At 72.3% G+C, this 56,149-nt stretch carries 54 protein-coding genes; 28 read left to right on the top strand and 26 right to left on the bottom strand.

All coding sequences use genetic code 11. The features are described from left to right. Positions 1 to 28: 28 nt before the first annotated feature. The 5 genes from ACZ7GX_RS00270 to ACZ7GX_RS00250 all read right to left on the bottom strand — a co-directional run bounded on the left by ACZ7GX_RS00270 (position 29) and on the right by ACZ7GX_RS00250 (position 7,611). Positions 29 to 2,266 (bottom strand): DUF5682 family protein, encoded by a 2,238-nt coding sequence (locus ACZ7GX_RS00270; RefSeq protein ID WP_498771158.1) that lies wholly within the window; start codon positions 2,264 to 2,266, stop codon positions 29 to 31. Beyond that, entirely contained in the window at positions 2,266 to 3,354 is a 1,089-nt protein-coding gene (locus ACZ7GX_RS00265) for an ATP-binding protein (protein WP_498771156.1), read from the bottom strand. Before ACZ7GX_RS00265 ends, ACZ7GX_RS00270 begins: the two co-directional genes overlap by 1 nt. Beyond that, on the bottom strand, positions 3,351 to 4,778 hold the full coding sequence (locus ACZ7GX_RS00260) for a DUF5691 domain-containing protein (RefSeq protein WP_498771154.1): 1,428 nt from the start codon (positions 4,776 to 4,778) through the stop codon (positions 3,351 to 3,353). The genes ACZ7GX_RS00265 and ACZ7GX_RS00260 overlap by 4 nt, the downstream gene beginning before the upstream one ends. A gap of 295 nt (positions 4,779 to 5,073) precedes the next feature. Then, the gene (locus tag ACZ7GX_RS00255) at positions 5,074 to 6,372 is read right to left on the bottom strand and encodes an SWIM zinc finger family protein (protein WP_498771152.1); all 1,299 of its coding nucleotides are present in this window, start codon (positions 6,370 to 6,372) and stop codon (positions 5,074 to 5,076) included. A gap of 60 nt (positions 6,373 to 6,432) precedes the next feature. Further along, a complete protein-coding gene (locus ACZ7GX_RS00250; protein WP_498771150.1) occupies positions 6,433 to 7,611 on the bottom strand; it encodes a homogentisate 1,2-dioxygenase in 1,179 nt (392 codons plus the stop codon). A 69-nt stretch (positions 7,612 to 7,680) separates the two neighbouring features. Here ACZ7GX_RS00250 and ACZ7GX_RS00245 point away from each other — a divergent pair, with 69 nt between their 5' ends. Genes ACZ7GX_RS00245 through ACZ7GX_RS00230 form a run of 4 tightly spaced genes read left to right on the top strand, consistent with a single transcriptional unit; the run spans position 7,681 to position 11,020 of the window. After that, on the top strand, positions 7,681 to 8,547 hold the full coding sequence (locus ACZ7GX_RS00245) for a hypothetical protein (protein WP_498771148.1): 867 nt from the start codon (positions 7,681 to 7,683) through the stop codon (positions 8,545 to 8,547). Beyond that, positions 8,544 to 9,716 carry a fumarylacetoacetate hydrolase family protein gene (locus tag ACZ7GX_RS00240; protein ID WP_498771146.1) on the top strand — a complete coding sequence of 391 codons (1,173 nt, stop codon included), beginning with the start codon at positions 8,544 to 8,546 and terminating at the stop codon, positions 9,714 to 9,716. Before ACZ7GX_RS00245 ends, ACZ7GX_RS00240 begins: the two co-directional genes overlap by 4 nt. A 3-nt stretch (positions 9,717 to 9,719) precedes the next feature. Further along, positions 9,720 to 10,388: an IclR family transcriptional regulator gene (locus tag ACZ7GX_RS00235; RefSeq protein WP_498771144.1), complete on the top strand. Its 669-nt coding sequence runs from the start codon at positions 9,720 to 9,722 to the stop codon at positions 10,386 to 10,388. Between the two features lie 47 nt (positions 10,389 to 10,435). Further along, a complete protein-coding gene (locus ACZ7GX_RS00230; protein ID WP_498771142.1) occupies positions 10,436 to 11,020 on the top strand; it encodes a Uma2 family endonuclease in 585 nt (194 codons plus the stop codon). Positions 11,021 to 11,386: 366 nt separating this feature from the next. Here the strand turns inward: ACZ7GX_RS00230 and ACZ7GX_RS00225 are convergent, their stop codons facing one another. Beyond that, entirely contained in the window at positions 11,387 to 11,986 is a 600-nt protein-coding gene (locus ACZ7GX_RS00225; RefSeq protein WP_498771140.1) for a TMEM165/GDT1 family protein, read from the bottom strand. Between the two features lie 442 nt (positions 11,987 to 12,428). On the opposite strand from ACZ7GX_RS00225, the gene ACZ7GX_RS00220 reads away from it, so the two are divergent. The 4 genes from ACZ7GX_RS00220 to ACZ7GX_RS00205 are packed head-to-tail and all read left to right on the top strand — an operon-like array spanning position 12,429 to position 19,220. Then, a complete protein-coding gene (locus ACZ7GX_RS00220; protein WP_498771138.1) occupies positions 12,429 to 13,907 on the top strand; it encodes a cytochrome ubiquinol oxidase subunit I in 1,479 nt (492 codons plus the stop codon). An 11-nt stretch (positions 13,908 to 13,918) separates the two neighbouring features. Beyond that, positions 13,919 to 14,935 (top strand): cytochrome d ubiquinol oxidase subunit II, encoded by a 1,017-nt coding sequence (gene cydB, locus ACZ7GX_RS00215; protein ID WP_498771136.1) that lies wholly within the window; start codon positions 13,919 to 13,921, stop codon positions 14,933 to 14,935. Then, positions 14,932 to 18,105, top strand: a complete 3,174-nt coding sequence (cydD, locus tag ACZ7GX_RS00210) for a thiol reductant ABC exporter subunit CydD (RefSeq protein ID WP_498771134.1) — start codon at positions 14,932 to 14,934, stop codon at positions 18,103 to 18,105. The genes cydB and cydD overlap by 4 nt, the downstream gene beginning before the upstream one ends. After that, positions 18,102 to 19,220 (top strand): GAF domain-containing sensor histidine kinase, encoded by a 1,119-nt coding sequence (locus tag ACZ7GX_RS00205; RefSeq protein ID WP_498771132.1) that lies wholly within the window; start codon positions 18,102 to 18,104, stop codon positions 19,218 to 19,220. The genes cydD and ACZ7GX_RS00205 overlap by 4 nt, the downstream gene beginning before the upstream one ends. Here the strand turns inward: ACZ7GX_RS00205 and ACZ7GX_RS00200 are convergent. Continuing rightward, positions 19,212 to 19,841 (bottom strand): response regulator, encoded by a 630-nt coding sequence (locus ACZ7GX_RS00200; protein WP_498771130.1) that lies wholly within the window; start codon positions 19,839 to 19,841, stop codon positions 19,212 to 19,214. The two genes, ACZ7GX_RS00205 and ACZ7GX_RS00200, sit on opposite strands and share 9 nt — an antisense overlap. Before the next feature lie 60 nt (positions 19,842 to 19,901). On the opposite strand from ACZ7GX_RS00200, the gene ACZ7GX_RS00195 reads away from it, so the two are divergent. Further along, positions 19,902 to 20,384, top strand: coding sequence for a GNAT family N-acetyltransferase (locus ACZ7GX_RS00195; protein WP_498771128.1), 483 nt, complete (start codon positions 19,902 to 19,904; stop codon positions 20,382 to 20,384). Between the two features lie 50 nt (positions 20,385 to 20,434). On the opposite strand, the gene ACZ7GX_RS00190 is transcribed toward ACZ7GX_RS00195, so the two are convergent. Continuing rightward, positions 20,435 to 21,037 (bottom strand): macro domain-containing protein, encoded by a 603-nt coding sequence (locus tag ACZ7GX_RS00190; protein ID WP_498771126.1) that lies wholly within the window; start codon positions 21,035 to 21,037, stop codon positions 20,435 to 20,437. A gap of 114 nt (positions 21,038 to 21,151) precedes the next feature. Between ACZ7GX_RS00190 and pheA the strand changes: the two genes are divergently transcribed. Both pheA and ACZ7GX_RS00180 read left to right on the top strand, forming a co-directional pair. Further along, positions 21,152 to 22,045, top strand: a complete 894-nt coding sequence (gene pheA, locus ACZ7GX_RS00185; protein WP_498771124.1) for a prephenate dehydratase — start codon at positions 21,152 to 21,154, stop codon at positions 22,043 to 22,045. Next, positions 22,042 to 22,656 carry a histidine phosphatase family protein gene (locus ACZ7GX_RS00180; RefSeq protein ID WP_498771122.1) on the top strand — a complete coding sequence of 205 codons (615 nt, stop codon included), beginning with the start codon at positions 22,042 to 22,044 and terminating at the stop codon, positions 22,654 to 22,656. Before pheA ends, ACZ7GX_RS00180 begins: the two co-directional genes overlap by 4 nt. Here the strand turns inward: ACZ7GX_RS00180 and ACZ7GX_RS00175 are convergent, their stop codons facing one another. Next, positions 22,657 to 23,742, bottom strand: a complete 1,086-nt coding sequence (locus ACZ7GX_RS00175; RefSeq protein WP_498771120.1) for a GNAT family N-acetyltransferase — start codon at positions 23,740 to 23,742, stop codon at positions 22,657 to 22,659. A gap of 55 nt (positions 23,743 to 23,797) precedes the next feature. Here ACZ7GX_RS00175 and ACZ7GX_RS00170 point away from each other — a divergent pair, with 55 nt between their 5' ends. Further along, the gene (locus ACZ7GX_RS00170) at positions 23,798 to 24,247 is read left to right on the top strand and encodes a MarR family winged helix-turn-helix transcriptional regulator (RefSeq protein ID WP_498771118.1); all 450 of its coding nucleotides are present in this window, start codon (positions 23,798 to 23,800) and stop codon (positions 24,245 to 24,247) included. 15 nt (positions 24,248 to 24,262) lie between these two features. On the opposite strand, the gene ACZ7GX_RS00165 is transcribed toward ACZ7GX_RS00170, so the two are convergent. Together ACZ7GX_RS00165 and ACZ7GX_RS00160 are read right to left on the bottom strand one after the other, a co-directional pair. Then, entirely contained in the window at positions 24,263 to 24,613 is a 351-nt protein-coding gene (locus ACZ7GX_RS00165) for a metallopeptidase family protein (RefSeq protein ID WP_230569370.1), read from the bottom strand. 4 nt (positions 24,614 to 24,617) lie between these two features. Continuing rightward, positions 24,618 to 25,682, bottom strand: a complete 1,065-nt coding sequence (locus tag ACZ7GX_RS00160) for a septum formation family protein (protein ID WP_498771116.1) — start codon at positions 25,680 to 25,682, stop codon at positions 24,618 to 24,620. 120 nt (positions 25,683 to 25,802) lie between these two features. On the opposite strand from ACZ7GX_RS00160, the gene ACZ7GX_RS00155 reads away from it, so the two are divergent. The 3 genes from ACZ7GX_RS00155 (at position 25,803) to ACZ7GX_RS00145 (ending at position 28,215) form a co-directional block, all read left to right on the top strand. Beyond that, positions 25,803 to 26,492 carry a hypothetical protein gene (locus ACZ7GX_RS00155; protein WP_498771114.1) on the top strand — a complete coding sequence of 230 codons (690 nt, stop codon included), beginning with the start codon at positions 25,803 to 25,805 and terminating at the stop codon, positions 26,490 to 26,492. Then, positions 26,493 to 27,656, top strand: a complete 1,164-nt coding sequence (locus ACZ7GX_RS00150; RefSeq protein WP_498771112.1) for a glutathionylspermidine synthase family protein — start codon at positions 26,493 to 26,495, stop codon at positions 27,654 to 27,656. A gap of 106 nt (positions 27,657 to 27,762) precedes the next feature. Next, on the top strand, positions 27,763 to 28,215 hold the full coding sequence (locus ACZ7GX_RS00145; RefSeq protein ID WP_230569367.1) for a DUF350 domain-containing protein: 453 nt from the start codon (positions 27,763 to 27,765) through the stop codon (positions 28,213 to 28,215). A gap of 124 nt (positions 28,216 to 28,339) precedes the next feature. Here ACZ7GX_RS00145 and ACZ7GX_RS00140 read toward each other — a convergent pair whose 3' ends face one another. Next, the gene (locus ACZ7GX_RS00140) at positions 28,340 to 28,954 is read right to left on the bottom strand and encodes a DUF6891 domain-containing protein (RefSeq protein WP_498771110.1); all 615 of its coding nucleotides are present in this window, start codon (positions 28,952 to 28,954) and stop codon (positions 28,340 to 28,342) included. Between the two features lie 94 nt (positions 28,955 to 29,048). On the opposite strand from ACZ7GX_RS00140, the gene serS reads away from it, so the two are divergent. After that, a complete protein-coding gene (gene serS, locus ACZ7GX_RS00135) occupies positions 29,049 to 30,299 on the top strand; it encodes a serine--tRNA ligase (protein WP_498771108.1) in 1,251 nt (416 codons plus the stop codon). 69 nt (positions 30,300 to 30,368) lie between these two features. Here the strand turns inward: serS and ACZ7GX_RS00130 are convergent, their stop codons facing one another. Next, on the bottom strand, positions 30,369 to 31,133 hold the full coding sequence (locus ACZ7GX_RS00130) for a hypothetical protein (protein ID WP_498771106.1): 765 nt from the start codon (positions 31,131 to 31,133) through the stop codon (positions 30,369 to 30,371). Positions 31,134 to 31,230: 97 nt separating this feature from the next. On the opposite strand from ACZ7GX_RS00130, the gene ACZ7GX_RS00125 reads away from it, so the two are divergent. After that, positions 31,231 to 32,079, top strand: a complete 849-nt coding sequence (locus ACZ7GX_RS00125) for a helix-turn-helix domain-containing protein (protein WP_498771104.1) — start codon at positions 31,231 to 31,233, stop codon at positions 32,077 to 32,079. A gap of 80 nt (positions 32,080 to 32,159) precedes the next feature. Next, positions 32,160 to 32,270 (top strand): DUF397 domain-containing protein, encoded by a 111-nt coding sequence (locus tag ACZ7GX_RS00120; protein ID WP_498771102.1) that lies wholly within the window; start codon positions 32,160 to 32,162, stop codon positions 32,268 to 32,270. Here the strand turns inward: ACZ7GX_RS00120 and lhgO are convergent. Together lhgO and ACZ7GX_RS00110 are read right to left on the bottom strand one after the other, a co-directional pair. After that, positions 32,257 to 33,444, bottom strand: coding sequence for an L-2-hydroxyglutarate oxidase (gene lhgO / locus ACZ7GX_RS00115; RefSeq protein WP_498771100.1), 1,188 nt, complete (start codon positions 33,442 to 33,444; stop codon positions 32,257 to 32,259). The two genes, ACZ7GX_RS00120 and lhgO, sit on opposite strands and share 14 nt — an antisense overlap. Before the next feature lie 11 nt (positions 33,445 to 33,455). After that, a complete protein-coding gene (locus tag ACZ7GX_RS00110; RefSeq protein ID WP_498771098.1) occupies positions 33,456 to 34,331 on the bottom strand; it encodes an LLM class flavin-dependent oxidoreductase in 876 nt (291 codons plus the stop codon). Between the two features lie 33 nt (positions 34,332 to 34,364). On the opposite strand from ACZ7GX_RS00110, the gene ACZ7GX_RS00105 reads away from it, so the two are divergent. After that, positions 34,365 to 35,183 (top strand): HAD family hydrolase, encoded by an 819-nt coding sequence (locus tag ACZ7GX_RS00105; RefSeq protein WP_498771096.1) that lies wholly within the window; start codon positions 34,365 to 34,367, stop codon positions 35,181 to 35,183. Between the two features lie 76 nt (positions 35,184 to 35,259). After that, positions 35,260 to 36,201 carry an NAD-dependent epimerase/dehydratase family protein gene (locus ACZ7GX_RS00100; RefSeq protein WP_498771094.1) on the top strand — a complete coding sequence of 314 codons (942 nt, stop codon included), beginning with the start codon at positions 35,260 to 35,262 and terminating at the stop codon, positions 36,199 to 36,201. Positions 36,202 to 36,283: 82 nt separating this feature from the next. Here ACZ7GX_RS00100 and ACZ7GX_RS00095 read toward each other — a convergent pair whose 3' ends face one another. Genes ACZ7GX_RS00095 through ACZ7GX_RS00080 form a run of 4 tightly spaced genes read right to left on the bottom strand, consistent with a single transcriptional unit; the run spans position 36,284 to position 39,812 of the window. Then, positions 36,284 to 36,679, bottom strand: coding sequence for a DUF2304 domain-containing protein (locus tag ACZ7GX_RS00095; protein WP_498771093.1), 396 nt, complete (start codon positions 36,677 to 36,679; stop codon positions 36,284 to 36,286). Position 36,680: 1 nt separating this feature from the next. After that, entirely contained in the window at positions 36,681 to 37,370 is a 690-nt protein-coding gene (ppgS, locus tag ACZ7GX_RS00090) for a polyprenyl-phospho-N-acetylgalactosaminyl synthase PpgS (protein ID WP_230569355.1), read from the bottom strand. A gap of 44 nt (positions 37,371 to 37,414) precedes the next feature. After that, positions 37,415 to 38,557 (bottom strand): glycosyltransferase family 4 protein, encoded by a 1,143-nt coding sequence (locus ACZ7GX_RS00085; RefSeq protein ID WP_498771091.1) that lies wholly within the window; start codon positions 38,555 to 38,557, stop codon positions 37,415 to 37,417. A 10-nt stretch (positions 38,558 to 38,567) separates the two neighbouring features. Further along, positions 38,568 to 39,812 carry an MATE family efflux transporter gene (locus ACZ7GX_RS00080; protein WP_498771089.1) on the bottom strand — a complete coding sequence of 415 codons (1,245 nt, stop codon included), beginning with the start codon at positions 39,810 to 39,812 and terminating at the stop codon, positions 38,568 to 38,570. Between ACZ7GX_RS00080 and ACZ7GX_RS00075 the strand changes: the two genes are divergently transcribed. The 5 genes from ACZ7GX_RS00075 (at position 39,791) to ACZ7GX_RS00055 (ending at position 47,774) form a co-directional block, all read left to right on the top strand. Then, positions 39,791 to 40,663 carry a glycosyltransferase family 2 protein gene (locus tag ACZ7GX_RS00075; protein WP_498771087.1) on the top strand — a complete coding sequence of 291 codons (873 nt, stop codon included), beginning with the start codon at positions 39,791 to 39,793 and terminating at the stop codon, positions 40,661 to 40,663. The two genes, ACZ7GX_RS00080 and ACZ7GX_RS00075, sit on opposite strands and share 22 nt — an antisense overlap. Positions 40,664 to 40,739: 76 nt before the next feature. Further along, the gene (locus ACZ7GX_RS00070) at positions 40,740 to 42,683 is read left to right on the top strand and encodes a DUF6541 family protein (RefSeq protein ID WP_498771085.1); all 1,944 of its coding nucleotides are present in this window, start codon (positions 40,740 to 40,742) and stop codon (positions 42,681 to 42,683) included. 34 nt (positions 42,684 to 42,717) lie between these two features. Then, positions 42,718 to 43,953 (top strand): UDP-galactopyranose mutase, encoded by a 1,236-nt coding sequence (glf, locus tag ACZ7GX_RS00065; RefSeq protein WP_498771083.1) that lies wholly within the window; start codon positions 42,718 to 42,720, stop codon positions 43,951 to 43,953. Between the two features lie 7 nt (positions 43,954 to 43,960). Next, positions 43,961 to 45,832 carry a glycosyltransferase gene (locus ACZ7GX_RS00060; RefSeq protein ID WP_498771081.1) on the top strand — a complete coding sequence of 624 codons (1,872 nt, stop codon included), beginning with the start codon at positions 43,961 to 43,963 and terminating at the stop codon, positions 45,830 to 45,832. A gap of 85 nt (positions 45,833 to 45,917) precedes the next feature. Next, on the top strand, positions 45,918 to 47,774 hold the full coding sequence (locus tag ACZ7GX_RS00055) for a glycosyltransferase (RefSeq protein ID WP_498771079.1): 1,857 nt from the start codon (positions 45,918 to 45,920) through the stop codon (positions 47,772 to 47,774). A 70-nt stretch (positions 47,775 to 47,844) separates the two neighbouring features. Here ACZ7GX_RS00055 and ACZ7GX_RS00050 read toward each other — a convergent pair whose 3' ends face one another. Beyond that, positions 47,845 to 48,366, bottom strand: coding sequence for a MarR family winged helix-turn-helix transcriptional regulator (locus ACZ7GX_RS00050; RefSeq protein ID WP_498771077.1), 522 nt, complete (start codon positions 48,364 to 48,366; stop codon positions 47,845 to 47,847). Between the two features lie 112 nt (positions 48,367 to 48,478). Here ACZ7GX_RS00050 and ACZ7GX_RS00045 point away from each other — a divergent pair, with 112 nt between their 5' ends. Continuing rightward, on the top strand, positions 48,479 to 49,417 hold the full coding sequence (locus ACZ7GX_RS00045) for an NADP-dependent oxidoreductase (protein WP_498771075.1): 939 nt from the start codon (positions 48,479 to 48,481) through the stop codon (positions 49,415 to 49,417). 54 nt (positions 49,418 to 49,471) lie between these two features. Here the strand turns inward: ACZ7GX_RS00045 and ACZ7GX_RS00040 are convergent, their stop codons facing one another. The 6 genes from ACZ7GX_RS00040 to ACZ7GX_RS00015 form a co-directional block, all read right to left on the bottom strand. Beyond that, positions 49,472 to 49,684, bottom strand: a complete 213-nt coding sequence (locus ACZ7GX_RS00040) for a hypothetical protein (RefSeq protein WP_230569345.1) — start codon at positions 49,682 to 49,684, stop codon at positions 49,472 to 49,474. 80 nt (positions 49,685 to 49,764) lie between these two features. Then, complete coding sequence (gene glfT1, locus ACZ7GX_RS00035; protein ID WP_498771073.1) at positions 49,765 to 50,661, bottom strand: galactofuranosyltransferase GlfT1; 897 nt, start codon at positions 50,659 to 50,661, stop codon at positions 49,765 to 49,767. A gap of 9 nt (positions 50,662 to 50,670) precedes the next feature. Further along, on the bottom strand, positions 50,671 to 51,486 hold the full coding sequence (wzt, locus tag ACZ7GX_RS00030; RefSeq protein ID WP_230569343.1) for a galactan export ABC transporter ATP-binding subunit Wzt/RfbE: 816 nt from the start codon (positions 51,484 to 51,486) through the stop codon (positions 50,671 to 50,673). A gap of 19 nt (positions 51,487 to 51,505) precedes the next feature. Continuing rightward, positions 51,506 to 52,429 (bottom strand): galactan export ABC transporter permease subunit Wzm/RfbD, encoded by a 924-nt coding sequence (gene wzm, locus ACZ7GX_RS00025; protein WP_498771070.1) that lies wholly within the window; start codon positions 52,427 to 52,429, stop codon positions 51,506 to 51,508. A gap of 59 nt (positions 52,430 to 52,488) precedes the next feature. After that, entirely contained in the window at positions 52,489 to 53,340 is an 852-nt protein-coding gene (locus ACZ7GX_RS00020) for a class I SAM-dependent methyltransferase (protein ID WP_498771068.1), read from the bottom strand. A gap of 93 nt (positions 53,341 to 53,433) precedes the next feature. Beyond that, complete coding sequence (locus ACZ7GX_RS00015; protein ID WP_498771066.1) at positions 53,434 to 53,985, bottom strand: bacterial proteasome activator family protein; 552 nt, start codon at positions 53,983 to 53,985, stop codon at positions 53,434 to 53,436. 113 nt (positions 53,986 to 54,098) lie between these two features. Between ACZ7GX_RS00015 and ACZ7GX_RS00010 the strand changes: the two genes are divergently transcribed. Further along, the gene (locus ACZ7GX_RS00010) at positions 54,099 to 55,298 is read left to right on the top strand and encodes a cysteine desulfurase-like protein (protein WP_498771064.1); all 1,200 of its coding nucleotides are present in this window, start codon (positions 54,099 to 54,101) and stop codon (positions 55,296 to 55,298) included. Then, on the top strand, positions 55,295 to 55,954 hold the full coding sequence (locus tag ACZ7GX_RS00005) for a class I SAM-dependent methyltransferase (RefSeq protein WP_498771062.1): 660 nt from the start codon (positions 55,295 to 55,297) through the stop codon (positions 55,952 to 55,954). Before ACZ7GX_RS00010 ends, ACZ7GX_RS00005 begins: the two co-directional genes overlap by 4 nt. Positions 55,955 to 56,149: the final 195 nt, after the last annotated feature.

Genomic DNA, 56,149 nt, shown 5'->3' with positions numbered 1-56,149 from the left:
CCCTGCCTCTGCCGCGTGGCCACGCGCGTCACGCGCCCGCACCCAGCAGATCGCGCACGTGGCCGGCAAGACGTGCCGCGAGCTCTTCGTCCCAGTCGCCCGCCGCCATCGCACCGCCCGCCACCGTGCCCTTGACCCGGTCGCCGAGCATCCGGCGCTCGGCCGGGCTGAAATCACCCACCGCGCGGCGCAGGAGCGGCAGCGCGGCGGCGAAATCCGCGCCGGACAGGCCGGTCAGCCACTCGTCCACGACGCCGAACAGGCGTGGATCGGCGGTGAGCAGGGCGGCCGACCCACGCAGGAAGCCCGCCACGAACGCGGTCGCGCCGGCCGCCAGCGAGACCGCGCGGTGCAGGCGGGTGGCGACTTCGTCGGAGTCCAGGGCGCCCGTTTCCCACAGCAGGCGCGTCGCCCGGCCGGTCGGCAGGCCGTGCGCGTCGGGCATCGCGACCAGCGATTTCAGCGCGCGCTGCCACGTGTCGCGGTGCTCGTCGTCGGCGGCCAGGCGCACCGCGTCGTCCGCGCCCTCGACCGCCTTGACCGCCCGTTCCGCCGTGTCCTCGTCCACGCCCCGGCACGCGAGCGGCAGGCCGACCGCGCCGCGGGCCAGCAATCCGTGCAGCGCAACGCGAAGCAGTTCCGGGTCCGTGCCGCGCACCGAGCCGTAGCGGACGGTCGTCGCCAGGTCCGGCAGGGCGGACAGGAGTTCCAGTGCGTCGGTCGCGGCGGCGGCGCAGCGGTCCAGGGCTTGGCGGGACGCGGCGACGGCCTCCGGGATCTCGCACCCCACGGCCTGGCTCAGCGCTTCGGCGGCGTCGACCACCCGGGTGGCCGCCGCGGCACGGGCGATCAGCACGGTCCGGGCGGCGGATTCGACCGTCGTGCCGTGCCGCGCGGCGACGGCCAGCGCGACCGCGAACTCCGGCCGCCAGTGCAGCTGCCAGGCCTCGGCGAACGTGCCCAGGGTCCGGGTCGTGTCCGGCGTGCCCCACGGGACGTCGAGGACTTCCAAGCGCCGCAACAACTTCGAGCGTTCGCGATCGGTGTCCTTGCGCAGGTCGAAGCGCATCGGCTTGATCGCCGCACTGGCCGGCATCCGCAGCCGGCGTTGCCACCGCGCCAGGTCCGCGGCCAGCGGTGACGTCGGGACGTCGTCGCCCACCACGCCCAACCGCTCACCGACCACCAACTGCTCGTGCACCAAGCGGAGCGGGGTCGCGTCACCGCCGCACAACACCGCCAGCGACGCCTCCATCACCTCCGAAAGCCCCGGCGACGGCCGCCCGCGCATCGCCGCCAACGCGTCCGCCAGCCGCACCGCCTCCACCGCGCTCGCCGTCGACGCGGGCAAGTCCTCGGCCCGCAACACCGCGCACGCCTTCGCGAACCACCGCGGCACGGCGTCGCCGCGTTCGGCGCACTCCCACAAGTGCGCGTACCAACCCGGCGAAGCGACACCCGCGCCGTAACCGGACGACGCCGCCAGCCGACCGTGGCTCCACGGCACCCACGTGCCCGAGATCTTCTTGCGCGGCAAGCCCTTCAGCGCCGCGGCGTCGACCGACGCGGGCGGCAGGGTGCGCAGCGCGGGCACGTGCCACGCGCCGGCCACCACCGCGATCGGGCCCTCGACGTCCTTCAACGCCTGCCGGACGTTCTGCCGCATCGCGGCTTCCCGGCGCAACGTGCGGACGTCCACCTGGTCGGCGAACTCCTCCCGCAGCGCGCCCATCGCCTCCGCGACCGCCTCGGCCAGGTCACGCGGGTCGGTGTGGTGCTCGACCACGTCCTCCCACCAGCGTTCGGGGTCGTCGAAACCCGCCGCCTCGGCCAGCGTGCCGAGCGGGTCGAGCGCCGCCTTCGGTGCGTTCTCGGGGGAGTCAGAGGTGTCGGGGGTGTCGGGAGTTTCGGATGTCTCGGGCGTGTCGGGGTCGGACAGGGAGGCGGCGGCCGGCAGGTCGAAGAACCGCACCGGGACGCCGTTGGCCTGCGCCCACGTCATCGCCCGCCACTCCGGCGAGAACTCGGCGAACGGCCAGAACGCGGCCCGCGCCGGCTCCGCCTCGTCGTGCAGCAGCAACGCCACCGGCGGGGTCAGGTTCGGCACGTGCGGCAACAGGGCGTCACCCTCCGGTGGTCCCTCGATCAGGACCACCTCCGGCCGCACGGCCGCCAACGCCGCCGCGACCATGCGCGCCGAACCCGGACCGTGATGCCGGATACCGAGCAGCGTCACCCGTTCCGGCAAGGGCTGGTCGCGCGCCATCAGCCCACCGTGTCCTGGCACGCCCGGTACAGGTCACGCCACTCGGCGCGCTCCTTCACCACCGCCTCCAGGTACTCCTGCCACGCCGCCGTGTCCGACACGCGGTCCTTCACCACCGCGCCGAGCAGGCCGGACGCCAGCTCGTCGGCGGTGATCGTGCCGTCGCCGAAGTGCCCGGCCAACGCCATGCCGCTGGTCACCACCGAGATCGCCTCGGCCGTGGACAGGCTGCCGCTCGGCTTCTTCAGCTGCGTGCGTCCGTCCACAGTGGACCCGTTGCGCAGCTCGCGGAAGATCCGCACCACCCGGCGCACCTCCTCCAACGCCGGCGGCTCGGCGGGCAGCCGCAACGCCCGGCCGAGCTGGGCGGCCCGCGCCGACACGATCTCCACCTCGTCGTCCTCGGTCGCGGGCGGCGGCAGCACGACGGTGTTGAAGCGGCGGGCGAGCGCCGACGACATCTGGTTCACGCCGCGGTCGCGGTCGTTCGCGGTGGCGATCACGGTGAACCCCGGCACGGCCTGCACCTGCACGCCCAGCTCCGGGATCGGCAGCGTCTTCTCGGACAGGATCGTGATGAACGAGTCCTGCACCTCGGCGGGCATCCGGGTCAGCTCCTCGACCCGGACGACCGCGCCCTCGCGCATCCCCGTCATCACCGGGCTCGCCACCACCGCCGCCTCGGACGGCCCCTCGGCGATCAGCCGCGCGTAGTTCCAGCCGTAGCGGACCTGGTCCTCGCCCGTGCCCGCGGTGCCCTGCACGACCAGCGTCGAGTTGCCGCTCACCGCCGCCGCGATGTGCTCCGACAGCCACGACTTCGCCGTGCCCGGCACGCCGACCAGCAGCAACGCCCGGTCGGTGACCAGCGTGCCGACGGCGATCTCGACCAGCCGCCGGTCGCCGACGTACTTCGGGGTGATCACGGTGCCGTCCGCGAGCGTGCCGCCGAGCACGTAGGTGACCACCGCCTGCGGCGACATCCGCCACTGCGGCGGGCGGGGCCGGTCGTCCGCCGCCGCCAAGGCCGCGAGCTCGGCGGCGTACTGCTGTTCCGCGGCGGGCCGCAGCACGGATTCGGTGGTCACTGGCTTTCCTCCCGGTGGTTGAACGCCTCGCGCAGCTGCATGCGCAGGCGCAGGACGTCGAGTTCGACGGTGTGCTCGGGCCAGCGCTCGGTGATGCGGGCCCAGTTCGCGCCGAGCACCTCGGCGTCACCCCTGGCCAGCAGCACCGCGGGCGGCCGGCCGGCGCGCCACCTCGGGTCGCGCATCCCGGCGTAGCGGTCGAGCAGGTCCGCGGTGGCCTGCGCGCTCCACGGCCCGGGCAACTGCGAGCACGCGTGGTCGAGCAGGTCGTAGTTCCACTGCCGCGACACCTCGACGACGGTGCGCGCGGCCAGCTCGGCGGGCAGGCCGCCGAGCATCTCCAGCTGCTCCATGCCGGTCAGCGACCGGGTCGCCGCGACCGCCCACGGCCGGGCGTCGTCGGCGAGCTTGAGGTTCTGCGCCACGCCGCGCAGCAGCGAACTCGCCCACGGGCCGCGGGCGAGTTCGGCGGCGGCGCCCTCGTCGTCGGTGTTCAGCCGGCCGGTCCAGTGCTGTGGCGGCACGCTCGCCGCCGCGCCGCGCAGCCGACCCGCGACCCCCGCCTCGGAACCGTCTTTCAGCAGGTCACGGGCCTCGTCCGGCTCGGGGGACGTCTCGGCCCACAGCTCGTCGGTCTGCACGTCGAAGCCGTCCGCGGTCAGCCACAGGCCGCGGTGCAGGCGTTCGGCGGCGCGTTCGGCCAGGTCGGACGCGGGCAGGGTGCGCAGCAGCCGCAACGCCTCGTCGTGCACGCCGATCGCGCGATCGTCCAGCGCGCGTTCGAGGAGCGGTTCGTCGTCCGGCCCGAGGTTCGCCTCCAGGGCGCTGATCAGCACCTGGCGGTCGGTGGCGCGGCGTTGGACCTCGAATTGCGCGGCCAGGAACGCGCGCGTGCCCGCCGGGTCCTGGTGGCGGGCGCGGCGCAGGGCGGCGAGGCGGGACGTGCCGGGCAGGTCGAGGGCCTGTTCGAGGTCGATCTCCTCCGCGACCGCGCCGGTCGCCGCCCACGCCCAGGCCGGGCGGATGGCCGCCAGCCACCGGCCGCGGGCGCCGAGGACGGCGGACACGGCGGGGCGCAGGCCGGGGTGCGCGGTGCCCAGGCCGAGCAGCGCGGGCAGCTCGCGGTGGTCGGCGACGACGCGTGCCGTCTTGGCCATGCCGCACCACTCCGTGAGCAGCACCTGGTCGTCGAGGGCCAGGATCTGGACCAGCACGGACCTCGCGGCCGGGTGGGCGCGCACGTCGTCGGACGCCGGGGCGGCCGGCAGCGGCGGGGTGTCGACGGGCGGCGGGAGCTGCGCGCCGTGTGCGGCCAGGCCCAGGGCGGCGACGCGGTCCAGCAGGGCGGTCGGCGTCGTGCCCGCGCGGTGGGCGCCGATCAGGGCCGCTTGGACGGCCTCGTCCCATTCGGCTTGGAGGGTCATGGCCGGCCGCCGATCGAGATCCAGTCCGCTGGGTCCGCTGGGTCGGCCGGTTTGGCTGGGTCGGCTGGTTCGGCTGAGGTGGCTGGTTCGGCTGGGGTGGTGGTGCGTCGGAGGGTTTCGTGACGGGGGTCGGTGGGACGGTGGTCGGTGGGACGGGGGCGGCTGGTCGGTCGGGGGTGGGGTTGGGGGGTCGCGGTTCCTCGTATGCAACCGAGGGTTGGTAACGGTGTTTCCGTACATTTTCGGGCGATGATCACCCGATCGTGTTCGAGGAGTGCCCGTGCTGCCTGCGTGATCATCCCACTACCTCCGGTGCTCCGCCCGGCGTGGCGACGGCGCCCAGGCGCAGTTCGCGGCCGTTCCACAGGCCCCACGCGTCGAACTCCTCGCCGCCCGTCAGCGCCAGCGCCTGGTCCAAGGCAAGGTCGCCGCGAACCTGGAGGCCGCGGCCTTCGCCGTCGACCAAGTGCCTGATGTCCGCACTGACCCGGACCGCCGCGCAGCCCAACGGGTGGAGGCGTTGCCAAGGGTCGGCTTTCAGCTGCTCCTCCAGCCCGGCCAGCGCGGCCCGCCACGACGCCGGCGCGGGCACCGGGTCCGGTTGCTGCTCCACCAGCAACTCGCCCACGGCCACCCGGTGCGGCGGGACGCCGGGATACGGGTGCAGCACCCCCTGCACCTGCACCCCGTGCGTCAACGGCGGCACGGGGCGGGCGCCGCCACCGGCATGCCGCACGGCCACCACCCAGCCGTGCGCCCGACCCCACGCCCACTGCCGCACGGTCCGCACGAGGCCGTCGTCGCTCTCCACCTTCAACAACGGCGCCCACTGGTCCGTCCAACCCGGACCGGCGCGCACCTCCTCCTCGGTCACGGAGAACCCCAGCCGGCGGCGAATCACTGGATCAGGTGAGGACGACAGCCGCGCCAACAAATGCAGCCCGCCCAACCGGTCCGCCGCGTCGTGCGCCCACCGCGGCCCGCCCGCCGCCACGATCCCGCGCACCTCGTCCACCGCCGACGCCAGCCCCTTGGCCTGCGCGTCCACCATCCGCGCCTGGATCGAGTGCCACCACGCCGCGTCACGCGCGGGCAGCCCCGCCAACCCCGCGCCGGCCACGTCGCCCAGCCAGTCGGTCAACCCGGCGACGCCGGCGCGCACCGCGTTCTCCCTGGCCCTGGCCGTCTTCTCCTTGGCCTTGGCCCGCCGCTCGACCGCCTCCGGCGACTCGTCGGAGGCGGAGGAGCCCGACGAGCCCGACCCGGCGGGACCCGCGGCACGCTTGCGGCGGTTCAGCCACTCCGTCACCCAGTCGGGCGTCTCCGCCACCGGGAACGGCTCGCGCAGGTCCCGCAGCTGCAACGCCAACGCGTGCTTGCACGGGAACTTCCGCGACGGGCACGAGCACTTCGTCGCCCGGTCGCCCAGGTCGACGCACACCTGGTACGGGTTCTTGCCGCTGCCCTTGCACAGACCCCACAGGGCCGTGTCGCTGCGACCCGTCCCCTGCCACCCGGAGAACCCCGCCAGCCGGGTGGCGCTGCTCGCCACCTGGCCGTCCGGGGCCTGCTCCAGAAGCGCTTGTGCGTCCATGCCGGCAGACGTTAGAGGCACCCACCGACAGAATCGGGGCACTCGACGGCAGAAAGTCGATCAATCCAGGTCAGGACCCCGACGTGCCCAGGACCAGGCGTACTTGGGGTCCTCGGACGCCACCGCGGCCTCGCCGAGGTCGAGCGGCCGGAAGGTGTCGACCATGACCGCGGTCTCGTCGAAGTAGTCCACCCCGAGCGACGCCTCGACGGCACCCGGCTGCGGCCCGTGCGTGCAGCCGGACGGGTGCAGCGACAGCGAGCCGATGCCGATGCCGGAGCCCTTGCGCGCCTCGTAGTTGCCGCCGACGTAGAACATCAGCTCGTCCGAGTCCACGTTGGCGTGGTTGTACGGCACCGGGATCGCCAACGGGTGGTAGTCGACCTTGCGCGGCATGAACGAGCACACCACGAAGTTCGGCCCCTCGAACGTCTGGTGCACCGGCGGCGGCTGGTGCACGCGGCCCGTGATCGGCTCGAAGTCGCGGATGTTGAACACCCACGGGTACAGGCACCCGTCCCAGCCGACGACGTCGAACGGGTGATTGGCGTAGGTGAACCGGGTGAGGCCCGCGCGGTGCCGCACGAGCACCTCCACGTCCTCGCCCTCGACCAGCAACGGCTCCGCCGGCCCGCGGATGTCGCGCTCGCAGTACGGCGAGTGCTCCAGGAACTGGCCCTTGGCCGACAGGTACCGCTTCGGCGGTCCGATGTGTCCGGTGGCCTCCAGCACCAGGATGTTCATAGGCTCCGACGGCACCACGCGGTACGTGCACGACGTCGGCAGCACCACGTAGTCGCCCTCGGCGACCGGCAGCGCGCCGTAGATCGTCTCCACCACCCCCTCGCCGGACTGCACGTACAGCAGCTCGTCGCCGGCCGCGTTGCGGTACAGCGGGCTGGGCGCGGTGGCGGTCACGAAACCGATGACCACGTCGGCGTTGCCGAACAGCGTGCGGCGGCCGGTGACCGCGTCCACCTCGGCGGACTCCCAGGTCAACGCCGGTGTCTTGAAGTGCCGCGGCTTGAGCGGGAGGTTCGGCGTCAACGCGCCGCGCGTCTCTTCGACGGTGACCGCGTCGACGATCGCGGTCGGCAGGTGGCGGTGGTAGAGCAGCGCCGAATCGGCCGAGAAGCCCTCGACCCCCATGAGCTCTTCCGCGTACAGCCCGCCCTCCGGTGTGCGGAACTGGGTGTGGCGCTTTCGGGGGATCTCACCCACCTGGCGGTAGTACGCCATGGTTCACTCCGGGCGTTCGATAGTCGGACATCTTTGTTCATTGACCGGTACGCCACTAGCGTGTCAGCCGTGTCAAGCGCCTTCGAACTCCGTGCGCCCGGTCCACGCGGCACTCCGCCCCTGCTCGCGAGGCTTGTCGACGACGCCGCACTGTTCCCGCCGGGCAACGCCTCGATGCCCGACGCGGTCCGCGGCCACCTCGACGCACGTGCCGGGGAATGGGCCGGTGCGGTCGGCCTCTTCCTGTGCCCCGCTTCGCGACTGGCCGAGCTCATCACCGAGTTGATCAAGGTCAAGCCGGTGAAGCCGGTCGCCCTCTCGCTGGTCATCGACACGGGTCTGGGAGGTGTGCCCAAGGCCGTGTCGATCGTCGAGTCCCGCAGTGAGCTCTTGGCGCTGCGGATGGTCGAGATGCCGGCCCCGTCCGACGTGGACGAGGTGTGGCTCGAACGCGTCTCCGAGTTCGTGCCCGAGGACGTCATCCGCGTCGTCGAGCCCCGGCGGGGCGGCGCCGAGTGGCTGGACGGCGTGCGCCGCGTCATCGAGCACGGCAGCTGGCCGAAGCTGCGCTGCGGCGGGGTCAGCAAGGAGAACTTCCCGAGCGTGGACGAGGTCGCCGACTTCCTGGCCGTGGTGAGCAGCGGCGGCGTGGCCTTCAAGGCGACCGCCGGCCTGCACCACGCCGTGCGGCACACGGACGCCGAGACCGGGTTCACCCACCACGGGTTCCTCAACCTGCTCGTCGCAACCGCGCGTTCGCTCTCCGGTGGCGACGTGCGCGAGGCGTTGTCCAGCACGGACGCGGTCGCGCTGGGCGAAGAGGCCAACGGGCTGTCCGACCAGGCCGCGCACGCCGTCCGGGGCGTGTTCGCCTCCTACGGGTCGTGCTCGCTGGACGAGCCGATCGCCGACCTGGAGGAGCTGGGTCTGCTGTGAGCTGGATCGAGGACCCCGCGTTCACCGCGGACGAGCCGTTCGGGCCGCAGACGCTGCCCTACGGCGTGGTGCCCGGCGGTGTCGCGGTGCGGGTGGGCGACCAGGCGTTGTTGCTGCGGGGACTGGCCCTGGGCGAGCGGCTGGAGCCCTTGGTGGCCACGGGCACGCTGGACGCCCTGCTGGCGGCCGGCCGGCCCACGTGGAGCGAACTGCGGGCGCGGCTGGTCGAGATCGTCTCGGCCACGTCGGCGCCGCGCGGCGCGGAGCTGGTCGGGCTGGACGGCGCCGTGCTGCCGTTCACCGTGGCCGACTACGTGGACTTCTACTCGTCGCGCCACCACGCGGAGAACGTCGGCCGGATCTTCCGGCCCGACGGCGAGGCCCTGCTGCCGAACTGGACGCACCTGCCCGTCGGCTACCACGGCCGGGCCGGGACGGTGGTCGTGTCCGGCACGCCGATCGTCCGGCCGCACGGGCAGCGGCGGTCGTCGTCCGGCCCGGTGTTCGGGCCGACGGGCCGGCTGGACATCGAGGCCGAGGTCGGGTTCGTCTGCGGCGGGCCGGTCGCCTCGCGGCTGACGCCGTCGCAGGCGGTCGAGCACGTGTTCGGCGTGGTGCTGGTCAACGACTGGTCCGCGCGGGACGTACAGGCGTGGGAGTACCAGCCGCTCGGGCCGTTCCTGGGCAAGTCGTTCGCCACGTCGGTCTCGGCGTGGATCACGCCGCTGGAGGCGTTCGCGGTGGCCCGGGTGTCGCCGCCGCCGCTGGGCAACGACCTGCTGCCGTACCTGGTCGAGGACCGGTCGTGGGGCCTGGACATCGACCTGGAGGTCGAGTGGAACGGCACGGTGGTGTCCAGGCCGCCGTTCCGCGAGATGTCGTGGACTTTCGCGCAACAACTCGCGCACCTGTCGGTGAACGGCGCTACCGTTCGGCCGGGCGACCTGATCGCGTCGGGCACCGTGTCCGGCCCGGCCCGCGACGAGCGCGGCTCCTTCCTGGAGCTGAGCTGGGGCGGGAAGGAGCCGGTGGTGCTCGACGACGGCGAGCGGACGTTCCTGGAGGACGGCGACACGGTGCGGATCACCGCGACGGCTCCGGGTGAAGGCGGTTCGGTCGTCGGGCTGGCCGAGGTCCTCGGCACGGTCGTCCCCGCCGACGAGAGGTAGAGCGTGGTCAGACCCGATCCCCGCGGCCGGCTGCCGGCACCCGCGTCGAAGGAGAGCTCGCTGACCCTGGAGCGGGGCCTGGCCCTGCTCCAGGCGGTGGCCGACGCCGAGTCGGAGGCGCCGTCGATCAGCGAGCTGGCGGCGGCCATCGGCGCGTCGCGGGCGGCGGTGTACCGGCTGCTGGTGCCGTTGCAGTCGCGTGGGCTGGTGCGGCGGGAGGGGTCGAAGGTGCGGCTCGGGCTCGGCGTGCTGCGGCTGGCGTCGAACGTGCTGCCGCAGTTGCGGCTGGCCGCGCAGCCCGCGCTGCGGACGCTGGCGGAGACGGTGGGCGCGACGGCGCACCTGACCGTGGCCGACGGGAGCGAGGCGCAGGCGGTGGCCGTGGTGGAGCCGTCGTGGACGGCGTACCACGTGGCCTACCGGGTCGGGTCGCGCCACCCCGTGCACCGGGGCGCGGCGGGCAAGGCCATCGGGCTTTCGCCGGAAGGGCGGCAGTGGGTCCACTCGACGGGCGAGTTGCAGCCGGGTGCGTTCGGGGTGGCGGCGCCGGTGCGGGGCGTGCCCGGATTGCGGGCCAGCGTGGGCGTGGTGGCCCTGGAGAAGCTGGACGGTGACGTGGTGGGGCCGCACGTGGTGCGGGCGGCCCAGGAGGTCGCTGACGCGTTGCGCTGACGCACAGTAGCCTCTGGGACACTCTCAGTGAGACTGAGGGGAACGAAGTGATCGCTCTGTCCGAGGACATGGAGAACTCGGCCGAGGACGTCCACTTGTTCACGGTCGCCGAATACGCGGCGCTCGGGGAGACCGAGCGCGGCTACTCCGAGCTGCAAGAGGGTCGCACCTTGACGTCACCGAGCCCGAGTCCGCGCCACATGATGGCTTCGGGTGAGCTGTTCGTCCAGCTCCGTGACCAGGTGCCCGGCGACTTGGTCGCGATCCAGGACGTCGACGTCGACCTGGAACTGGTCCCGCCGGGCGATCCCGGATTCTCGCGGCGGCCCGACCTGGTCGTCGTGCCGCGTGAGGCGACCCGGAGCGGGGGACTGCTCAAGGCGTCCGACGTGCTGGTGGTGATCGAGATCGTGTCGCCCGGGTCGAAGCGCATGGATCGGGTGATCAAGCGTGGGGAGTACGCGGACGCGGGTATTCCGCACTACTGGATCGTCGACCTCGACCCGCCGGTCTCGTTGGTGGCCTGCCACCACGCCGGCGAGTTCGGGTACCAGGACGCCGGCGACGTGACAGGCGAATTCACCACCTCCGTGCCGTTCCCGGTGACGCTCAAGCTCGACGGGCTGGTCTGACACCCGGGTCGGACCGGTGGTCAGCGGTCCGACGCGGAGGACGCGCAGGAGGGTGGTCCGGAGGGTGCGCCGACTCCTCCTCGGACAGCTCGGCCGGCCTCGACCTCCTCGCTCGCCGCGTGGCCGAGCTTCACCGTGACGGCGATCAGCAGTCCACCGGCAGCCTGTCGTCGAACTCGCCCGTCTCCCGGCCCCGCCGGATCACCCGCGCCGGCCGCCCGGCGACCGGATCGCCGCCGGGTACACCCTGCACGTGGTCAACCTCGGCAAGCCGCTCGCCATCGACGTCCACTTCTTCGGGCGGTTCACCCCGGACGGCCGGATGCGCGAGGCCCACCTGCTCACCCGCGGCGTCGAGGCGACCGCTTAGCCCACCACCGCCTGCCACAGGGCCACCAGGGCGAACGCGGCGAACACGAAGCCGCTGACCCGCTGGATCAGGTGCGTCGGGATGCGGGTGGCGATCCGGCGGCCCACCAGGACCGCGATGGCGGCGACCGTGACCAGCGCCAGGAACGCGCCGAGGCCGACGAACACGGGGCTCGCGTAGCGGGCGGACAGGGCGGCGGTCGCCAGCTGCGAGGCGTCGCCCCACTCGGCGGCGAACAGCACGCCGAACGACGTGAGCGCGGCCCGCCGGAACGTCACCCGACCAGGTCCGTCCGCGGCCGCGCCGGTCTCGTCGCCGTCCTTCGAGAAACCCTCTTTGAGCAGCAGGAACGCGCCCACGCCGAACAGCGCGGCGACCACGCCCGCGACCACCCGGTCGGGCAGGAGGGTGAGCACGCCGCCGAACGTCGCGGCCACCACGCACTGGATCGCGAACGCCGCCGTGACGCCGACGAACACCGGCCACGCCCGGTACCGCGTGGTGAGCACGAGGGTGGCGACCATGGTCTTGTCCGGCAGCTCGGCCAGGAAGACGATGGCGAAAGCCGTCGCCGCCGCGATGAGTTCAGGTGCCACGGGAACCTCCGACGTCCGATGTGAACCCGGACGGAGGCAGCACGACCCCGACCGGGCGTGGTGCGCTACCCGGCCGGAGGTCTCGTTCGCCCGTTCCGGAGAACGGGTGAGGGACCGGATCCGCGCGCAGGCGGATCAGTGTGTCGATCCTCTCGCCCCGGTCGTGGTGACCCGGGGGAACTACTCCCCTCTGGCGAACCCAGACTACCCCGTGCGGCCGTCCACCTCGGACGTGACGGTGCGCACGCGCCGCTGGTCCGGCTCGATCGCGATCACGGCGATGGCAGGAACGCCAGGCCCGGGGAGGACGTCGCCGGCTCGCGTCGAACCTCAACCTGGTGGCCGGCCGCAGACCAGGAGTTCGCACACAGGACCTTGGTCCCGGGTCCCGGGGGACCGTCGTACCTGAGGCCGGCCCCCGGCCCGGACCTACGGTCGACCCGTGGACGTCCTCGACCTGGCACGGTGGCAGTTCGGCATCACCACCGTCTACCACTTCCTGATGGTGCCGCTGACCATCGGGCTCTCCCTGCTGGTGGCGGGGATGCAGACCGCGTGGGTGCGCACGGGTGACCGCAAGTACCTGGCGATGACCAAGTTCTGGGGCAAGCTGCTGCTGATCAACTTCGCCATGGGCGTGGTCACCGGCATCGTGCAGGAGTTCCAGTTCGGCATGACCTGGAGCGCCTACTCGCGCTTCGTCGGCGACGTGTTCGGCGCGCCGCTGGCGATGGAGGGCCTGGTCGCGTTCTTCGTCGAGTCGACGTTCCTCGGGCTGTGGATCTTCGGCTGGGACCGCCTGCCGAAGAAGGTCCACCTGGCCTGCGTGTGGGCGTTCTCGCTGGCCACGATCGCCTCGGCGTACTTCATCCTGGCCGCGAACTCGTGGATGCAGCACCCCGTCGGCGTGGAGCTGGTCGACGGGCGGCCGCGGCTGACGTCGATCTGGGCGGTGCTGGGCAACAACACCACGCTGGCCGCGTTCCCGCACACGATCTTCGGCGCGTTCGCCGTCGCCGGGACGTTCCTGGTCGGCGTCGCGGCGTGGCACCTGTGGCGGCGCAGCGACGACGGGCCGGTGTGGCGCGCGTCGGTCAAGTTCGGCACGTGGGTGGGCGTCGCGGCGTTCACCGGGCTCGCGATCACCGGTGACATGCAGGGCAAGCTGATGTTCGAGCAGCAGCCGATGAAGATGGCCGCCGCCGAGGCGCTGTGCCACACCGAGTCGCCCGCCGCGTTCTCGGTGTTCGCGCTCGGCGACGTGTCGCGGCCCGACTGCGAGAACGTCAAGAGCATCACGGTGCCCGCGCTGCTGTCGTTCCTGGCCCACAACGACTTCACCACCGAGGTGAAGGGCATCGAGGACCTGGTGCCGATGTACCAGGAGAAGTACGGCGCGAACTACCCGGTCGACCCGAAGCTCGGCGAGCTGTCGGGCAAGCCGATCGACTACGTGCCGAACCTGCCGGTCACGTACTGGGGCTTCCGGCTGATGATCGGCTTCGGCGGCATCGCGGTCGGCGCGGGGCTGCTGATCCTGTGGCTGACGCGCGGTGGTCGGACGCCGCGCGGCCGGTGGTTCAAGTGGCTGGCGCTGGGCAGCATCGCGACGCCGTTCCTGGCCAACAGCTTCGGCTGGATCTTCACCGAGATGGGTCGGCAGCCGTTCGTGGTGGTGCCGAACCCGAGCGGGGTGGACGGGGTGTGGATGTTCACCGCGCGGGCCGTGTCGTCGTCGACACCGGGGGAGGTGTTGACGTCGCTGGTCGCCTTGACGCTGGTCTACGGGGTGTTGGCGGGCGTCGAGGTGTTCCTGATCCGGCGGTACGTCCGCGCGGGGATCGCGGGCGTGCTGCCGGCTCGAAAGCCGGATGACGACGCCGGATCGCGTGACGACGACGTCCTGACGTTCGCTTACTGAGAGGGGGAGCCGTGGAGACGTTCTGGTTCTGCGTGATCGCCCTGCTGTGGCTGGGCTACCTGTTCCTGGAGGGCTTCGACTTCGGCGTCGGCATGCTGCTGCCCGTGCTCGGGCGCTCGGAGCGCGAACGGCGGGTGCTGATCAACACCATCGGGCCGGTGTGGGACGGCAACGAGGTGTGGCTGCTGGTGGCGGTCGGCGCCACGTTCGCCGCGTTCCCCGCCTGGTACGCGGCGCTGCTCAGCTCGGTGTACCTGCCGCTGGTGCTGTTCCTGCTGGCGCTGATCGGGCGCGGTGTCGCCTTCGAGTACCGGGGGAAGGTCGACTCGGCGCGGTGGCGGCGGGTGTGGGACGCGGTCATCGTGACCGGGTCGTGGACCGCCGCGCTCGCGGTCGGGTTGCTGCTCTCGACGACCGTGTTCGGGATGCCGCTGGACGCCGCCGGCGACCGCGTCGGCTCGCCGTTCGCCTCGATCCGGTGGGAGACGCTGCTCGGCGCGGTGGCGGTGGCCGGGTACGCGCTGGTGCACGGCGCGGTGTTCCTGTCGCTGAAGACCGAGGGCGACGTGCGGGAACGGGCGCGCGCGCTGGCGTTGAGGGTCGCGCCGGTGGCGCTGCTGCCGCTGCTGGTGCTGCTGCTGATCGTGCAGCTGCGGTTCGGCTCGGTGTGGACGTGGGGCGCGTCGATCGTGGTGGCGCTGGCGGCGCTGGGCGCGTACGGGCGGCTGGTGCTGCGGCGCGAGGGGCAGGCGTTCGCGCTGATGGGCGTCGTGGTGGCGGCGGCGGTGGCGGCGCTGTTCGGCGCGCTGCACCCGAACGTGCTGCCGTCCACCTTGGACCCGGCCTGGTCGCTGACGGTGGCGGGCGCGGCGTCGAGCCCGTACACGCTGACCGTGATGACGTGGGTCGCCGCGTTCGGCACGCCCGCGGTGCTCGTCTACCAGGGGTGGACGTACTGGGTGTTCCGCAAGCGGATCGGCACCCGGCACATCCCGGAGGCCCACGTGCCCGCCGGGACGACCCGATGAACTTCCCCGGAGCCCCTTCCGCCAAGAAGCCGGGGAAAGGCCCGCTCGGCGCGCTGCCCGCGCTCTCGCGCTCGGCGCGCCGGGCGTTGGCCTGGTGTGCGGTGCTGGCCGCGCTGACGGCCGGCGCACTGGTGTGGCAGGCGGTCGCGCTGGCGTCGGCGCTGGTGACCGGCGGGTCGTTGTGGGTGCTGGCGGGCGCGGTGGTGGCGCGGGCGGTGCTGGCGTGGGCGACCGAGACGGTGGCGGCGCGTGCGGCGGCGGGCGCGAAGGAGGAGCTGCGGGCGGCGGTGCTGGACCGGGCGCTGGGGCTCGGGCCGTCGTGGATCGTGGCGCGGGGGCCGGCGTCGTTGGCGGTGCTCGCGACCAAGGGGCTGGACGCGCTGGACGCGTACTTCACCCGGTACCTGCCGGCTCTGGTGACGACGGCCGTGGTGCCGGTGGCGGTGGGCGGTTGGATCTTCTTCACCGACCCGACGTCGGCCGTGCTGATCGCGGTGACGCTGCCGCTGATCCCCGTGTTCGCGATCCTGATCGGCCGGTTCACCTCGGCGCGGGTGGCCGCGGCGGCGACGGCGCTGGAGCGGTTGTCGGGGCGGCTGGCGGAGCTGGTGCGGGCGCTGCCGGTGCTGACCGCGTTCGGGCGCGCGGCGGCTCAGGCGTCGGCCGTGCGGGAGGTGGGCGAGCGGTACCGGCGGGCGACCATGGGGACGTTGCGGGTGGCGTTCCTGTCGGCGCTGGTGCTGGAGATCGTGGCGTCGCTGTCGGTGGCGCTGATCGCGGTCGGCATCGGGCTGCGGCTGGTGTCGGGGGAGATGACGCTGGTCACGGGCCTGGTGGTGTTGATCCTCGCGCCGGAGTGCTACCTGCCGCTGCGGGCGGCCGGTGCGGCACACCACGCCTCGGAGGACGGGGTGGAGGCCGTGCGGCGGGTCGCGGAGATCCCCGCGCCCGGTCCGGCGAAGGACGGCTCGGTCGGCCAGGACGGCTCGGTCGGCTCGGTCGGCCAGGACGGCTCGGTCGGCTCGGTCGGCCAGGACGGCTCGGTCGGCTCGGACCGTTCGGTCGAGGGGGTGGAGGTCCGTGATCTCCGCGTCCGGCGGCGGGAGCGGTTCGCGCCCGACGGGGTCGGGTTCCGGGTGCGGCCCGGCGAGGTGCACCGGCTGGACGCGCCCAGCGGGGCGGGCAAGTCGACGCTGTTCGCCGTGCTGCTGGGGTTCGTGGAGCCGGACGGCGGGTCGGTGGCGGTCGACCGGTCGGCCATCGCCTGGGTGCCGCAGCGGCCCGCGTTCGCCGGGCGGACCGTGGCCGACGAGCTGGAGCTGACCGCGGGCCGGGTCGACCACGACGTGCTGGCGTCGGTGGCGGCCGACCACCTGGTGGCGCGGCCGATCGCGGAGCTGTCGACCGGGGAGCGGCAGCGGGTCGCGGTCGCGCGTGCGCTGACCCGGGTCCGGGACGGCGCGACGGTGCTGCTGCTGGACGAGCCGACCGCGCACCTCGACCCGGCGACGGCCGCGAAGGTGATGGCCGCCGTGCACCGGGCCGCCGAGGGTGGTGCGGCGGTCGTGCTGGCGACGCACCGGCTGGTGGGTGAGCAGGCCGAGGAGGTCGCGGCGGCCCGTGAGGTCGGCGTCGTGGACGACCGGTCGACCACCGCGCGGACGCCGCGGCCGACCCGGCGGCTGCTGGCGGGTGCGTTGCTGGGCGCGGCGGCTTCGCTGAGCGGTGTGGCGTTGACGGCGTTCGCGGCCTACCTGATCGCGAAGGCCGCGACCCAGCCGCCGATCCTGACGCTGTCGGTGCTGGTGGTGGGCGTGCGGACGTTCGCGCTGGCCAAGGGCGTGTTCCGGTACCTGGAGCGGCTGGTGTCGCACGACGCCGCGTTCCGCTACGCCGAGGCGCTGCGGGTCCGGTTGTGGCGCGGCCTCCGGCCGGGTCGGGCCGAGCTCACCCGACTGGTCGACGACGTCGACGCGGTCCGCGACCTGGTGCCGCGCGTCCTGCAGCCGCCGCTGATCGCGGTGGGCGTGTCGGCCGCCGCGGTGGCGCTGTTCGCGATCATCGAGCCGATGGCCGGCCTCGCGCTGGCCGTGGCGCTGGTCCTCGGCGGCACGCTCGCGCCGGTCGTCGCGGTGCTCGCCGAACGCCGCGCCACCGCCGTGCTCGCCAGGGGACGGCGGCACGTGTCGGAGCAGGTGCTGACCCTGCTCACCGCCGCACCCGACCTGATCGCGTTCGGCGCCGACCGCGAGGTGCGCGCCGAGCTGGCGCGCCAGGACGCCGAACTCGCCCGCCAGGCACGGCGGCAGGCCCTCGGCGCGGGCGCGGCGATCGGCATCGTGCACCTGACGACCGGGCTGGCGTCGGCGGTGTGCATCGGCCTGGCCGGCGGCGTCGACCCGCTGCTGGTGCCCGTCCTCGGGCTCGTGCCGCTCGCGTTGGCCGAGGTGTTGGGCGCGCTGCCCGCCGCCGCCCAGCACCGCGCGGCGTTGCGCGAGTCGTACGGCCGGATCGTCGACCAGTCGCCGAGCACCTCGCCGGCCCGGGTCGAGCAGGGTTCGGTCGGCGGCGCGGTCGGGCTCGAAGGCGTGACGCTGAAGTGGCCGGGCAGCGCGGAACCCGTGCTGGAGCGGGTGTCGTTCGACCTGCCGGCCGGCGCCAAGGTGGCCGTGGTGGGCCCGTCGGGCGCGGGCAAGTCGAGCCTGTTCGCGTTGCTGTTGGGGTTCCTGGAACCCGAACGCGGGCTGGTGTGGCGACCCGACCGCGTGGCCTGGTGCCCGCAGGAGCCGATGCTGGTCTCGACCACGGTCCGCGAGAACCTGCGGCTGGGCGACCCCCGAGCGGATGACGCGCGGTTGCTCTGGGCGCTCGACGTCGCGGGCGTCCGGCTGGGCCTCGACACCGTGATCGGCCCGACCCTGCTCTCGGGCGGCGAGGCGCAGCGGGTCGCGCTGGCCCGCGCCCTGCTCCACGACGCCGACCTCGTGCTGCTGGACGAGCCGACCGCCCACCTCGACGAGCCGACCGCCGCCGCGTTGCTGGCCCGCCTGGACGACGTGCTGCGGGACAAGACCGTCATCCACATCACCCACCGGCCGGCGGAAGCGGACCGCGCCGACCTGGTGCTGGACGTCGCCGACGGGCGGATGCGGACCAGGGCCTACCGTTGACCACCGTGGACCCAGCCCGCGTGCTCGCCGCGTCGACCGAGATCACCTCGGCCGCCCTGGCCGGCGACGACCCGGACGCCGTGCTGCCGCTCGTGGTGCGCAGCGCCGTCGAGCTCGCCGGCGCGGACCTCGGCCTGGCCATGGTGACCGCGGAGGACGGCACGCTGACCGTCGAGGCGTCCTCCGGCGACGACGACCCGGTGGGCGTCGTGCTGTCGAGCCGTTCGTCGGCGGCACGGGCGGCGCGGACCGGCGTGCCCGTGGTCGCGGACGACTTCACCACCGACCCGCGCACCGCGCCGTTCGTGCCCAAGGAGCTGCGGGGCTACGGGCCGTTCGCGGTCGCGCCGTTCGGCACCAAGGAGCGCCGGATCGGCGCGCTGGCGGTGTACCGGCGCAAGGGCGCGCAGCCGTTCAGCCAGGACACGGTCGAGGTGCTGGCCGCGTTCGCCGCGCAGGCGGGGCTCGCGGTCGTGCTGGCCGAGGGGTCGACCGCGCGGCAGCGGATAGCGGTCTACCAGGAACGCGAGCGCATCGCGCGCGACCTGCACGACGTGATCATCCAGCGGCTGTACGCGACCGGCGTGCAGCTCGACCTGCTCGACCGGCGGCTCAAGCTCGACGGCCGGGAGGCGCGGCGGCTGGCGGACTGCGTGGACCAGCTCGACCGGACGATGGCCGAGGTCCGCGCCACCGTCCGGGCCCTGCGCAGCGCGGACCCGGGCAAGCCCGCCGACGTCGACCTCAAGGGCTCGGTGCTGGCCGAGGCGCGCACGGCGGGCGAGCTGCTGGGGTTCGAGCCGGAGGTGCGCGTCGAGGGCGACGTCGCGGACGTGCCCGCGGACCTGGCCGACCACGCCCGCGCGGCGCTGCGGGAGGCGTTGTCGAACGTGGTGCGGCACTCGGGCGCCCGGCACGTCGGCATCGCGCTGCGCCGCACGCCCGACCGGCTCGACCTGGAGGTCGCCGACGACGGGTGCGGCGTCCCGCGCGGGGTGGCCAAGCGGGGGTTGCGGCACCTGGAGGAGCGCGCCCTGGCGGCCGGCGGCGGTTGCGAGATCACCTCGTCGCCCCGGACCGGCACCACGATCAGCTGGCACGTGCCGCTAGCGTGACCGGCGGGCCACCCAGGCGGCGGCCTGGGTGCGGCGTTCCATGCCCAGCTTCGACAGCACGGCGGTGACGTAGTTCTTCACCGTCTTCTCCGCCAGGAACAGCCGTTCGGCGATCTGGCGGTTGGTCAGGCCCTCCCCGATCAGGTCCAGCACCCGCCGTTCCTGCTCGGTCAACGCGTCCAGCACGTCCACCTCGACCGGGCGGCGCATGCGGTCCAGGACGCGGGACGTCGTCTGCGGGTCCAGCAGCGAACGGCCGGCCGCCACCTCGCGCACCGCCGTCACCAGGTCCTGCCCGCGCACCTGCTTGAGCAGGTAGCCCGACGCGCCGGCCATGATCGCGCCGACCAGCGCCTCCTCGTCGTCGAACGCGGTCAGCACCAGGCACCTGGGCCCGTCCGCGAGGCCGCGCAGCCGGCGGCACAGCTCCACGCCGCCGCCGTCGGGCAGCCGCACGTCCACCACGGCGACGTCGGGCCGGGTCGCCGAAGCGCGGACCAGGGCCTCGTCCACCCCGCCCGCCTCGGCGACCACCGAGATGTCGTCCTCGTCCTCCAGCAACTCGCGCAGCCCCCTGCGCACCACCTCGTGGTCGTCTACGAGCAACACTCGCACCGGCACGAACCAACCATAGGTCGAATGCCGGTACCCACCGCGCGCGCCCGCCAAGACAGTGCAGGAATGCTCGTACGCGCGATCGAGGAAGCCGACCGGATCGTCGTCGGCAGGCTGGTGCTTGAGCTGTGGGGCGCGCACACCGCGGTCGCCCACGGCCAGGTGTTCTTCCCGGCGAGCCTGCCCGGGTTCCTGGTCGAACAGCAGGAGACCGTGGTCGGGTTGCTGACCTACGCCGCCGCCGACGGACACTTGGAGATCGTCACCATCGACGCGTTGCGAAGAGGCAGGGGTGTCGGGAGCTCGTTGGTCGACGCCGCCGTCCGCCGGGCCCGCCAGCTCGGCTGCTCCCGGGTCAGGCTCACCACGACCAACGACAACCTCGACGCCCTGCGCTTCTACCAGCGCCGCGGCTTCCGGCTCACCGCCCTGCGCGCCGACGCGGTGCGCGAAGCCCGTCGCCTCAAGCCGGAGATCCCCAGCGTCGGGGACTACGGCATCCCCATCACCGACGAGCTGGACCTGGAACGTTGGGTCGCGCCGCGCTAGTTGTCCACAGGTCCCGGGCGAACTGTCCACAGGTTGTGCACAACTGGCGGCTACCTGCTGGGCAGCGGGCTGAACACCTCGTCCCACGCCGCCGCGACCTGCCGGGCGCACGTAGCGGGCGCGACTCCGCCTACGCCCGTGCCCAGGCCGGGCATGGCGATCGTGCGGACGACCTCGCGCACCGGGCGGCCGTCGTCCAACCGGCCGCCCAGCCACAACCGCAGCACGGCGCGCGCGGCCAGGTACGGGTGCACGGTGTCCTCGGGCAGCAGCTCACCGGGCTGCCGCATGGTCGGCGCGCTGATCAGCCACTCGGGCTCGGGCTCGCCGGTCGGCACGACCAGCGCCTCGCCCACCGGCAGCTCGCCGCCGTGCAGGCCGAGCACGGCACTGCGGACATTGCCCTCCACCAGCGGGAACGCCCGCGCGTAGACCGCGTCGATGCCCCCGCGCATCCAGCCGGAGGAGTTGGCGGGGCTCACCACGGCCTCGGCGACGATGTCGAGCACCGAGCCCCGGTGCACCTCGACGCCGCTGCGGCCCTCGGCCACCGCGAGCCAGGCGCGGGCGAGCGGTTCGTCGACGGCGCACAACACCAGACGGGGAACTGCTACCGGAGCGTTGATCTCACCCTCCGTATCGGCGGCGGACACGTCACCAGCATTCCAGGAGAACGGGTTGCGGCGGAACGGGGGCGGGCACCCACCAGGCGGGTGATCCTCGCCTCAACAACGGTCACCGGACGTGGTCCTCGTATCGTTGCGGCCGTGCTCGCCTACTTCGGACCGCAGGGAACGTTCACCGAGCAGGCCGCACGCGGCTTCGCCTCTCCGCAGCAGGAGCTCGTGCCGTTCGACACGGTGCCCGCCGCCCTGGCCGCCACCCGGCGCGGGGAGACCGCGTCGGCGTGCGTGCCGGTGGAGAACTCCGTCGAGGGCGCGGTGCCGGCGACGATGGACGCGCTGACCGAGGGCGAGCCGCTGGTCGCGGTCGCCGAGGCCGTGCTCCCGGTGCGGTTCAGCGTGCTGGTGCGGCCCGGCGGCGAGCCCGTGCGCACGGTCGCGAGCCACCCGCACGCGCTGGCCCAGGTGCGGCACTGGCTCGCCGAGCACCTGCCGCAGGCCCGGGCGGTCGCCACGACGTCCACCGCCGCCGCGGCGCGGGCCGTGCTCAACCGCGAGTTCGACGCCGCCGTGAGCGCTCCGGTGGCCGTGCGGCACTACCCGCTGGAGGTGCTGGCCACCGACGTGGCCGACGTGCGGGACGCGAAGACCCGGTTCCTGCTCCTCCGCCCGCCCGGCGAGCTGCCCGAGCCGACCGGCCACGACCGCACGTCCGTCGTCTGCACGGCGGCCGACCGGATCGGCGCGCTGTCGGAGCTGCTGACCGAGCTGGCGCTGCGCGGCATCAACCTGACCCGCATCGAGTCGCGGCCGACCAAGGGCAGGCTCGGCGAGTACCGGTTCTACATCGACTTCGACGGCCACGTGGTCGAGCCGAGGGTGGGCGACGCGCTGGCGGCGCTGCACCGGCACTGCCCGCAGACCCGGTTCCTGGGCTCGTACCCGAAGGCCGAGCCGGGCGGTGTGGTGGCGGGCAACGAGGAGTTCGTGGCGGCGGCCGAGTGGGTCGACGCGGTCCGGAGGGGGCACGGCGCGTGAGGTTGATCCTGGTCAGACACGGCGAGACGGCGTCGAACGTGAAGATGGCGCTGGACTCGCTGCCACCCGGCCCGCCGCTGACCGACGCGGGCCGGGCCCAGGCCGCCGCGCTGGCCGAGCAGCTGGCCGCCGAGCCCGTGGCGGCCGTGTACGCCAGCACGGCGGTGCGCGCGCAGCAGACCGCGGCGCCCGTGGCGGCGGCGCACGGCCTGGACGTCGAGGTCGTGGACGGCGTGCAGGAGATCTTCTGCGGCGACCTCGAAGGGCGGCACGACCGCGAGGCGTTCGAGGTCTTCATCGCCACGGTGAAGCAGTGGGCCGAGGGCGAGCTGGACGTGCCGCTGCCCGGCGGCGAGAGCGGTCGCCAGGCCCTGGACCGCTACCTGGCCGCGGTCGACGGGATCGCCGCCAAGCACCGCGACGGCGACACGGTGGTGCTGGTCAGCCACGGCGCGGTGCTGCGGATGGGCGCGCTCGCCCTGGCCCGCAACGTGGGCCCCGCGCTGGCCGAGGCGGGCCTGCTGCCCAACACCGGCCGGGTCGTGCTGGAACGCGGCGGCGACGGCTGGCGCTGCACGTCCTGGACCGGGGTGGACGTGGTCGGGGACTGATCAGCGCCGCGCGCCCGCCGGGACCGGCTTGGTCAACGGGACGACGCCGTCCTGGACGGCGCCGCGCCGGTACCCCGAGCGCTCGTAGAGGGCGACGTTGCGGTGGCTCCGGGCGCCGGTGTGCAGCCGCGCGGTGCGCACCCCGGCCGGCGCCTGCTCCTCGGCGAAGCGGAGCAGCCAGGCGCCGAGCCCCCGGCCCGCGAGGTCGGGCGCGACCATCAGGCGCCCGATGTCCCACGTGTCGCCGTCGCGGCGGGCGCGGACGGCGCCCACCAGCCGGCCGTCGAGGCGCGCGCACCACACCGCCCAGTCGGCCGTCCAGGCGCGGACGTCGTCGACCGCCTCGTGCAGCGGCGCGAGGTCCCAGTCGTGGTTGGCGACGGCCTCCTGGACCCAGCAGCAGCGCTGCAGGACGACGAGCTCCGCCGCGTCGGCGGCGTCGGCGGGCCGCAGGCGCACCCCCGGCACCGGCGGCGGGACGGCCGGGGCGACCGCGTCGCCGTCCGGCCGGTACAGCGGGCGCAGGACGCGGGCCAGGCGGACCAGCTCGCGGAACGCGTGGCGCGCGGCCTCGTCCCTGGACGGGTCGTCGAGCAGTCGCCCGTCGTCGCCGAAGTGGTCGCCGATGCGCAGGGCGACGGTGGCCCCGGTGGGCATCATGCGCAGGGTGGTGGCGACCTGCTTGGCCATGTGGACGCCGCGCGTGCCCGCCGAGGTGTGGCCGTAGCCGACGAAGGACACCGGCTTGTACGCCCACTCCTCGGACAGGTGGTCCAGGGCGTTCTTCAGGGCGGCGGGCATCCCGTGGTTGTGCTCGGGGGTGACGATCGCGAACGCGTCGGCGTCGGCGACGAGCCGGCTCCACGCCCGCGTGTGCTCGTGGTGGTAGATGCCGGAGGAGGGGTGTTCGGGCTCGTCCAGGAGGGGCAGCCCGATCCGCGCGAGGTCGGCGATGGCGGTCTCGGCGGCGCCGTCGACCGCGACGTCGTGGTTGACCCGGGTGAACCACTCGCCGACGGCACGGCCGAGCCGACCGGGTCGGGTGCCGGCGATGACCACCAGGACGCGGACGGGTTTCTTTGACATGTCAACGAGGCTAGCTCCGGTTTCGTTGACATGTCAAAGGTGGCAGGATGGGGCGATGCCCGAGGTGCCGTGGTTGACGCCGGACGAAGAGCGGGCGTGGCGGGCGTTCCGGCGCCTGCTCACCGTGCTGCCCGCGCGCACCGCTCGCGACCTCGCCGCGCTCGGCCTCTCCTCGACCGACTACGAGGTGCTCAGCACGCTGTCGGAGAAGCCGGACCGGCGTTGGGGGCTGCGCGACCTCGCCGCGAAGATGCAGTGGTCGCGCAGCCGGCTCTCGCACCACGCGGCCCGGATGGAAGCCCGCGGGCTGCTCGAACGCACCGAGGACGTCAACGACGGCCGCGGCAGCATCTACCACCTCACCGACGAGGGCTTCGCCGCGCTGGAGCAGGCCGCGCCGGGGCACGTGCGGTCGGTGCGGGACCGGTTCATCGACCACCTGTCCGCCGACGAGCTGACGACCCTGGAGACCATCGCCAACCGGATCGCGGACCTGCCCGACTGATCAGGCTGGGCGCGTCTAGCCCCAGCCCAGCTCGTGCAGCTTGGCGTCGTCGATGCCGAAGTGGTGCGCGATCTCGTGGACCACGGTGACCACGACCTCCTCCACCACGTCGTCCTCGGTGCGGCAGATGTCCAGGATCGCCTCGCGGTAGATGGAGATCCGGTCCGGCAGGACGCCGCCGTAGTCGGTGGTCCGGCTGGTCAGCGCGATGCCGTGGTAGAGGCCGAGCAGGCTCGGCACGTCCGCGTTGCGGTCCTCGACCAGCACCACGACGTTGCTCATCGCCGCCGCGAAGTCCGGCGGGATGAGGTCGAGGGCCTCGCCGACCAGCTCCTCGAACCGCTGACGGGTCATCTCCACCGGCATGTCGTCACCTCGACGTCGTCGTGGTCGTGGCTGTCGTCGTCTCGTCCGACTTCGGCGGCTTGGAGCCCGACGAGGGCGGCGCGGCGGAGCTGGAGTTGGACTGCGAGTGCAGCGGCGCGCCGGTCGGCTCGTCCTGCTGCACGGCGGTCGTCTGCGGCGGGTTGGACGTGGTCAGCGGCGGCGCGTTCGGGTTGCGGACGCTGCCCTCCCACGCGATCAGGACGTTGTCCACGGGCTGCGCGCCGACCTTGCAGTTCGCCAGCCGGGAGCCGGCGGCCCAGCTCTCCGGCGCCCGCGTGTCCCACGTGACGATGAGGCCGCGGGCCTTGAGGTCGGCGCCGCCGGTGTACTCGGCGGTGAGCCTGCCGCACTCGCCGAACAGCACGTCGTCCTGCTGCTCGGCCGGCGGGAACTCGCCGGGCGGCAGGGGCACCACGCCGGTGATCTCGAACGTGTGCGGCTTCGCGCAGTCGATCGGGTCGCCGACCGACCCGGTGGCGGTGATGCCGAGGCACACGCCCGGGTCGTAGACGTCGGACTGGTCCTGGGTGCGCGCCGTGCCGTAGGAGGGGAGCAGCCCGCCCGCCGGACCGGCCACCTGCAGGCCGCAGCGCAGCGTCCGCTGCCCCTCGCCCCACAGCCGCTCGCCCGGGTTCAGCGGACCGACCGTGTACTTGCCGAACGGGTCCAACTTGCCGCCGAGGTAGTCCAGCGACGTCTTCGCGCACCGCTCCTGGCTGATCAACTGCCACTGCTCGTCGTCCGGGAACGGCGCCTGAGGCCCGTGAGCGGCGGAGATGTCCGCCACACCGGTAACCTCGAACAGGTGCTGGGCCGCGCAGTCGACCTTCTCGACGTCCGAGAGGTCCGGCTTGGTCCAGTTCAGGCAATCACCCGCCTGAGCAGCCATGACGGGGTTGACCTTGGTCGTGGCCGGGCTGCCGAGGCCGCCCGCGCCCACCGGCCAGCCCGTGAGCGTGCTCAGGGCGAGCAGCACGAACGCGCCAGCCGACGCGCCGAGCATGACCAAGTGGTCACCTCGACGAAACCAGCGCGTGGTGGCGGACATCTACTCCATGATGCCTGTGTAGGCCGTGCAACCGTTCGGGCGGGTGGAGAGTGTTGCTTTTGGGACACTCGTCACCCATTCGGCGGCCGATCTCTGTACCGTCCCCGCCGGGAGTGGCTGATGACTGAGAACGACAACACCGGTAGCGCCGCGACGCCCGGCCAGGGTGGGCCGAGCGGACCGGACCGATCGAGCGGACCGGCGACGCCGGGGCCGGGGAGCGGTGGCGCGTCGCCGCCGCCGTACGTGCCCCCGACGCCGCAGGGCGCGCCGCAAGGACCGCCGTCGGGTGGTCGTGGCCAGATCCGCAACCAGGAGGCGGGCCAGACCAAGCCCCGGCCGCCGACACTGGCCGAGCAGCGCGCCCGCGCCGCGGCGATCGAGCAGCAGCGCGAGCAGCAGCTCGCCGTCGAGGCCGAGGAGGCGCGGCGCAAGAAGCTGCGCAAGCGGCTGCTCATCGGCGGTGGCGTGGCCGTCGGCGTGGCCGGCGTGGTGGCCATCTGGTACGCCGCGTCCAGCCCCGACGACGTGGTCGCGCAGTGCGTCAAGGACGACGTGGTGGTCGAGGACCAGTACTGCGACGAGAGCTACGCCCGGTCGCACGGCGGCTACGTCAGCGGTGGGTTCATCTACATCGGCGGCAGCTCGTACCGGTACAACTACGGCGCGCCGAGCACCCCCGTCGGCCAGAAGATCAGCGGCGGCACCTACACCATGCCCAAGGGCGCGAACATCAGCACCAAGTCGGGCACGGTCGTGCAGCGCGGTGGGTTCGGCGTGTCCGGCGGCAGCAAGAGCGGGGGCAGCTGAGTGCGTCGGGAGACCTCCGCGCCCCGGCCGAACTGGCAGCGCACCGTCTCCGAGCAGGGGCTGGTGTTCGGGGCGCCGGCGCGGGCCGCGGACGGCAGCCCGCGCCCGTACTGGGACGAGTCGGCGCACTACGTCTTCGACATGAGCGACGTGCTGTCGCTGGAAGCCGACGTCGAGCTGCTGCACAACATGTGCCTCGAAGCCGTCGACAACGTGGTGGTCACCGAGCGCTACCGCGACTTCGGCATCAACGAGTGGCTGTGGCCCGCGATCGCCGAGTCGTGGAAGCGCCGCGACCCGCACGTCTACGGGCGGTTCGACCTGCGCTACGACGGCAGCGGGCCGGCCAAGCTGCTGGAGTACAACGCCGACACGCCCACGTCGCTGCTGGAGGCGTCGGTCGTCCAGTGGAACTGGAAGACCGACGTCCACCCCGAGGACGACCAGTGGAACTCGATCCACGAGAAGCTGGTCGAGCGCTGGGCCGAGATCGGCGGTCGGCTGCCGTCCAACGAGCTGCACTTCACCTGGTCGGGTGCCGATCCCTCGGGTGAGGACCACGTCACCGTGGCCTACCTGCAGGAGACCGCGGCCGAGGCGGGCATGGACACCGTCGGCCTGGCGATCGAGGAGATCGGCTGGGACTCGCTGCTGAAGCGGTTCGTCGACCTCGAAGACGCGCCGATGGGCACGGTCGTGAAGCTCTACCCGTGGGAGTGGGTGGTCGACGAGCAGTTCGGCCGCTACGCCGTGGAGAGCCTGCCCGGCACCCTGTGGGTCGAGCCGCTGTGGAAGATGCTGCTGTCCAACAAGGCGCTGCTGGCCGTGCTGTGGGAGATGTACCCGGGCCACCCGAACCTGCTGCCCGCGTTCCTGGACGACCCCGGCCTGCTCACCGAGTACGTGCGCAAGCCGAGGCTGGGCCGGGAGGGGCAGAACATCCAGATCGTCGCCCCCGGCTACGAGACCCAGACCGGCGGGGTCTACGGCAAGGAGGGCTTCGTCTACCAGCTCTTCGACCCGCTGCCCGAGTTCGACGGCTACCGGCCGGCGCTCGGCGCGTGGGTCGTCGGCGACGCCTCGGCGGGCCTCGGCATCCGGGAGACCGTCGGCCTGGTCACCGACGACGGCGCGGCGTTCGTGCCGCACAGGATCGTCGAATGAGACCCTCCCCGTAACGCGTGACCGCACCACGCCCGTCCTCACCACACCCGTCGTCACCGGCTCCTTCACCGGCGGCACAACCGATCAACCTGCACATGGAGGGTCTGTGATTCCCCCACTCGCGTTGGACCCCGGCTTCGGGTCCGCCATCGGCACCGGCGTCGGTGCGATCGCGCTGTACGCGATCGTCGGCCTCATCCTGATGGTCGTCGGCTTCTACGCCATCGACTGGACCACCCCGGGCAAGCTGAGCGCCCTGGTCCGCGGTGGCGCCCCGAACGCGGTCATCGTCACCTCCGCCGGTCTGGTGAGCATGGCGCTGATCGTCGTCGTGGCGATCTACAGCGCGGCGGGCAAGCTGGACGAGGGGCTGCTCTCGGCCCTGATCTTCGGCTTCGTCGGCATCATCGTGCAGGTCCTGGCGGTGCGGCTGCTGGAATGGGTGACCAGGTTGGACATCGGCTCGCTGATCGAGTCGGACCGCTTCGCGCCGGCCAGCGTCGTCGTGGCTTCGGCGCACGTCGCCCTCGGTCTCGTGGTCGCCGTCGCGATCTCGTAGCTCGCACGGCGAAGGGGGCGTGCCCGCTGGTCGGACACGCCCCCTTCGCGCTGCCTGGGCCGTGCTGCCGGGTCGCGTGCTGCCGGATCGTGCTGCCGAGCCCGTACCGCCCGGGATGTGCTGGTCAAGCCACCGGCAGCCGCTTCCGCCAGTCCATCGGCCCCACCTTGATCCGGGTGCGCGCCGACCCGTTCCACTCGACGGGCAGGCCGCTCGCCGCCAGCGCCGCGACCACCTCGCGCGCCACGGCCTCGTCGGCCGCCGCGTGGTCGGTGGACCCGTGGCCCGCGGGCTCGCCGAACGAGCCGTAGGCGAGCCACACCCCGTCGCCCGCCACCGCGCTCTCGGTGTCCTGCCGGTGGAAGAACACGTACCCGCGCGCGTCGTCGCCCGCCTCGTCGCCGATCTCGGCGTGCCCGCACGTCTGGCAGCACGTGAAGTCGGCGCGCGCCACGATCCCGTCGCGGTCGAGCGCGTCGAACACGGCGAACAGCCGGTCCACGTCCGTGCTCTCCGGCCACGCCTCCTGCTCCGCGGACCGCTCCCGCCACACCCGCTCCACCACCGCCCGCGCGACCGCCGGCGTGATCGGGTGCTCGTCGGCCACGTAGTCGAGCACCTGCTCCACCGTGTCGTCCAACGAGGTCATGCCCGCGTGCACCAGGGTGCGCGCGTAGTTCTCGGCCAGTTCCGGCGCCTCGGTGGGCAGGCCGGCGTCGTCGTCCGTTCGTTCAACCACGCGCGCATCCTGCCCGAGGGGTCCGACAGCGGCGTCCGGCAGCGGGGCGCGACGTCGTGCAAACCGTTTCCGGCCGGGTACTACCCTTCCTGGTGTGATTGACCTCAAGGCACTGCGCGAGAACCCGGAAGCCGTCCGCGCGTCGCAACGCGCGCGTGGCGAGGACGAGACCGTGGTCGACGCGCTGCTGTCCGCCGACGAGCGCCGCCGGGCCGCCATCGCCCGCGCCGACGCGCTGCGCGGCGAGCAGAAGACGTTCGGCAAGCAGGTCGGCCGGGCCAAGGGCGAGGAGCGCGACGCGCTGCTGGCCAAGGGCAAGGAGCTGGCCGCCGAGGTCAAGGCCGCCGAGGCGGAGCAGTCCGCCGCCGAGGCGGAGCTGAACGAACTGCACCGCGCCGTGCCGAACGTGGTCCACCCCGACGCGCCCGAGGGCGGCGAGGACGACTACGCCGTGCTCAAGCACGTCGGCGAGCCGCGCGAGTTCGACTTCGAGCCGCTCGACCACCTGGACCTGGGCGTCCGGCTCGGCGCGATCGACATGGAACGCGGCGCGAAGGTGTCCGGCTCGCGCTTCTACTTCCTGACCGGCGTGGGCGCGCAGCTGGAGCTGGCGCTGCTGAACATGGCCGTCGCCCAGGCCACCGCGGCCGGGTTCAAGCTGATGATCACGCCGACCCTGGTGCGCCCGGAGATCATGGCCGGCACCGGGTTCCTCGGCGCGCACGCGAGCGAGATCTACCGCCTCGAAGCCGACGACCTGTACCTCGTCGGCACGTCGGAGGTGCCGCTCGCGGGGTACCACGCGGACGAGATCCTGGACGGCCCGAAGCGGTACGCGGGCTGGTCGTCGTGCTACCGGCGCGAAGCCGGCTCGTACGGCAAGGACACCCGCGGGATCATCCGCGTGCACCAGTTCAACAAGGTCGAGATGTTCTCCTACGTCAAGCCGGAGGACGCCGAGGCCGAGCACGCCAGGCTGCTGGCGTGGGAAGAGGAGATGCTGGCCAAGATCGAGGTCCCCTACCGGGTCATCGACACGGCCGCGGGTGATCTGGGCACGTCGGCCGCGCGCAAGTTCGACTGCGAGGCGTGGATCCCGACCCAGCAGGCGTACCGGGAACTGACGTCGACCTCGAACTGCACCACGTTCCAGGCCCGTCGGCTCAACGTGCGCTACCGCGACGAGAACGGCAAGCCGCAGATCGCCGCCACGCTCAACGGCACGCTGGCCACCACGCGGTGGATCGTCGCGATCCTGGAGAACCACCAGCAGGCCGACGGCTCGGTCGTCGTCCCGCAGGCGCTGCGCCCGTTCGTCGGCTTGGACGTGCTCAAGCCCTCCTGACCGACGTCTCGTGGTCGACCACGATCCGGTGGGCATCGCGATCAGACCAAGCTGATCAGACCCCGCTGATCAGACCCAGCTGAGCTGCCCGAACTCCGCACCGAGGGGCACCGACTCCGGCAGGTCGTCGCCGGAGTCGAGTGCCTCCAGCAGGCGCAGCACGTCCACGGCCGCGTCGTCGTCCCCGAGATCGCCCAACGCGGCTTCCAGCAGCACCCGGGCCTCCGTCGGGCGCTCCTCGGCCCAGCGGACGCACGCCAGCAGCACCCAGCACCCGGCCCGCGCCAACCGCACGGCCGAGTCGTCGGCCTGCTCGCGGTACAGCGACACGGCACGGGTCAGCCGCCGGCCCGCGAGCGCGAGGTCGCCCTCCTCGATCGCCAGCACGCCCAGCTCACGCAACGCCCACGCCACGCCCGCCCGGTCGCCGTGGTCGTACTGCCACTCCACCACCTCGGCCAGGCACGCGGCGACGCCACCCTCCTCGCCGAGCGCCCGCCGAACGCTCGCCAACACGTCCAGCGCGCCCACGTGCGCCGTCAGCGATTCGGGCGTCGGCTCCGCCTGGCACCGCGCCCGCCGGACACCCACCTCCCGCTTGGCCAACTCCTCGGCCGCCGGCAGCAGACCCCGCTCCGCGCTGCTCAACGCCGCCGCCCGCAGCACCTCGGCCGCCGAGTCGGACAGCGGGAACCGGTCCGCCAACTCCACGCTCGTCTCCCGCAGCCCGGCCATGTCCGGCGCCTCCGCCCACAGGTGCAGGAGCAAGGTCGCCGCGTCCTCCACCGCGCCCTTCGTCATGCACGCCCGGATGCCCTTCATCACCTTATCCATGGCGACACAGTAGTCTTCGCAATGCCCAAAACTCCTCTTCCCAAAAGGGTGATGTTGTGGTGAACGTTCGGCTACGCAGTGTCGCTAAGGTGGGCCAATGGCAGTAGGGACCACGCGCGGCAAGCGCAAGCTCGGCGCGCTCATGGAGGAGTACCGCGAGAAGTCCGGCCTCAAGGCCGACGTGATCATCAAGGAGGTCCGGACGTCCCGCTCGACGTGGAGCCGGATGATCGCGGGCGAGGCCAGGCCGAGGTGGGCCCTGTTCTTCGCCATCCTCTCCGTGATGAAGGTCAGCGACGAAGAGCGCGAGCGTGCAATGGCGCTGTGGGAGATCGCCGACGACGAGGCGGTCCCCATCGAACACGCAGCTTCGCTGCCCAAGAGCTACCTGCGCTTCCGTCGCGACGAGACGGAAGCGGTGGTGGAGCGGGCCATAGACGTGGTGCTGGTCCCCGGTCTGCTTCAGACCAGCGACTACGCCTCAGCGGTGGCGGTGGGGAACAGGTTCCTGCTGCCAGGGGAGAACTGGGAAGAGCGGGCCGCGCCGGAACGCCTGGACCGGCAGGGCCTGCTGCGCCGAGAACCGAACCCGCTCATCCTGCACGCGCTCATCGACGAAGCGGCATTGCGCCGGGAGATCGGCGGACCCGCCACCATGGCTGATCAGTGGGACTACCTGCTGGAAGCGGCGCGACTGCCCAATGTGAACATCCAGGTCATCCCGAATGGTGCTGGTGCCTACGGCGCCCTCTCTGGGACACTGATCATCTACGACTTCCCCGCTGATGACCTGGGCTCGGCCTATGTGGATAGTCTCGCCGGGCTGAGCCCGGTGGAGGATGCGGAAGGGGTCGCGCGGCTGCGGGCGGTGTGGGATGACGCGGCTGCCCACGCGCTGTCGGTCGAGGAGACTGTCGACTTCATTCGAGCGGTGAGGGAAACATGAGAAAGCGACTCGTTCGGGATGGAAGGGTGTACCTCACTTCCAGTGCCAGCAACACCGCGAGTGCCTGTGTCGGGGTGTCGGTGGAAGTGGCTCGCGCCGGGGTCCTGGACACGAAGAACCCCGGCGGGGACGTGCTGGAGTTCAGCCGGGGGGCGTTCGCGTCCTTCCTGGGCTCGCTCAAGTCCAGCTGAGCTCGACCTGGCCGGCCACGTGCCGGCCGATCTCCAGGGCCGACGTCGCGGCGGGTGAGGGCGCGTTCAGCACGTGCACCTGCCGCGGCGCGGTGTCGATCAGGAAGTCGTCCACCAACGACCCGTCCGCGCGCATCGCCTGCGCCCGCACCCCGGCCGACGCGCGCACCAGGTCGTCCTCGCGGATCGCGGGCACCAGGCGGGCCAGGCTGCGCGCGAACCGCTTGCGCGACAACGACCGCAGCACCTCTTCGGCCCCCGTGCGGGCGAACCGGCGGGCCAGCCGCCACGTGCCGGGGAAGCGGGCGACGTCGGCGAGATCCGCCCCGGACACGTCACGCCAGCGGTAGCCCTCGCGGCGCAGCGCGAGCACCGCGTTCGGGCCCGCGTGCACGCTGCCGTCCAGCATCCGGGTCAGGTGCACGCCCAGGAACGGCAGCGCCGGGTCCGGCACCGGGTAGATCAGGCCGCGCACCAGCCGTCGGCGGTCCGGCCGCAGTTCGTAGTACTCGCCCCGGAACGGCACGATCGCCGCCGACGGCGTCACGCCCGCCAGCCGCGCCACGCGGTCGCTGTGCAGGCCCGCGCAGTTCACCAAGGCGTCCGCCCGCACCACCCCGCGCGTCGTGGCCACCTCGACGCCACCGCCGCTCAACGCCCGCCGGATCGCCAACGCGGGCGTGTGCAGCCGCAGGTCGTGCCCGTTCAGCTCGCGCACGAGAGCCGCGCACACGGCGGGGAAGTCGATGATCCCCGTGCTCTCGACCCGCAACGCGGCCACGGCCGCCACCTCGGGCTCGTACTCCCGGGCCTCGTCCACGCCGATCCGCCGGGCGGGCACCCCGTTCGCCTCGGCCCGCTCCGCCAGCGCCTCCAGCCGCGGCACCTCGTCCGGCGAGGTGGCGACGACGAGCTTGCCGCACACGTCCACCGGCACGCCGTGCTCCCGGGCGTAGGCGACGATCGAGGCGTTGCCCGCGACCGACATGCGCGCCTTCAACGACCCCGGCTTGTAGTACAGGCCCGCGTGCACCACGTTGCTGTTGTGCCCGGTCTGGTGCGCCGCCCACTGCGGCTCCTTCTCCAGCACCACCACGTCGTGACCGCGCCGGGCCAACTCCCGAGCGGTCGCCAGCCCCACGATCCCGCCACCGATCACCACGACTCGTCGCACAGCCGGGAACGCTAGCCGCCGACGAGTTCGGGCAGCACGTCGGCCGCGACCCGTTCCAGCACGGCCTCGCTGCCCGCGTACACGCCGTCGGCCCGGGGCCAGTGCACGACCAGGTCGGTGAACCCCAGCCCGCGCGCCCGGCCCGCCACCTCGCGGAAGCGCTCCACGCTGGTCAGCGAGTACACCGGGCAGGAATCGGCGTTGAGGTGGAAGTCGATCGACTCCTTGGCCCGCCCGATCCCGGCCAGCACCTCGCGGAACCGGGCCGTCATCGCGGCGACGCCGTCCCACCACTCGTCCTCGTCCTCGGTCTCCGGCCCGGTGGTGACCCAGCCCGTGCCGTACTTCGCCGCGACCGCCATCGCCCTCGGCCCGTTGGCCGCGACCACGAACGGCAGCCTCGGCCGCTGCACGCAGCCCGGCGCGCTGCGGGCGTCGCGGATCTCGTAGTAGTCGCCGCTGAACGTGGTCCGGTCCTGCGCCAGCAGCATGTCCAGCGCGGCCACGAACTCCTCGAACCGGCCCTGCCTGCTGCGCGGTGACGTGGCGCCCATCACCTCCGTGTCGTACCCCACACCGCCCGCGCCGACGCCGAGCGTGAAGCGGCCGTCGGAGAGGTCGTCGAGGGCGAGCAGCTCCCGGGAGAACGGCACCGGGTGGCGGAAGTTGGGTGACGCGACCAGCGTGCCGAGCCGGATCGTCCCGGTGGCCGCGGCGGCCGCTGCCAGCGTCGGGACCGCGCCGAACCACGGTCCGTCGACCAGCGAGCGCCAGCCCATGTGGTCGTAGGTCCAGGCGTGGTGGAAGCCGTACTCCTCGGCGGCCTTCCACTTGTGTTCGGCCATCCACCAGCGGTGTTCGGGCAGGATCACAATCCCTGTGCGCACCCGGCGACGGTAGCCGAGAGGCACGATGGGCAGGTGCAGAGACCTTCCCTTGTGGCATCCGACGTCGACGGCACCCTGCTCACGCCCCTCGGCCGGGTCAGCCCGCGCACGGCGGGCCTGATCGCCAGGGTGCTGGCGGCCGACGTCCCGTTCGTGCTGGCCACCGGCCGCCCGCCCCGCTGGGTGCCGGACGTGGCCGAGGCCGCGGGCCTGTCCGGCTACGCCGTGTGCTCCAACGGCGCGGTGCTCTACGACATCGGCGCCGACCGCGTCGTCACGGCCGAGCTGCTCACCCCCGAGCAGCTGACCGAGCTGGCCGCCGTGCTGGACGAGGCGCTGCCCGGCTGCGCCCTGGCCTCGGAGCGGGTCGGCGAGTCCGCCCGCGGCTCCACCGAGCCGGAGTTCATCGCCGACGAGCACTACCTGCACCCGTGGGGCGACGGCGCCCAGCCGCTGCCGGGGCACCAGCGGGCCCAGCTGGTCGGCAAGCCGGCGGTGAAACTGCTGGTCAGGCACCCGAACATGAGCTCGGACGAGATGGCGCGGGCCGTCGGCCCGCTGGTCGGCGACTCCGTGGCGATGACCTGGTCGACCAACGAGGGCCTGCTGGAGTTCGCGGCGCCCGGCGTGACGAAGGCGTCCGGCCTGGCCGCCGTCGCGGAACGCCTCGGCGTGCCCGCGAGCGGCGTGCTGGCGTTCGGCGACATGCCCAACGACGTGCCGATGCTCACGTGGGCGGGTCACGGCGTGGCCATGGCCAACGCCCACCAGGACGCCCGGGGGGCCGCCGACGAGGTCACCGCGGCCAACTCCGAGGACGGGGTCGCGCTGGTGCTCGAGCGGTGGTTCTAGGCTGCCCGTGACGACTCGACCCCCATACCCACCCCGATCCGCCCCACCCGGATCGGCCCACACTGGAGAGACACCCGTGCGCGCACTCGTGACCGGCGGAGCCGGCTTCATCGGTTCAACCCTGGTCGACAGGCTCCTGAGGGACGGGCACGAGGTGCACGTCGTCGACGACCTCAGCCGGGGCAAGCGGACGGCCCCGGCCGACCCCGCCCACGCTGACCGCTACTCGTTCTCGCGGGTCGACATCACCTCGCCGGAGCTGACCGACGTGGTGTCCTCGTTCGGCCCCGAGGTGGTGTTCCACCTGGCCGCGCAGATCGACGTGCGCGTGTCCGTGGCCGACCCGCTGCTCGACGCCAACAAGAACGTGCTCGGCACGGTGAACCTGGCCGAGGCCGCCCGTCGCGCGGGCGTGCGCAAGGTGCTGTTCGCCTCGTCCGGCGGCTCGATCTACGGCACACCCGAGGTGCTGCCGGTCGCCGAGTCGACCCCGATCAACCCCAAGTCGCCCTACGCGGCGTCCAAGGTGTCCGGCGAGGTGTACCTGAACACCTACCGGCAGCTGTACGGCCTGGAGTGCACGCACCTGGCGCTGGCCAACGTCTACGGGCCGCGGCAGGACCCGCACGGCGAGGCGGGCGTGGTGGCCATCTTCGCGTCCGCGCTGCTCGCGGGCCGTCCCACGAAGGTGTTCGGCGACGGCGGCAACACCCGGGACTACGTGTTCGTGGAGGACGTCGTGTCGGCGTTCGTCGCGGCCTCCGGCGAGGCGGGCGGCGGCCGGCGCTACAACATCGGCACCGCGCACCAGGTGTCCGACCGCGAGCTGCACACCCTCGTCGCGCAGGCGGCGGGCGTGGCCGACGACCCGGAGTTCGCGCCGGCCCGGCTCGGCGACCTGCGCGCGTCGGCCATCGACCCGTCGCTCGCGCGGGCCGAGCTGGGCTGGAAGCCCGAGGTGGACATCGCCACCGGCGTGCGGCTGACCGTGGACTACTTCCGCGCGCTGGAGAGCTGAACCGAGCGGAACAGGCGGACGGGCCGGTCCTCCCGGGAGGGGAGCGACCGGCCCGTCCGCGTTCGTCCGGGGTTCGTCCGGGTCAGGAGGTGTGGGCCGGGTCCTCGACGCGCTCGACGGCCTCGACGACCGGCGCGTCCTGGGGCGGCTCGGGGGCCTCCGCGTTGCGCAGCGCGATGGCGCGGGCCAGCCGCGCGTAGCGCAGCTCCAGCTCCTTGAACCGCAGGTAGGTGTTGATGGTCTGGAAGCCGAAGGCCACGACCAGGGCGTAGAGCAGCAGGTCGGTGCCGCGGCCGACGCCGACGAGCTCGGCGACCTTCGACACCTCGACCGGCCTGATGACGGCGACGACCGCCAGCACCAGGAACAGCAGGAAGCCGATCTTGACGCCGGCCGCGGTCTTGGTCGTGCCGTGGTTCTTGAGGAAGAACACCAGCAGCACGATGACCGCGGCGATGAGCAGGAACTGGATCAGCATGTCAGCGCCTGGACCCCGTCTTGAGAGCCGAGTCGAACAGGATGTTCACACCGTTGATGAGCGACTGGCCCTTGGACATCGAGTACTCGGTGTAGAGGATCTCGACCTGTTCCTCGGTGACCCGCCACCCGCGCTGCGAGATCATGTCGACGATCTGCGACGCGTGGCCCATGCCGTTCAGCGTGATGCGGAGCTCGTCCGCCACCTTCTTGTTGAACACCCGCAGCCCGTTGTGCGCGTCCGACAGCTTCAGCTTGCGCAGCTTGGGGCTGACCGCCACCACGGTCTTGAGCACCACGCGCTTGATCAGCGGGATGTGCGAGTCGTCGCCCTTGAACCGGGTGCCGACGATGATGTCGACCGGCTCGGCGCGGAGCCGGTCCAGCATCCGCACCACGTCCGCGACCTGGTGCTGGCCGTCGGCGTCGAACGTCACGAAGTACTCCGCGCCCGGTTGTTCGCGGGCGTACTCGACGCCCGTCTGGATCGCCGCGCCCTGGCCGAGGTTGACCGGGTGCTGCACCAGGTGGGCGCCCGTGCCGCGGATCGCGTCCGCTGAGCCGTCCCGGCTACCGTCGTCGACGCACACGATGTTCGGGAACGTCTGGAGCGCGTTGCGCACCACGTCCGCGATCACCTGTGCTTCGTTGTAGACGGGCACGACCAGCCATACGTCAGACTGGTCCGCCACGGCGGCCTCCCTGGCGAGTGAGTCGGATGGGTTTCGCAGACAGGCTAGCGCGCGGACCGGTCCCCGCCGTCGCCGACCAGCATTGCGGCGAACTCGGCGATGGTCCGGTCCCACGAGAAGCGCTCGCGGGTGATCTCGCCGAGCTTGGCCGCGCGCGCCTCGCGCTCCGGGTCGGTGACGGCCGTCTCCAGGGCGACGGCGAGCGCGGCGGGGTCGCGCGCGGGCACGAGCCAGCCGGTCACGCCGTTGTCCACGATCTCGGCCGTGCCGCCCACGTCGGTGGCCACGACCGTGCAGCCCATGGCCGCCGCCTCCAGCACGGTGGTCGGCAGGCCCTCGGTCCAGCTCGGGTTGACGAACAGCGAGGCGGCGGACATCTCGCGCAGCGCCGTGTCGTGGTCGACCTCGCCGAGGAACCGCACGTGCTCCTCCAGGCCGAGCCGCGCCACCTGGGCCCGCAGGTCGGCCGCGGCCGGGCCGTCCCCGCACAGGCGCAGCTTCAGCGGCACGCCCCGGCGGTGCAGGGTGGCGGTGGCGGTGAGCAGGTCGGCCACGCCCTTGCCGTTGATGAGCCTGCCCACGTAGCAGGCCACCGGGCCGTCGGCCTCGTCCGGACGGCGGGCCACCACGCCGTCGGGCAGCTCGATGCCCCGGTAGAGCACCTTCGCCTCGCGCTTGGCCAGGTCGCGGACGAACCGCGCGGCCGACTGCGACACGGCCACCACGGCGTCCGCCCAGCGCAGCACGGGCTGGCTGGTGAGCGTGTCGACGGTGGCCGCGACGAACCGGACGAACCAGCCGCCGCTCTGCACCGGGCTCGACCCGTGCTCGACGTGCAGCCGGCGCAGCCCCGCCCGCTTGGCGAACAGCGACGCCCACAGGTGCGGCCAGTAGAACCGGGTGTGGGTCATCAGCACGGCGTCCGGCCCGCACAGCTCGCGCAGCTTCCGGGTGAAACCGGGGTAGGGCACCGGGTAGTGGGAGATGACCTCGCGGCCCGGCCAGCGCACGACCGTCCACCGGTCGCCCAGCCGTTCCACCCCCGCCGGGGCGCCGACCGCCGAGGTGAACACGGTGATCCGCAGGTCCGGATCGGCTTCGAGCATGCGCCGGTGGAGCTCGTGCGCGTACGCCTCCACCCCGCCCTTGTGAGGCGGGTAGTAGACGGGCATGTCGACCAAGTGCACGGCCACGAATCTAGGCCCTTTCCCGATGCCCGAGCAGGCCGGCCCAGGCCAGTGCGGCGGCGGTCAGCCACGCCAGCGCCATGCCGAACGCGACGCCCATCACGCCGAGCAGGAGGCCGAGGCCCGCCACGAGGGCGATCTCGGTGACGAACTGGACGGTGCGCACCCGCGGTCCGAGCCAGGCCCGGCCGCTCGCCTTGCCCGCGACCAGCGCCGTCTGCGCCGTGGCCAGCAGGAACGCGTACGCCAGGAGCACCAGCACGATCGGCCGCAGGCCTTCCCACGGCGTGCCGAGCGCGGCGGTGAGCAGGTCGGCGGGCGCGACCAGGGCCAGGCCCGCGAAGACGAGGCTGACGACCGCCGCCAGCCCGGAGACCAGCATCGGCGCGCGCACGACCTCGCGCGCCGACCGGCCCGCCAGGTGCGCCAGCAGGGCGTTGCTGATCCCGATGAACAGCACGGTGAGCGCGGTCACCGGCACCAGCGCCTTGCGCAGCAGGCCGAGCCCGTCGAGGCCGACCACCCACGCGGTCACGCCGAACGTGGCCCAGGTGCCCGCGGTCAGGTACACGGCGTCGATGAGGAACCCCGGCAGCAACGACCGCCGGTCGCGCAGCCAGCCGCGTACCGCGCCGACCGCGAACGGGCCGCCGGTCAGCCACGCGCACACCGCCGCCACGGGCACCGCGCTCAGCGCCCACAGCAAGTACGTGGACGAGGTGTCCAGTTCGCCGACGAGGAGGGCCACGCCGATCGCGCCCAGGAACAGCACGAGCCAGGAGGCGTCCAGCGCCAGCGCCCGCAACGGCCGCTGCCGGGCGTAGGAGACGTACCGGCCGTGGTCGAGCACCGCGGTGAACGGCGAGGCCAGCGCCTGGACCAGCAGCAACGTCCGGGCGGGCCCGTCGGACAGCAGCCCGACGACCAGGCACCCGACCCCGATCGCGAGGCCGAGCAGCAACGACGTCGCCGCCGCGCCGCGCACACCCCGCGCGTCGCCGGACGCGACGACCTTCGACACCAGCAGCGGCTCCGCGGCGACCGCGCGACCCAGGTACCACTGGCCGATCTGCACGATCGCGACCAGCGAGAACACGCCGTACTCGGCGTCGGTCGACAACGGCGCGGCGATCAGCTGCACGGCGAACGTGATGGCGCTGAAGACCAGCTGGTCGAGGGTGACGGCCGACTGGCGCACCGCCGTGCCGGCCACTGCGCGCAGACCGTCGAGCCGTGATCTGTTCGCCGCCGTCACGGGTGTCCTCTTCTTGGGGGTGCCAGAGCGGGCCTTACTGTACGGCGTTGTCCGATCCATCCCCGCAGCAGGAGAACCCCATGCCATCGCCGGTGTCCGTGGTGATCCCGTGCGCGCCCCGGGCGGACTTCCTCGCCGAGACGTTGCGCTCGGTCGCCGAGCAGACCCACCAGGACTGGGAAGTGGTGCTGGTCCTCGACGGCGAGTGCGAGCAGAACCGGGCCGCCGCGCGCACGCTGCCCGACGACCGGGTGCAGGTGCACCTGACGCCCGCGCCGCGCAGCGGGCCCGCCGTCGGCCGCAACATCGGGCTCGACGCGGCCAAGCACGACCTCGTGGCCTTCCTCGACGCCGACGACCTGTGCCTGCCGCAACGCCTCGCGCACCAGGTCGCCGTGCTCGAACAGCGGCCGGGCCTGGGGCTGGTCGGCGCGTGGGCCCGGCAGATCGACCCGTCCGGGCAGGTCGTGGGCGAGATGCACTCGGCCATCGGGCCCGAGGTCGCGCGCACCATGCTGCTCTACAACTGCCTCATCACCTCCACGATCGTGGTCCGCAAGGAGCTCGCGGCGCGCGTCGGCGGCTTCGACCCGCGCCTGGTGCGGCTGGAGGACTACGACCTGTGGCTGCGCGTCATGGCGCTGGCGGAGGGCGACGTGCTGCCCGAGGAGCTGGTCGGCTACCGCGTGCACCCCGGCCAGTACAGCCGCGGCGCGCTCATGGGCTCCCACACGAAGCTGCTGCGGCGGTCCAAGCAGGCGCTGGCGAAGCGGATCGGGGTCAGCGGGCTCGGCGTCGCCGCCCGGCACGCCGCGTGGCTCGGCGTGCAAGTGGCCCACCGCCGCTGGTGAGGCCCGCGCGGGTAGTCTGCGGTCGCGGCGGGACGGGGGCCCCGCTCCTACACCAAGTGATCGGGTTGCTGACGCGATGAGTGCTGCACTGCTGGTGCTGTTGCTGCTGTGGGTGCCTGGCCTGTTGTTCGGCGCGGCCGTCCGGTTGCGGGGGTGGACGCTCGCCGCGGCGGCGCCGGCGCTGACCTACGGCCTGGTCGCGGTCGGCGGCCTGCTGCTGGGCGAGCTCGGGTTCTCCTGGACGCTGCTCACGTTCGGCGCGTGGACGCTGGCCGCGTCGGCCGTGCTTTTCGCCGTCACCACGCTGGTGCAGCGCCGGTGGCCCGCCCGGGTGGACGACGACGAGCCGCGCGTGTCGCGCCGGGGCCACCTGGTGGTCGGCGCGGGCGTGGCCGTCGGCCTCGCGGTCGGCGCGGTCACGTTCCTGCGCGGCATCGGCAGCCTGAACCGCCTCGCCCAGGACTGGGACGCGCCGCACCACGGCAACCTCGTGCGCTGGCTCGCCGAGCACCAGACGTCGCTGGTGTCCTCGGCGGGCGCGATCGGCAACCAGCCGGAGAACGCGGACTACTTCTACCCGGCCACCTACCACCAGCTGCTGGCGCTGCTGCTCGACCAGTTCGGCGTCACGCTGCCGCAGCTGCTCAACTCCGGCGCGCTGAGCACCGTGCTGGTGTGGCCGGTCGGCATCGCCGCCATGGGCCTGGCCTGGAAGCTGCCCGCCCGGATGGTCGCGCCCGCCGCCGCCGTGTCCACCTGGTTCTCGCCGTTCCCGTACGACTCGCTGTGGCGCGGTCCGCTGTGGCCCTACGTCGCCGGCATCGCCCTGCTGCCCGCCGTGCTCGCCCTGGTCACGTACCTGGTCCGGCCGCGCGGCATCACCGGGCCGGTCGCCATCGCGGTGTCGGTGGCGGCGCTGGTCGGCCTGCAGCCGAGCCTGGCGTTCATCCTCGCCGGCCTGCTCGGCGTGATCTTCGTGGCGTGCGTGTTCCGGCTCGTGCCGATCGACTGGAAGCGCGCGTGGCCGGGCCTGGTCGCGCTGGGCGTGCTGGGCCTGGCGGTGGCCGTGCCGCTGATCCTGCCGTCCATGCGCTCGGCCGAGGGCGTGGCCGCGATGGTGTGGCCGTCGGAGGCCACGCCTGCGGGCGCGTTCGGGCAAATGCTCACGTTCTCCGGCGTGGTCGACTTCCCGCAGTGGTGGATCGGCCTGCCCGCGCTGTTCGGCATGGTGGTCATGGCGAAGCGGCGGCTCATGGTGTGGATGGTCGGCGTGTGGCTGGCGTTCGGCGGGTTGTACGCCGTCACCGTCTCGCTGGAGGGCGCCGTCATCCAGCGGCTGACCGGCTACTTCTACAACGACCACTGGCGGCTCGCGGTCATGCTGCCGCTGCCCGGCTCCATCGGGTTCGGCGTGGCCGTGGTCGCCTTCGGCACGTGGGTGGTCGCCCGCTACCGGGACCGGGTGCCCGCGCTCGGCCGCTCGCCGTGGGCGCCGGTGGCCGTCAGCGCGGTGTTCTTCCTGCTCATCGGCCTGGTCAGCGGCGCGTACGTCGGGCGCAACAGCGCCCGGCTGGCCGGGAACTACCAGAACGGGCCCACCGTCAGCGACGGCGAGCTGGAGGCCTACCGGTGGCTGGCCGAGCGCGTCCGGCCCGGCGAGCGGGTGATGAACGACGTGTTCGACGGCAGCGGCTGGCTGTACGCGATGGCGAAGGTCGAACCGGTCGAGTGGACGTTCTACGGCACGCCCGCGGGCACGCCGAGCAACTTCCTGACCAAGCACCTCAACGAGCTCGACGAGAACCCCGAGGTGCGCGAGGCCCTGACCGAGCTGAGGGTCCGGTACGTGATCGTCGGCCGGGGTTTCGTGCGCAAGGAGAACCGGATCGCGCCCGGGTTCGTCGGCCTCGACCGCACGGCGGGCTTCAACGAGGTGTTCCGCAACTCCGATTCGGTGATTTACGAAATCGAAGGCCAGGAGGACGTGCTCGAAGGAGCCGCGGCGGCGGCCGGCCGATGAGCGTATCGACCGATCGGTGCCCCACTTTCACCCCATGGGGTGTGGACGGTCGCGTCCGGTCACTGCCGTACCCTCGACTGCTGTGAGCTTCGCTGGATTTGACCTGATCGTCGTCGGTTCCGGGTTCTTCGGCCTGACGGTCGCCGAACGCACCGCATCACAGCTCGACAAGCGCGTGCTCGTGTTGGAACGCCGCGCGCACATCGGTGGCAACGCCTATTCCGAGCCGGAGCCCGAGACGGGCATCGAGGTGCACCGGTACGGCGCGCACCTGTTCCACACGTCCAACAAGCGCGTGTGGGACTACGTCAACCAGTTCACCGAGTTCACCGGGTACCAGCACCGGGTGTTCGCGATGCACGCCGGCCAGGCCTACCAGTTCCCGATGGGCCTCGGCCTCATCTCGCAGTTCGTCGGCCGCTACCTGAGCCCCGAGGAAGCCCGCGCGTGGGTCGCGGAGCACGCCGCCGAGATCGACTCCAAGGACGCGAAGAACCTGGAGGAGAAGGCGATCTCGCTCATCGGTCGCCCGCTCTACGAGGCGTTCGTGCGCGACTACACGGCCAAGCAGTGGCAGACCGACCCGAAGGAGCTGCCCGCGGCGGTCATCAGCCGCCTGCCGGTGCGCTACACCTTCGACAACCGCTACTTCAACGACACCTACGAGGGCCTGCCCGTCGACGGGTACACCGCGTGGCTGGAGCGGATGGCCGACCACCCGAACATCGAGGTGCGGCTCGACACCGACTTCTTCGACGTCCGGGACGAGATCCCGGCCGGCACGCCCGTGGTCTACACCGGCCCGCTCGACCGCTACTTCGACTACAGCGAGGGCTGGCTCGGCTGGCGCACGCTGGACTTCGAGCAGGAAGTCCTGCCGGTCGGCGACTTCCAGGGCACGCCGGTGATGAACTACAACGACGCCGAGGTGCCCTACACCCGGATCCACGAGTTCCGGCACTTCCACCCCGAGCGCGAGTACCCGTCGGACAAGACGGTCATCGTGCGCGAGTTCTCCCGCGCGGCCGAGAAGGAAGACGAGCCGTACTACCCGATCAACACCGCCGAGGACCGCGCCAAGCTGGAGCGCTACCGCGAGCTCGCGCGCACCGAGGCCGCCGAGCGTAACGTCGTCTTCGGTGGTCGACTGGGCACCTACAAGTACCTGGACATGCACATGGCGATCGGTTCCGCGCTGAGCGTGTTCGACAACAAGATCGCCCCGCACCTGGCCTCCGGTCGGGCGCTGGACGGTTCGCTGGAGGACTGATTCGGTTATGTCGGGCAACTCCACCCTCGTCGAGCACGAGGCACCGGAGAAACTGCTGGCGCAGCGCGGCCTCTTCGCCGGGCCGTCGCAGATCGTCTCGGAGGACCTCTACGCCGAGATCTCCCAGGGCATCGCCGACCGCGAGCGGCACCGCATGGTCGTGCACCCGCACGCCACCGTGTCGATGAACACCTACTTCGGCCGGTTCCCGGCCACCTACTGGCAGCGGTGGTGCGTCAGCGCCGAGGTCGAGCTGAGCCTGACCCTGACCGGTTCCGGCACGGTCTCGGTCGTGGCCTCCGACGCGGAGGGCGAGTCCCGGACCATCGTCGCCGAGCAGGTCTCGGGCGCGCAGGGCCAGGTCGTGACGCTGACGGCCAAGATCGACAAGTTCACCGACGGCGGCGCGCTGTGGTTCGACGTCGTCACCGGTGAGCACGAGCTGGTCGTCGAGCACGCCCGGTGGACGGTCGCGCCGCCCAAGCGGGTCCGGCCGACCGCGGTCGTGATCTGCACGTTCAACCGGGTCGAGGACTGCCTCAACACCATGGCGGCCCTCGCGTCCGACTCCGAGCCGCTGAGCCTGGTCGACGCGATCTACGTGGTGGACCAGGGCAGCGACCCGGTCGAGTCGCGGCCCCGGTTCGCCGAGGTCGCCGCCGCGCTCGGCGACAAGCTGCGCTACATCCGCCAGCCCAACCTCGGCGGCGCCGGCGGCTTCACCCGCGGCCTGTACCAGGTCATGGAGGTCGACCACGCCGAGCACGCCAACGTGCTCTTCATGGACGACGACGTGCTGTGCGAGCCGGAGATCGTGGTCCGCACGACCGCGTTCGCCAACCGCACCGCGCAGCCGGTCATCGTCGGCGGCCAGATGCTCTACCTGCTGCACCCGAACCACCTGCACGTGGGCGCGGAGTACGCCAACCTCGACACGCTGGCCCCGGGCCAGGTCGTGGACGGCGCCCTGCACGACGCCGACCTCACCGGGTACGACGAGGAGACCGGCAAGCGCAACGTGCAGGACCGCCGGGTCGACGCGGGCTACAACGGCTGGTGGTCGTGCCTGATCCCGTCGGAGATCGTCAAGGCGGTCGGCTACCCGCTGCCGCTGTTCTTCCAGTGGGACGACATCGAGTACGGCTACCGCGCGCGGGCCCACGGGTTCGCCACGGTCACGCTGCCCGGCGCGGGCGTGTGGCACGCCGACTTCCACTGGAAGGACTGGGACGACTGGCACCGGTACTTCAACCTGCGCAACGCCCTGATCACCTCGGCGCTGCACAGCCAGTTCGACCCGAAGCGGATCTGCCGGTCGATGGCGGCCCAGCTCGCCACCTACCTCGTCGGCATGCAGTACGGCCTGGCGGCGACCCAGCTCAAGGCCATCGAGGACTTCCTCAAGGGCCCCGAGATGCTGCGCGACGGCGGCGTCCAGGCGGCGGCGGACATCCGCAAGCTGCGCGCCGAGTACCCCGAGACGGTCAAGCACCCGGCGTCGGAGGTGCCCGGCATCTCCTCCGGCGACCTGCCGCTGATCACGGCGCCGCCCGCGCCGCGGCTGTTCGCGCCGGTGCTGGCCAAGCGCGTGGTCAACCAGCTGCTCGGCCGCAGCGTGCACGACGTCGGCGCGGTCGCCGCGGGCGACTCGGCGTGGTGGCACGTGTCGCTGTTCAACACCGCCGTGGTCACCGACGCGTCCCAGGAGGGCGTGCGGGTCCGGCGGCGCGACCGCGAGCTGGCCATCCGGCTCGGCAAGCAGGGCACCAAGCTGCTCAAGGAGCTCTACCAGCGTGCTCCCGAGATGCAGCGCGCCTACCGCGACGCGATGGGCGAGCTCACCAGCCGCGAGAACTGGCGGCGGTTGTACGACCTGTGACCGGTGAGGCGGGGCGGCCCTGAGCGGTCGCCCCGCTTCGCTTCTCCCACGTCTTTCTCACGCGCTTCTCACCGGGGGACCTTCAGTGGACGCAGTGCACCGGATCATCCTGCCGAGGGACGACGACCCGCTCGACGTCCGGCCGATGTACCTGGACGAGCCGGAGAACGTGCACTGCCAGGTCGACTCACGGCGCGGGCTGACCGTGCCCGAGCACGCCAAGGTGTCGTTCGCGACGTACTTCAACGCGTTCCCGGCCAGCTACTGGAAGCGGTGGACGGTCGTCGACGAGGTCGTGCTGCGGATGCGCGTGCGCGGCTCCGGCCGGATCGACGTGTACCGGTCCAAGCCCAGCGGCGACGTCGTGCACCTCGAAGGCTCGTTCGTGCGGGACGCGGCGGACTGGACGTCGCTGGAGTTCCCGGTGTCGCTGCGGCCGTTCGAGGACGGCGGGCTGATCTGGTTCGACGCGTTCACGCACGAGGCGTCGCTGGAGATCCAGGACGCCGAGTGGGCCGTGCGGTCGCCGCTGCCGGCGAAGAAGGTCGCGGTCAGCATCACCACCATGCGCCCGCACGACGCGGTGGAGGCGTTGCGGGCGCTGGGCAGCGACCCGGCCGTGCTCGACGTCGTGAGCAACGTGTTCGTGGCCGACCAGGGCGCGGTGAAGGTGCGCTCGGTGGCGGGCTTCGCGGAGGCGGAGGCCGGGCTCGGCGGCCGGCTGGAGGTCATCGAGCAGGACAACCTCGGCGGCGCGGGCGGGTTCACCCGGGGCATGTTCGAGGCGGTCGAGCACGCCGACGCCGACCAGATCATGCTGATGGACGACGACATCCGGCTGGAGCCGGAGGCCGTGCTGCGGTCCAACGCGTTCGCGCGCGCGGCGGCGTCGCCGGTCATCGTCGGCAGCCACATGCTGAACCTGCAGGCCAGGACCCGGCTCCACAGCACGGCGGAGATCGTCGACCTCGGCACGTGCTTCTGGCGGGCCGCGCCGGGCGCGGTCACCGACCACGACTTCGCCACCTCGTCGCTGCGCGAGACGCCCGAGCTGCACCCCAGGGTCGACGCCACCTACAACGGCTGGTGGATGTGCCTGTTCCCGCGCGAGGTGGTGGAGCGGACCGGCTACCCGCTGCCGCTGTTCATCAAGTGGGACGACGCCGAGTACTCGTTGCGGGCGCTGGAGCACGGCTACCCGACGGTGTCGCTGCCGGGTTCGGCGGTGTGGCACATGCCGTGGACGGACAAGAACGACTCGACCGACTGGCAGGCCTACTTCCACACCCGCAACCGCCTGGTGCTGGCCGCGCTGCACAGCCCGTACGACGTGCGGAACGGGATCGTGAAGCACGGGTTGAAGCTGTCGCTGCGGCACCTGCTGTCCATGGAGTACTCCACCGTGGCGTTGCAGCAGAAGGCGATCGAGGACTTCCTGGACGGTCCGGCCGGCCTGTTCGACTCGCTGCGCACGGCGCTGCCGATGGTGCGCGCGATGCGCGAGGAGTACAGCGACGCCCGACGGCTGGAGTCGGCCCGCGAGTTCCCGCCGCCCACGTTCGACATGGTGCGGGCCGAGGCGTTGCTGAGGCCGTCCAAGGGCAAGGCGACCATCGCGGTGCGCGCGGCCAAGTCCGTCCTGCACAACCTGCGCCCGCCCCAGGCGTCCGCCGGCGACCGCCCGCAGCTCAACGTGCCCGCGCTGAACGCCCGCTGGTTCCTGCTCGGCAACCTGGACAGCGCCACGGTGTCCACCGCGGACGGCACCGGCGTCGCGTTCTACAAGCGCGACCCCGACCAGTTCCGCACCCTGATGGCGCGTGCCGCCCGCAACTACCGGCGTCTGGGCAGGGAGTGGCCGCGGCTGCGCCGCCTGTATCGCGACGCCCTGCCGGAGCTGACCTCGGCCGAGCAGTGGCGCAAGGCGTTCGAGAACCGCTGACCGCACTCCCGCACGCGGTCGGGTCGGGCGCGCTGTCGTCGATCAGGGTGGTCGAGGCGAGCGCGGCGCGCTACGGAGCTTGATCGGTTCCAGTCGTCTTCTTGCGCCGCCGCGGTTCCGCCGACCGCGGCGGCGTCCGACGCATGTGGTCCCGCGCGCGGGCCAGGACATCGGCGAGCGCCTCGACGTCGGAGCGGGACAGCGGGGCGAACAGCAGGTCGTCGAGGACGGCGACGTGACCGGGGAAGACCCCCGCGAGCACAGCACGTCCTTCCTCGGTGATGGTGACGGTGACGCTGCGCTCGTCATCGGCGGACGGCGTCCGGGTCACGAGGCCCCGCTTCTCCAGCGTCTGCGCCTGATAGGTCAGTCCGCTGCGGCTGTAGACGACACCGTCGGCCAGATCGGTCATCCGCCGACTGCCCGTCGGTGAGTCGCCGAGCGTGGCCAGGAGCTGGAACTGCACGTAGCTGAGATCGCCGGCATCCCGCAACTGCTGCTCGACGGCGTGCTTCAGCAGGCTGCTCGCCTCGATGAGGGCGAAGTACGCGCCCAGCTGCGTGGCGTCCAGGCGGGGCGGCGGGGCGGTCATGGGTCGAGCCTATCAGTGCTTCCAACTCGAAGCACTTGCTTCGAAATCGAAGCAGTGTTACGGTCGTTCCAGTTGCTTCGACTTCGAAGCACATCACCGGAGGGTCGACATCATGAAGGCAGTGCGGTTCCACGAAACGGGCGGCCCGGAAGTCCTGCGCTACGAAGACGTCGACCAGCCGGTCCCCGGCGCGGGCCAGGTCCGCATCCGGGTCGCGGGGTCGGCCTACAACCCGGCCGACGGCGGCATCCGCGAGGGCTTCCTGCCGATCCCGGTCACGCTGCCGCACGTTCCGGGGTACGACGTCTCCGGCAGGATCGACGCGCTCGGCGACGGCGTGGAAGGTTTCGCCGTGGGCGAGGACGTCATCGGGCTCATCCCCATGACCGCCGACGGCTCGGCCGCGGAGTACGTCGTCGCCCCCGCAGAGGTGCTGGTGAAGGCTCCCACCACCATCCCGCCGGCGGACGCCGCGGGGCTGCCGTCGGTCGGGCTCACCGCCTCGCAGGCGCTCTTCGAGGCAGGCGGGCTCACGGCCGGCCAGCGCGTGCTGATCAACGGTGCCGGCGGCCCCGTGGGCGGGTACGCGGTGCAGTTGGCCAAGCGCGCGGGTGCCTACGTCATCGCCACCGCGAGCCCGCGCAGCAGCGAGGCCGTCAAGGCGGCCGGCGCGGACGAGATCATCGACCACACGGCCACCTCGGTGCTCGACGCGGTGGCCGAACCCGTCGACGTGCTGCTCAACCTGGCCCCGATCACCCCCGACGGGTTCACGGCCCTGGTCGTACTGGTCCGCGACGGCGGAGTGGTCGTCTCCACGACACCGACCGTCCCGACGCCCGGTGACGAGGAGCGGAACGTGCGCGCGGCCACGATCTTCGTCCACCCTGACGCGGACGTGCTCTCGGGCCTCGTCGACCTCGTCGACCGCGGTGAGCTCCACGTCGAGATCGCCCGGCGCGTGCCGCTGAGCGAGCTGCCCGCGATCCACCGGCAGGCCGCCGCGGGGGAGGTCCGCGGCAAGGTCGTGGCCGTCCCGCCCGCCGCCTGACGATCCGGAGGTCGCCGTCATGCCCCGAGCCTCGTCGGCGGGGCCTGGCGGCGACTACTCGAAGTGCGCGGCTACGACGTGGCTGAAGTTGACCACGAACTCCTTGTCGTCGGCGGTCCGGATGGACTGGGTGTGGCCGTTGCGCACGACCTGGATCAACCTCGACCCGAGATCCTCGGCGGTCTCCGCGGAAACCTTGATCGAGATCGGGTTCGGGTTCGCGGCCAGGTGCAGGACCAGTGCCGTCTTACGCGCTTCAGAAGTCATGGCGCCACCCCACCACCGGCCACCTGACCAGGCAAGACGGGTTCGCCGTCAGCGATTCCGCGCCGAGCTGAACCGGGCTCTCACTTGCGGAAGAAGCGCTCCCGCTGGCCCAGGCGCACGAGCTTCAACCACTCCAGGAACGCCTTCGGGTCGCGGCGCACGCCGATGAAGTACAGCCCGAACCGGAACGCCTCCAGCAGCCCCAGCTTCCGCATACCGGGCTGCGCCAGCAGGTAACCCCGGTTCCGGTAGGTGTAGTAGCGCTTGACCTCGTTCTCGGGGTCCTGCGCGTGGAACCGGCCGCCGAGCATCGGCTTGAACTCGTCCGACCCGTCGGGGTGCAGGTAGGCGACCTTCAGCGACGTGCCGAACGGCAGGCCGGTGCGCACCAGCCGCCGGTGGATCTCCACCTCGTCGCCCCGGAAGAACAGCCGGTAGTCCGGCACGCCGATGACGTCCACCGTGGACGCCTTGAACAGCGCCCCGTTGAACAGCGACGCGATGCCCGGCAGGAAGTCGGTGCCCAGCTCGGCCGCGTGCCGCTTCCACGTCAACCCGCGCCGCAGCGGGAACGCGAGCTTCTCCGGCCGCTCGATGTTCGTCACCACCGGGGAGATCGCGGCCAGCTTGCGCCGCCGGGCCTCCTCCAGCAGCACGGCGAGCACGGTCTCGTCGGCGGGCCGCCCGTCGTCGTCGGCGAGCCACAGCCAGTCCGCGCCCAGCGACAGCGCGTGCAGCATCCCCAGCGCGAACCCGCCCGCGCCGCCCAGGTTGCGGTGCGAGGCCAGGTAGGTGGTCGGGATCGGGCACTGCGCGACCAGGTCGTCCACCGGCTGGTCGGGCCCGTTGTCGACGACCACCAGGTGGTCGAGCGGCCGGGTCTGCGACGCCAGCACCTTCAACGAGTCGGCCAGCAGCTCGCGCCGGTGCCGGGTCACCACGACACCGACGACGGAGCCCTCCGGCAGTGCGCCCACGACGCTCACCTACTCGCCACCGTTCCCGCTCAGCACCCGCGGCTGACCGATCCGCTCCAGCGTCTCCGGGGCCATGTTCTCGAACGGGTCACGTCCCTTGTAGGAGGTGAGCACGTCCCGCAGCGACCCCTGCATCTTGACACTGCCTTCGTCCATCCAGATCGCCGTGGTGCAGAACTCGGCGAGGAAGTCGTCGGAGTGGTTCGCGAACACCAGGATGCCCGACCGCTTCACCAGGTCGTTCATCCGGTCCCGCGCCTTGGCCATGAACGCCGCGTCGACGGCGCCGATGCCCTCGTCCAGGATCAGGATCTCCGGGTCGATCGACGTCACGATGCCCAGCGCCAGCCGCACCCGCATGCCCGTCGAGTAGGTGCGCAGCGGCATCTGCAGGTAGTCGCCGAGCTCGGTGAACTCGGTGATGTCGTCGACCCGCTTCTCCATCTCCTTGCGGCTCATGCCGAGGAACAGACCGCGGATCATGATGTTCTCGTACCCGGAGATCTCCGGGTCCATGCCGACGCCGAGGTCGAACACGGGCGCGACCTTGCCGACGACGCGCGAGCTGCCCCGCGTGGGCTCGTAGATGCCCGCGAGCAGCCGCAGCAGCGTCGACTTGCCGGCGCCGTTGTGGCCGACGAGGCCCACCCGGTCACCGTGGCGCAGCGAGATGTTGATGTCGTGCAGGGCTTCGATGATCGGGACGCGGCCCTCGGAGCCGATCTTGCCGCCGACCTTGCCCAGCGCGAGCTTCTTCAGCGACCTCGACTTGGCGTCGAAGATCGGGAAGTCGACCGAGGCGTTCCAGACGTCGATGCTGACCATGATGTGTTTGCGGCCTCACTCAGACCCAGTAGGAGACGCGGGCACGGTAGTTCCGCATCGCGATCAGCGCCAGTCCCCAGCCCACGACGGTGAACGCGCCGACGACCACCCAGTGGTGCCAGTCCTGCACGTGGCCGAGCATGGGGGCGCGGACGATCTCCACGTAGTGGTAGATGGGGTTCAGCTCGGCGATCAGCATGCGCCACCCGCCGTCGTCGCCCGCTTCGGCGTTGGTGACCTTGTTGAGCACGCCGACGTGCCACACGATCGGCGTCATGAAGAAGATCAGGTTGATGAAGCTGCTGATCACCGGCGGGATGTCGCGGAACCGGGTGCTGATGATGCCGAACAGCAGCGCGACCCACACCGCGTTGACCACGACGAGGGCGAGGCCGGGGATGGCCAGCAGCACCGTCCACGACAGGCCCGGCTGGACGACCTTGTCGCCTTCCATCTGGTAGCTCTCGGTCAGCGTCGGGAAGAAGATCGCGACGACGACCAGGTACACGACCAGGTTGTGGAAGAGGAACAGCGTCTGGCGCCACACCATGCGCAGCACGTGCACCGTTATGGGCGCGGGCAGGTGCTTGATCAGGCCCTCGTTGGCGATGAAGACCTCGGTGCCCTCGGTCACCACGCCGAGGACGAAGTGCCAGATGATGAACCCCGCCGTGACGTACGGCAGGAAGGTGCCCAGCTCCTGGTTGAACAGCTGGGAGTAGAGCAGGCCGAGCGCGAGCGCCGTCGTGCCCATGGAGATCGTGATCCACAGCGGGCCGATGACGGACCGGCGGTACCGCTGCTTGATGTCCTGCCAGCCCAGGTGGCCCCACAGCTCCCGCTGCCGCCAGGCGTCGCGCACGTCGCCGAACGCGCGCGCGAAGGTGCGCGAGTTGGGTGCCAGGGGAGCGGGAGGTCGCTCGACCGTACTCGTGGGTTGCACGAGTAAGGAGACTACCGGCGACGGGGTGGTGACCCTGTCGCCGGGCTGTCACGGTGCGGTCACCCCTGCTGCGAGGCCTCCGGCACCCCGGTTACCTTCATGATCACCTGTTCGTGATCGTACGTGTACCCGCAGTAGTCGAACTCGATGCCGGTGCGGGCGACGTACTCGGACCACGCCTTGTGCTCGTGGTCCCGCCAGCCCGGGTAGTTGAAGTACTCGTCGAAGACGATCACGCTGCCGGGCACCAGCCGGGGGCCGACGAGGTCCAGCACGGTCTTGGTCGACGAGTACAGGTCGCAGTCGACGTGCAGGAACGACACCGGGCCGGCGTGCTCCTCGAGGAAGCCGGGCAGGGTGTCGTCGAACCAGCCGACGACGAGCTCCGCGCCGTCCACGTCGGGCAGGCCGTCCATGCCGAACAGGCCGGCCGGGAAGCCGTTGCGCCAGTCCTCGGGCAGGCCCTCGAACGAGTCGAAGCCGTACACGTCGCGGCCCTCGAACGCGGTGGCGATCAGCTTGAGCGTGCCGCCGGTGTAGACGCCGAACTCCAGCGCCATGCCCTCGGCCGAGACCAGGCCGAGGGCGTGCTCGAGCGTGGTGTGCGGGTGGCCGAAGTGCGGCGCGGTGGGCAGGTGCTCCCGGATGAACCGGGCGCTCTCCTTGGCCGCTTCCTGCTCACCGGCGAACACCAGGTCGCGCCGGGCCCTGATCTCGTACTGGATCGTCGCGTCGACCGCGCGGTCCGCCTGTCTGCGCAGCTCCTCCACCTGGTCCTGGAGCCGGGCGATCCGCTCGGCCTGCTCGCGGTGGTAGGGGCGGACCGCGTCGTCGATGACCCGCAGGATCTTGCCGCGCACGCGCTTGCGGACCTCTTCGACGATCGGGCTGTGCCGGACTTTGTCGAGCACCTGTCGGCTCCTCTCGCGGGTGTGGCGGTGAACACGGTCGGGCAGCGCGGTGCCCGTTGTCCAGCCCCGCGACCTCAACGCCGCACCGGAACGTTACAAGTACTGACCAGTGCCCCGGATGTGCGGACCGCCCTCGTGATCGGCGGCGCCCGACCCGGCGGGCAGGGCGCGGCCGCGCATCTGCTCCAACTGGACGCGGGCAGCCATCTGCTGGGCGAACAGGGCCGTCTGGATGCCGTGGAACAGGCCCTCCAACCAGCCCACGAGCTGCGCCTGGGCGATCCGGAGCTCCGCGTCGGACGGGGTGCCCTCCTCGGTGAACGGCAGGGAAAGCCGCTCCAGCTCGTCGCGCAGCTCCGGCGCGAGGCCGTCCTCCAGCTCGTCGATGGACCGCTTGTGGATCTCCTTGAGGCGGTTGCGGCTGGCCTCGTCGAGCGGAGCCGCGCGCACCTCCTCCAGCAGCTGCTTGATCATCGTGCCGATGCGCATGACCTTCGCCGGCTGCTCGACCAGGTCGGTCACGTCCTGACCGCCCGCGTCGTCGCCGGACGGCACCCGCGCGGTCCCCACCGGCGTGCCGTCCGGGCCGACCACGACCACGTGCCGCTCGTTCTCCAGCTGATCATCTCGGGGTGCCTCGCTCATGCGTCCCATCCTGGCCCGATCGGGTGGCGGACGCCGAACCGGGTCACAGATCGGGTGGCAAACCCCCGGCCCCTGCTGTCGCTCCCGCCGACGTCCTCCGTACGGTGTGCGGCATGGCGTTCGACGTCGCCCGGGTCCGTGGGCTGTTCCCCGCGCTCGGCGACGGCTGGGTTCATCTGGACGCTCCTGCGGGGATGCAAGTACCCGAACAGGTGGCCACGGCCGTCTCCACCGCGCTGCGCGCACCCGTCTCCGGGCCGGGTGGCATCTTCCCCGCCTCGCAACGCGCCGAGGCGATCGTCGACGCGGCCAGGCGCGCGGTGGCCGACCTCGTGGGCGCCGACCCGGCGGGCGTCGTGCTCGGGCCGAGCTCCGCCGTGCTGCTGCAACGGCTGGCCGACGCGCTGTCGGAGGGCTGGTTCCTCGGCGACGAGGTCGTGGTGTCGCGGCTGGACCACCCGGGCAACATCGCGCCGTGGCAGCGGGCCGCGCAGCGCACCGGCAGCGTGGTGCGGTGGGCCGAGGTCGACATCGAGACGTGCGAGCTGCCTGCCTGGCAGTACGACGACCTGGTCACGCCCAAGTGCAAGCTGGTCGCCGTGACGGCCGCGTCCGGCTCCGTCGGCACCCGCCCGGACCTGCGCAAGATCGCCGAGGCCGCCCGCCGCACCGACGCGCTGGTCGTGGTGGACGCCTCCTCGGCCGCGCCGTTCGTGCCGCTCGACATCACGTCGATGGACGCCGACGTGGTGGCGGTGTCGGCGAACAACTGGGGCGGGCCGCCGGTCGGCGCGCTGGTGTTCCGCGACCCGGCGATGCTCGACCTGCTGCCGTCGGTCGCCGTCGAGCCGGGTGCGCGGGGTCCCGAACGCCTGGAACTGGGCCCGCACGCCTACCCGCTGCTGGCCGGTCTGGTCGCGTCCGTCGAGTACCTGGCCGGTCTGGACGACGCCGCGGTGGGCCCGCGACGCGAGCGCGTGCTCACGTCGTTGAGCTCGGTGAAGGCGTACCAAGCCGGACTTCTGGCTAATCTCATCAACGAACTGCGATCGCTCCGTCACGTCATGGTGATCGGCGACGCCATGCGGCGGGTGCCCGCGCTGGCGTTCACGGTGGCCGGCGTGAAGGCGACCGACGGCGTCGAGCACCTGTCCGAGCGCGGCGTGTGCGCGTTCGCCGACTCGGGACAGCACGGCGTGTTCTCGGTGCTGGGCGTCGGCGAGGTCGGCGGGGCGATCCGCGTCGGCCTGGCGCACTACACGAACGCGGTGGAAGTGGACGAGCTCGTGCGGGCGGTCGCCGAGCTGGCGTGAGACCGGGGGGCTGGGTGGACGACCTGCTGTCACGGGAGCTCGCCGACCTCGCCGCACTGCACCGGCTGGCGCCCCTGATGTCGGAGTACCTGCCCACCACGGCGCACGAACTGCGGCCAGCCGCGCTCGCGGCCGTGGTGGACGAGGTGCTGCTCGGGTCGCGGACCGTGCTGGTGGAGTGCGGGTGCGGCGCGTCGTCGGTGGTGCTGGCCCGGCTGCTCGCGCGGCGCGGGTTCGGGCACCTGCTGTCGGTGGAGCACGACGAGCGGACGGCGGCGTTCGTGGCCAGCCAGCTGCGCCGGGAAGGCCTCGGCCACGTGGCGCGCGTCGTCCACGCCCCGCTCACCCCGCACCCGGCGGCGCTCGGCAACGCCCAGTGGTACCACCCGCAGCTCGTGCACGACGAGGTGTCGGCGTACGTGGAGCGCTACGGCCTGGTCGACCTGCTGCTGGTGGACGGCCCGCTGCTGGGTGACGCGCGCTACCCGGCGCTGCCCGTGCTGCGCGGCGTGCTCGCGCCCGGCGCGGCGGTCCTGGTGGACGACGCCGAACGCCCCGGCGAGCAGACCGTGCTGGTGCGGTGGGCCGAGGAGTTCGCGCTGCGGTTCCGGACGACGCCTCGGACTTTCTTGGCTACGGCGACGGCGTTGGACTGAAGTTGCGGCGGCGAGAAGTGGTGAAAGATCAAAAGCCTTAAAAGCATGTCCTCGCCGGACGGGCAGATCAGCAGGATGACGGCCCGTTCGGTGGTTCTGCGCCGGGTCCGTTGTGGGTCCGGGTTTCGTGTCATCCCACCGACCTCCCTCCGGGCTACCACACGCGTCAAGGGGGCGGTTCCAGCCCATTGTTCC

The sequence above is a fragment of the Actinosynnema sp. NPDC037264 genome (assembly GCF_055603705.1).
Note: the sequence above shows the minus strand (reverse complement) of the source record. Positions and strands in the feature narration are given on the sequence as shown.

Bases quoted from the DNA above. Each gene is read 5' to 3' on its own strand.
- ACZ7GX_RS00270 (WP_498771158.1), bottom strand. From the start codon at position 2,266: ATGGCGCGCGACCAGCCCTTGCCGGAACGGGTGACGCTGCTCGGTATC.
- ACZ7GX_RS00260 (WP_498771154.1), bottom strand. From the start codon at position 4,778: ATGACCCTCCAAGCCGAATGGGACGAGGCCGTCCAAGCGGCCCTGATC.
- ACZ7GX_RS00255 (WP_498771152.1), bottom strand. From the start codon at position 6,372: ATGGACGCACAAGCGCTTCTGGAGCAGGCCCCGGACGGCCAGGTGGCG.
- ACZ7GX_RS00250 (WP_498771150.1), bottom strand. From the start codon at position 7,611: ATGGCGTACTACCGCCAGGTGGGTGAGATCCCCCGAAAGCGCCACACC.
- cydD (WP_498771134.1), top strand. From the start codon at position 14,932: ATGAACTTCCCCGGAGCCCCTTCCGCCAAGAAGCCGGGGAAAGGCCCG.
- ACZ7GX_RS00195 (WP_498771128.1), top strand. From the start codon at position 19,902: ATGCTCGTACGCGCGATCGAGGAAGCCGACCGGATCGTCGTCGGCAGG.
- ACZ7GX_RS00175 (WP_498771120.1), bottom strand. From the start codon at position 23,742: ATGTCAAAGAAACCCGTCCGCGTCCTGGTGGTCATCGCCGGCACCCGA.
- ACZ7GX_RS00170 (WP_498771118.1), top strand. From the start codon at position 23,798: ATGCCCGAGGTGCCGTGGTTGACGCCGGACGAAGAGCGGGCGTGGCGG.
- ACZ7GX_RS00165 (WP_230569370.1), bottom strand. From the start codon at position 24,613: ATGCCGGTGGAGATGACCCGTCAGCGGTTCGAGGAGCTGGTCGGCGAG.
- ACZ7GX_RS00160 (WP_498771116.1), bottom strand. From the start codon at position 25,682: ATGTCCGCCACCACGCGCTGGTTTCGTCGAGGTGACCACTTGGTCATG.
- ACZ7GX_RS00155 (WP_498771114.1), top strand. From the start codon at position 25,803: ATGACTGAGAACGACAACACCGGTAGCGCCGCGACGCCCGGCCAGGGT.
- ACZ7GX_RS00130 (WP_498771106.1), bottom strand. From the start codon at position 31,133: ATGGATAAGGTGATGAAGGGCATCCGGGCGTGCATGACGAAGGGCGCG.
- ACZ7GX_RS00125 (WP_498771104.1), top strand. From the start codon at position 31,231: ATGGCAGTAGGGACCACGCGCGGCAAGCGCAAGCTCGGCGCGCTCATG.
- ACZ7GX_RS00095 (WP_498771093.1), bottom strand. From the start codon at position 36,679: ATGCTGATCCAGTTCCTGCTCATCGCCGCGGTCATCGTGCTGCTGGTG.
- ACZ7GX_RS00070 (WP_498771085.1), top strand. From the start codon at position 40,740: ATGAGTGCTGCACTGCTGGTGCTGTTGCTGCTGTGGGTGCCTGGCCTG.
- glf (WP_498771083.1), top strand. From the start codon at position 42,718: ATGGGGTGTGGACGGTCGCGTCCGGTCACTGCCGTACCCTCGACTGCT.
- ACZ7GX_RS00060 (WP_498771081.1), top strand. From the start codon at position 43,961: ATGTCGGGCAACTCCACCCTCGTCGAGCACGAGGCACCGGAGAAACTG.
- ACZ7GX_RS00050 (WP_498771077.1), bottom strand. From the start codon at position 48,366: ATGACCGCCCCGCCGCCCCGCCTGGACGCCACGCAGCTGGGCGCGTAC.
- ACZ7GX_RS00045 (WP_498771075.1), top strand. From the start codon at position 48,479: ATGAAGGCAGTGCGGTTCCACGAAACGGGCGGCCCGGAAGTCCTGCGC.
- ACZ7GX_RS00040 (WP_230569345.1), bottom strand. From the start codon at position 49,684: ATGACTTCTGAAGCGCGTAAGACGGCACTGGTCCTGCACCTGGCCGCG.
- wzt (WP_230569343.1), bottom strand. From the start codon at position 51,486: ATGGTCAGCATCGACGTCTGGAACGCCTCGGTCGACTTCCCGATCTTC.
- ACZ7GX_RS00015 (WP_498771066.1), bottom strand. From the start codon at position 53,985: ATGAGCGAGGCACCCCGAGATGATCAGCTGGAGAACGAGCGGCACGTG.
- ACZ7GX_RS00010 (WP_498771064.1), top strand. From the start codon at position 54,099: ATGGCGTTCGACGTCGCCCGGGTCCGTGGGCTGTTCCCCGCGCTCGGC.